The organism is Azomonas macrocytogenes, from assembly GCF_014191985.1.
Lineage (GTDB): Bacteria > Pseudomonadota > Gammaproteobacteria > Pseudomonadales > Pseudomonadaceae > Azomonas > Azomonas macrocytogenes.
Genome location: NZ_JACHXI010000011.1, coordinates 56854 through 114524 on the forward strand (window position 1 = coordinate 56854; position 57671 = coordinate 114524).

The 57671-nt window shown below is 55.6% G+C and carries 49 protein-coding genes (2 of these 49 only partly in view); 23 read left to right on the top strand and 26 right to left on the bottom strand.

Annotated elements, in window-relative coordinates; genetic code table 11:
- Positions 1-805: the 5' portion of an oxidoreductase gene (locus FHR87_RS11605; protein ID WP_420826739.1), read on the bottom strand. It extends 185 nt beyond the left edge of the window; only the first 805 of its 990 coding nucleotides appear in the window; its start codon is at positions 803-805; its stop codon lies off the left edge, out of view.
- 316 nt (positions 806-1121) lie between these two features.
- On the opposite strand from FHR87_RS11605, the gene FHR87_RS11610 reads away from it, so the two are divergent.
- A complete protein-coding gene (locus FHR87_RS11610; protein ID WP_183166891.1) occupies positions 1122-1733 on the top strand; it encodes a TetR/AcrR family transcriptional regulator in 612 nt (203 codons plus the stop codon).
- Between the two features lie 281 nt (positions 1734-2014).
- Positions 2015-2428: a CBS domain-containing protein gene (locus tag FHR87_RS11615; RefSeq protein ID WP_183166892.1), complete on the top strand. Its 414-nt coding sequence runs from the start codon at positions 2015-2017 to the stop codon at positions 2426-2428.
- 209 nt (positions 2429-2637) lie between these two features.
- Here FHR87_RS11615 and FHR87_RS11620 read toward each other — a convergent pair whose 3' ends face one another.
- The 8 genes from FHR87_RS11620 to FHR87_RS19485 form a co-directional block, all read right to left on the bottom strand.
- Positions 2638-3438, bottom strand: a complete 801-nt coding sequence (locus tag FHR87_RS11620; RefSeq protein WP_183166893.1) for a DUF7281 domain-containing protein — start codon at positions 3436-3438, stop codon at positions 2638-2640.
- Between the two features lie 11 nt (positions 3439-3449).
- Positions 3450-4670 (bottom strand): phosphoenolpyruvate carboxylase, encoded by a 1221-nt coding sequence (locus tag FHR87_RS11625; protein WP_183166894.1) that lies wholly within the window; start codon positions 4668-4670, stop codon positions 3450-3452.
- The gene (locus FHR87_RS11630; protein WP_183166895.1) at positions 4667-5308 is read right to left on the bottom strand and encodes a hypothetical protein; all 642 of its coding nucleotides are present in this window, start codon (positions 5306-5308) and stop codon (positions 4667-4669) included. The genes FHR87_RS11625 and FHR87_RS11630 overlap by 4 nt, the downstream gene beginning before the upstream one ends.
- A complete protein-coding gene (locus tag FHR87_RS11635; protein WP_183166896.1) occupies positions 5309-8983 on the bottom strand; it encodes an ATP-binding protein in 3675 nt (1224 codons plus the stop codon).
- Positions 8984-9108: 125 nt separating this feature from the next.
- Positions 9109-10494: an aminodeoxychorismate synthase component I gene (gene pabB, locus FHR87_RS11640; protein WP_183166897.1), complete on the bottom strand. Its 1386-nt coding sequence runs from the start codon at positions 10492-10494 to the stop codon at positions 9109-9111.
- The gene (locus tag FHR87_RS11645; RefSeq protein WP_183166898.1) at positions 10475-11458 is read right to left on the bottom strand and encodes an alpha-L-glutamate ligase-like protein; all 984 of its coding nucleotides are present in this window, start codon (positions 11456-11458) and stop codon (positions 10475-10477) included. Before FHR87_RS11645 ends, pabB begins: the two co-directional genes overlap by 20 nt.
- Positions 11459-11461: 3 nt before the next feature.
- Entirely contained in the window at positions 11462-13003 is a 1542-nt protein-coding gene (gene rloB, locus FHR87_RS11650; protein WP_183166899.1) for an osmotic stress tolerance membrane protein RloB, read from the bottom strand.
- 8 nt (positions 13004-13011) lie between these two features.
- Positions 13012-13140 (bottom strand): hypothetical protein, encoded by a 129-nt coding sequence (locus FHR87_RS19485; protein WP_275944077.1) that lies wholly within the window; start codon positions 13138-13140, stop codon positions 13012-13014.
- A gap of 268 nt (positions 13141-13408) precedes the next feature.
- Between FHR87_RS19485 and FHR87_RS11655 the strand changes: the two genes are divergently transcribed.
- The 5 genes from FHR87_RS11655 (at position 13409) to prpF (ending at position 20224) form a co-directional block, all read left to right on the top strand.
- Entirely contained in the window at positions 13409-14131 is a 723-nt protein-coding gene (locus FHR87_RS11655) for a GntR family transcriptional regulator (RefSeq protein WP_183166900.1), read from the top strand.
- A complete protein-coding gene (prpB, locus tag FHR87_RS11660) occupies positions 14128-15015 on the top strand; it encodes a methylisocitrate lyase (RefSeq protein ID WP_183166901.1) in 888 nt (295 codons plus the stop codon). The genes FHR87_RS11655 and prpB overlap by 4 nt, the downstream gene beginning before the upstream one ends.
- 76 nt (positions 15016-15091) lie before the next feature.
- On the top strand, positions 15092-16219 hold the full coding sequence (gene prpC / locus FHR87_RS11665; RefSeq protein WP_183166902.1) for a bifunctional 2-methylcitrate synthase/citrate synthase: 1128 nt from the start codon (positions 15092-15094) through the stop codon (positions 16217-16219).
- An 82-nt stretch (positions 16220-16301) separates the two neighbouring features.
- Complete coding sequence (gene acnD / locus FHR87_RS11670) at positions 16302-18896, top strand: Fe/S-dependent 2-methylisocitrate dehydratase AcnD (protein WP_183166903.1); 2595 nt, start codon at positions 16302-16304, stop codon at positions 18894-18896.
- A 134-nt stretch (positions 18897-19030) separates the two neighbouring features.
- Positions 19031-20224, top strand: a complete 1194-nt coding sequence (prpF, locus tag FHR87_RS11675; protein ID WP_183166936.1) for a 2-methylaconitate cis-trans isomerase PrpF — start codon at positions 19031-19033, stop codon at positions 20222-20224.
- Positions 20225-20430: 206 nt separating this feature from the next.
- Here the strand turns inward: prpF and ppsR are convergent, their stop codons facing one another.
- Positions 20431-21249 carry a posphoenolpyruvate synthetase regulatory kinase/phosphorylase PpsR gene (gene ppsR, locus FHR87_RS11680; RefSeq protein ID WP_183166904.1) on the bottom strand — a complete coding sequence of 273 codons (819 nt, stop codon included), beginning with the start codon at positions 21247-21249 and terminating at the stop codon, positions 20431-20433.
- 168 nt (positions 21250-21417) lie between these two features.
- On the opposite strand from ppsR, the gene ppsA reads away from it, so the two are divergent.
- Positions 21418-23787 carry a phosphoenolpyruvate synthase gene (gene ppsA, locus FHR87_RS11685; RefSeq protein WP_183166905.1) on the top strand — a complete coding sequence of 790 codons (2370 nt, stop codon included), beginning with the start codon at positions 21418-21420 and terminating at the stop codon, positions 23785-23787.
- Between the two features lie 107 nt (positions 23788-23894).
- Here ppsA and FHR87_RS11690 read toward each other — a convergent pair whose 3' ends face one another.
- A complete protein-coding gene (locus FHR87_RS11690) occupies positions 23895-24209 on the bottom strand; it encodes an SCP2 sterol-binding domain-containing protein (protein ID WP_183166906.1) in 315 nt (104 codons plus the stop codon).
- Positions 24210-24369: 160 nt separating this feature from the next.
- Between FHR87_RS11690 and sohB the strand changes: the two genes are divergently transcribed.
- A complete protein-coding gene (sohB, locus tag FHR87_RS11695) occupies positions 24370-25401 on the top strand; it encodes a protease SohB (RefSeq protein WP_183166907.1) in 1032 nt (343 codons plus the stop codon).
- Between the two features lie 61 nt (positions 25402-25462).
- Here the strand turns inward: sohB and FHR87_RS11700 are convergent, their stop codons facing one another.
- The 5 genes from FHR87_RS11700 to FHR87_RS11720 form a co-directional block, all read right to left on the bottom strand.
- Positions 25463-25960: a DUF934 domain-containing protein gene (locus FHR87_RS11700; RefSeq protein WP_183166908.1), complete on the bottom strand. Its 498-nt coding sequence runs from the start codon at positions 25958-25960 to the stop codon at positions 25463-25465.
- Positions 25944-27602, bottom strand: a complete 1659-nt coding sequence (locus FHR87_RS11705) for a nitrite/sulfite reductase (RefSeq protein WP_183166909.1) — start codon at positions 27600-27602, stop codon at positions 25944-25946. The genes FHR87_RS11700 and FHR87_RS11705 overlap by 17 nt, the downstream gene beginning before the upstream one ends.
- A 195-nt stretch (positions 27603-27797) precedes the next feature.
- Positions 27798-29105 carry a leucine-rich repeat-containing protein kinase family protein gene (locus FHR87_RS11710; RefSeq protein WP_183166910.1) on the bottom strand — a complete coding sequence of 436 codons (1308 nt, stop codon included), beginning with the start codon at positions 29103-29105 and terminating at the stop codon, positions 27798-27800.
- A gap of 72 nt (positions 29106-29177) precedes the next feature.
- On the bottom strand, positions 29178-30209 hold the full coding sequence (locus FHR87_RS11715; RefSeq protein WP_183166911.1) for an RNA methyltransferase: 1032 nt from the start codon (positions 30207-30209) through the stop codon (positions 29178-29180).
- An 8-nt stretch (positions 30210-30217) separates the two neighbouring features.
- Positions 30218-31288: a DNA-binding protein gene (locus tag FHR87_RS11720; protein WP_183166937.1), complete on the bottom strand. Its 1071-nt coding sequence runs from the start codon at positions 31286-31288 to the stop codon at positions 30218-30220.
- Positions 31289-31457: 169 nt separating this feature from the next.
- On the opposite strand from FHR87_RS11720, the gene FHR87_RS11725 reads away from it, so the two are divergent.
- On the top strand, positions 31458-32438 hold the full coding sequence (locus FHR87_RS11725; RefSeq protein ID WP_221189824.1) for a site-specific integrase: 981 nt from the start codon (positions 31458-31460) through the stop codon (positions 32436-32438).
- Between the two features lie 118 nt (positions 32439-32556).
- On the opposite strand, the gene FHR87_RS11730 is transcribed toward FHR87_RS11725, so the two are convergent.
- Positions 32557-32766: a DUF3079 domain-containing protein gene (locus tag FHR87_RS11730; RefSeq protein ID WP_183166913.1), complete on the bottom strand. Its 210-nt coding sequence runs from the start codon at positions 32764-32766 to the stop codon at positions 32557-32559.
- A 236-nt stretch (positions 32767-33002) separates the two neighbouring features.
- Between FHR87_RS11730 and FHR87_RS11735 the strand changes: the two genes are divergently transcribed.
- Positions 33003-33161, top strand: a complete 159-nt coding sequence (locus FHR87_RS11735; protein WP_183166914.1) for a DUF3309 family protein — start codon at positions 33003-33005, stop codon at positions 33159-33161.
- Between the two features lie 277 nt (positions 33162-33438).
- Here FHR87_RS11735 and dbpA read toward each other — a convergent pair whose 3' ends face one another.
- The 4 genes from dbpA to FHR87_RS11755 form a co-directional block, all read right to left on the bottom strand.
- Positions 33439-34827, bottom strand: a complete 1389-nt coding sequence (dbpA, locus tag FHR87_RS11740; protein WP_183166915.1) for an ATP-dependent RNA helicase DbpA — start codon at positions 34825-34827, stop codon at positions 33439-33441.
- Positions 34828-35002: 175 nt separating this feature from the next.
- Complete coding sequence (locus tag FHR87_RS11745; RefSeq protein WP_183166916.1) at positions 35003-35287, bottom strand: DUF2790 domain-containing protein; 285 nt, start codon at positions 35285-35287, stop codon at positions 35003-35005.
- Between the two features lie 570 nt (positions 35288-35857).
- A complete protein-coding gene (locus tag FHR87_RS11750; RefSeq protein WP_183166917.1) occupies positions 35858-37480 on the bottom strand; it encodes a GH32 C-terminal domain-containing protein in 1623 nt (540 codons plus the stop codon).
- Between the two features lie 192 nt (positions 37481-37672).
- The gene (locus FHR87_RS11755; RefSeq protein WP_183166918.1) at positions 37673-38116 is read right to left on the bottom strand and encodes a globin domain-containing protein; all 444 of its coding nucleotides are present in this window, start codon (positions 38114-38116) and stop codon (positions 37673-37675) included.
- Positions 38117-38319: 203 nt separating this feature from the next.
- Between FHR87_RS11755 and FHR87_RS11760 the strand changes: the two genes are divergently transcribed.
- The 9 genes from FHR87_RS11760 to FHR87_RS11800 all read left to right on the top strand — a co-directional run bounded on the left by FHR87_RS11760 (position 38320) and on the right by FHR87_RS11800 (position 45892).
- A complete protein-coding gene (locus tag FHR87_RS11760) occupies positions 38320-38649 on the top strand; it encodes a DUF2388 domain-containing protein (RefSeq protein ID WP_246336017.1) in 330 nt (109 codons plus the stop codon).
- 267 nt (positions 38650-38916) lie between these two features.
- Entirely contained in the window at positions 38917-40437 is a 1521-nt protein-coding gene (locus FHR87_RS11765; RefSeq protein WP_183166919.1) for an efflux transporter outer membrane subunit, read from the top strand.
- Between the two features lie 123 nt (positions 40438-40560).
- Complete coding sequence (locus tag FHR87_RS11770; RefSeq protein ID WP_183166920.1) at positions 40561-40773, top strand: hypothetical protein; 213 nt, start codon at positions 40561-40563, stop codon at positions 40771-40773.
- A gap of 352 nt (positions 40774-41125) precedes the next feature.
- Positions 41126-42316: a sugar transporter gene (locus tag FHR87_RS11775; protein ID WP_183166921.1), complete on the top strand. Its 1191-nt coding sequence runs from the start codon at positions 41126-41128 to the stop codon at positions 42314-42316.
- 128 nt (positions 42317-42444) lie between these two features.
- Positions 42445-43059 (top strand): LemA family protein, encoded by a 615-nt coding sequence (locus tag FHR87_RS11780; protein ID WP_183166939.1) that lies wholly within the window; start codon positions 42445-42447, stop codon positions 43057-43059.
- Positions 43056-43790: a TPM domain-containing protein gene (locus FHR87_RS11785; protein ID WP_183166922.1), complete on the top strand. Its 735-nt coding sequence runs from the start codon at positions 43056-43058 to the stop codon at positions 43788-43790. The genes FHR87_RS11780 and FHR87_RS11785 overlap by 4 nt, the downstream gene beginning before the upstream one ends.
- A 27-nt stretch (positions 43791-43817) precedes the next feature.
- A complete protein-coding gene (locus tag FHR87_RS11790; RefSeq protein WP_183166923.1) occupies positions 43818-44435 on the top strand; it encodes a TPM domain-containing protein in 618 nt (205 codons plus the stop codon).
- A 202-nt stretch (positions 44436-44637) separates the two neighbouring features.
- The gene (locus FHR87_RS11795) at positions 44638-45339 is read left to right on the top strand and encodes an HAD-IA family hydrolase (RefSeq protein WP_183166924.1); all 702 of its coding nucleotides are present in this window, start codon (positions 44638-44640) and stop codon (positions 45337-45339) included.
- Positions 45340-45412: 73 nt separating this feature from the next.
- A complete protein-coding gene (locus FHR87_RS11800; protein ID WP_183166925.1) occupies positions 45413-45892 on the top strand; it encodes a copper chaperone PCu(A)C in 480 nt (159 codons plus the stop codon).
- A gap of 7 nt (positions 45893-45899) precedes the next feature.
- Here FHR87_RS11800 and gorA read toward each other — a convergent pair whose 3' ends face one another.
- Positions 45900-47261 carry a glutathione-disulfide reductase gene (gorA, locus tag FHR87_RS11805; RefSeq protein WP_183166926.1) on the bottom strand — a complete coding sequence of 454 codons (1362 nt, stop codon included), beginning with the start codon at positions 47259-47261 and terminating at the stop codon, positions 45900-45902.
- Between the two features lie 72 nt (positions 47262-47333).
- On the opposite strand from gorA, the gene FHR87_RS11810 reads away from it, so the two are divergent.
- Positions 47334-47756 (top strand): VOC family protein, encoded by a 423-nt coding sequence (locus FHR87_RS11810; RefSeq protein WP_183166927.1) that lies wholly within the window; start codon positions 47334-47336, stop codon positions 47754-47756.
- A gap of 57 nt (positions 47757-47813) precedes the next feature.
- Here the strand turns inward: FHR87_RS11810 and galU are convergent, their stop codons facing one another.
- On the bottom strand, positions 47814-48656 hold the full coding sequence (gene galU / locus FHR87_RS11815) for a UTP--glucose-1-phosphate uridylyltransferase GalU (protein ID WP_183166928.1): 843 nt from the start codon (positions 48654-48656) through the stop codon (positions 47814-47816).
- Positions 48657-49068: 412 nt separating this feature from the next.
- Between galU and putA the strand changes: the two genes are divergently transcribed.
- On the top strand, positions 49069-53007 hold the full coding sequence (gene putA, locus FHR87_RS11820; protein WP_183166929.1) for a trifunctional transcriptional regulator/proline dehydrogenase/L-glutamate gamma-semialdehyde dehydrogenase: 3939 nt from the start codon (positions 49069-49071) through the stop codon (positions 53005-53007).
- A gap of 195 nt (positions 53008-53202) precedes the next feature.
- A complete protein-coding gene (hemN, locus tag FHR87_RS11825) occupies positions 53203-54588 on the top strand; it encodes an oxygen-independent coproporphyrinogen III oxidase (protein ID WP_183166940.1) in 1386 nt (461 codons plus the stop codon).
- 638 nt (positions 54589-55226) lie between these two features.
- On the opposite strand, the gene FHR87_RS11830 is transcribed toward hemN, so the two are convergent.
- The 3 genes in view from FHR87_RS11830 to trbG are tightly spaced (at most 2 nt apart) and all read right to left on the bottom strand, a layout consistent with a single transcriptional unit that may run on beyond the window.
- A complete protein-coding gene (locus tag FHR87_RS11830) occupies positions 55227-55469 on the bottom strand; it encodes a DUF2274 domain-containing protein (RefSeq protein ID WP_057380738.1) in 243 nt (80 codons plus the stop codon).
- Positions 55466-56737, bottom strand: coding sequence for a TraB/TrbI/VirB10 family type IV secretion system protein (locus tag FHR87_RS11835; protein ID WP_057380739.1), 1272 nt, complete (start codon positions 56735-56737; stop codon positions 55466-55468). The genes FHR87_RS11830 and FHR87_RS11835 overlap by 4 nt, the downstream gene beginning before the upstream one ends.
- A gap of 2 nt (positions 56738-56739) precedes the next feature.
- On the bottom strand, positions 56740-57671 hold the 3' portion of the coding sequence (gene trbG / locus FHR87_RS11840; RefSeq protein WP_057380740.1) for a P-type conjugative transfer protein TrbG. Its footprint extends 61 nt past the window's final position; 932 of the gene's 993 nt are visible here — the last part of the coding sequence; its start codon lies beyond the right edge, outside the window; its stop codon occupies positions 56740-56742.

Sequence of the window (57671 nt, forward strand, 5' to 3'; positions counted from 1 at the left end):
CCTTGGCCAGGCCGAGCGGGCCACGCGTTTCCATCATGCCGGTCGGCTCGTAGTAGCTTCCGCCTTGCACCTCATGCGCGGTGGCGGCATACAGCGTCGGCAACGCGCCCTGTGCAGCCGGCTGGAACAGGAACGACAGGTTGCGGCGGACGAATCCCGTGACGCCGCCGTGATGAACCAGCAGATCGGTACGCGAAACCCCCGGATGGGATGCGATGCTCTGGAGGCTCCAGCCTGCCGCATCACTGCGGCGCTGCAGCTCAAGGGCGAACATCAGACAGGCTAGCTTAGATTGGCTGTAGGCGGCAGCCGGATCGTAGGCTTGCTCGAACTGCAGGTCCGAGAAGTGGATGGCGCCGCCGCGGTCGGCGGCGATGCTGGACAAGGTGACAACGCGGGGAGCATCGGCCTTCTGCAACAGTGGCAGCAGCTCCGCGGTCAGGGCGAAATGGCCCAGGTAGTTGACGGCGAACTGCATCTCGAACCCGTCCGCCGAGGTGCCGCGCTCGGGCGGCTCCATGATCCCTGCGTTGTTGATCAGGCCGTCGAGACGGGGCAGCGTCGCATCGAGGCGTTCGCTCAGCGCGCGGACCGAAGCGAGATCGGCCAGGTCGAGCACTTCGAAGCTCACATGCGCCTGGGGCGTTTCTTGGCGGATGCTCGTGATCGCCTCCTGGCCCCGCTCCGGATTGCGCGCCGCGATCACGACCTCGGCACCGGCAGCCGCCAGGGCTTTGGCGCTTTCGTAGCCGATGCCACTCGTCCCGCCCGTGACCAGGAAGATGCGCCCACGCTGAGAAGGCATATCGGCCAGGCTCCAATCGGGTTTGGGCGCGCTCTGCGCAATCGAACTGTCCGTGGCACACGCGGAGCTCAGCAGCAAACCGAAGGTGGCGAGGTAGTTTCGCCACCGGGAATATGTCGGGCGTACTTTGGAATCCGGAGTCGCAGTTCCAGTGACGACCGCCGTGCGGCCACACCGAGAGGAGGTGTCTGAAGCTATCCAGTGGGTCATGGTCTTTGCCTTGCATGAGAAAGGAAGGTAAGATAGGTGCATAAATATTTGCACTAAGTGCAAAACTTATAGCACTGAGTGCATGCGCGCAATAGGCTATCCAGAAATGTCGGAAACCCTCCCCCCCGTGGGCATTGCGCCCGCAGAAGGCTTGCGGGAACGCAAGCGCCGTGAAACACGTCAGCGCATTGCCGAAGTCGGGCAGCGCCTGTTCCTCGCCAACGGTTACGAAAGCACGACGCTGGACGCCATCGCGGCAGAAGCCGGCATCTCACGCCGCACCTTCTTCTCGTACTTCAAGTCGAAGGACGACATCATCTTTTTCTGGCTGGACACCGACCGGGCCAGTCTGATTGTCAGTCTGCTGAAGACATCACCCGACGTGCCGCCGCTCGATGCGGTTCGCGATGTGATGGTCAAGCACATTGCGCGCTACACGACCGAGCAGATGATCGCCATCGACAATCTCATGCTGTCGAGCGAATCGCTGCTTGCACGCAAACAAGCGCACTACGCGGAACAGGAACAGGCGCTCTTCAAAGCACTGTGCGAGGTCTGGCGGCAGCCTGAGCGCCGTCCGGCGCTGCGGATGGTGGCCATGGTATCCATCGGTGCGATGAGAGTCGCGCTTCAGGCATGGAGGGACCAGACTGGCCAGCGGAAGCCGGCATCCAAGTTCCTGCGGGACGCCTTCGACAGCCTGAGGTCCGAACTTTGACCGTGCGTCGCAGCTTGAACGGCCGAGCGCTGGCGCGGTATGAGCGGTTGGCAGGGACCAAACACCCGACGAGAAAAAGCCCTGCCTGACCTGACAGCTAGTGCTTATGCGCCGAAAGTCAGAATTATTTTTTATGTACTTGTAGTCGTTCTATCGGGCACCCATCCAGACTCTGAACTTTCCTTGATGAGCGCGAGCCTACTGAACAGGCGGCAAAGTTAACGAGGCAGACAAGATGCCTCTTGCCAACCGGATAGGAAGCTATCCAATGGGAGGTCCTTATGAAAATAAATGAAATCATGACTCGGGAAGTCTGGACTATTCAGCCGGAAACGACCTTGCAGGAAGCGGCAGAACTGATGCGGCAGGCTGATACAGGTTCGTTGATTGTCAATGAGAATGACCGAATGGCAGGCCTTGTTACTGATCGGGACATTGTCATTCGGGCGGTAGCGGACGGACTTGATTTGCAAACGCCGGTGAGCGAAATCATGAGCGCTGACGTCTGTTACTGTTTTGAAGACGAAGAGGTGGATCATGTAGCCGAGAACATGGGGCAAATCGAAAAACGGCGATTACCCGTGGTGGACAGAGACAAACGGCTGGTCGGAGTCATCTCGTTGGCCAACATCGCCAGTTGCAACAGCGATAAGGTCATATCTCACTTCGCCAACAGCGTAGCTCGACCTCATTGATTTTTTCTCAAGCCGGGCCGGATAAAAGCGACCCGGCTCCGAAGCTCCGATGATAGCGGGCTGCTCCGGCAGTCAGGCTCGTTGGTCAGCCCAGGCGCGAAGGCCGTGCTTTCCCAGCGTCTTGTGTGAACCAGGATCCTGCCGCTTTATCCCGTCACATACTCTACTTCTTGGTCGAGCTTTCTATTGGCGCATGACCGACCCGGTTCTCAGCGCCAAATCAGTTGCAGCTCGCTGGCGAGTGCCAGCATGTGCTGTTGCTTGATGCTGATCTGTTTTTCCTTCATGTCGAGCCAGATCTTGTTCCAGCCATCCAGTTTTGCGGTATCCAGATATCGAGCTGCCCTGTGTTGGCGGATAAAGTGTCCGCGATGGCCTTTTTCCAATAGTTTTTTGCTCAGACGAGGAACAAGGAGTGCGTCGGCACGTGGCAGGGTATGGGCGATTTGCAGGCCCGCGAGATCCCAGTCGGGAAAGACCGTGATGCGGCAAGCCTGGGGCAGGTTTACCAGCAAAGTGCGCAGGCCTTTGGCCAGTCCGTTATGGCCTCGGTAGAGAACCAGACTTTGGGCTATCTCTGGCGGCAGAGAAAATTCCTGCCAGTCATCGAAGCTGTCCAGATTTTCGATTATCAATACCTGCCTTATCTGGGCTAGGTCCAGGCTGGATAGCGGTACGCGCAGGCTCAACTGCGCAGATAAGACGGGAAGTGGCGCGGGTAGTCGCCCTTTGACCAGCACATGGTTTTCGTCGGGACGTGTGGGGGCGATTTTTTCGTCGATGGCCGTGGCAGCAGCCTGTACACGGTTACCAGTGGGCAGGGGTTCCAGTGGATCTATTCCCCATGCCTGGTGCGCCAGTTCAGCCAGGATTCGTTGCTGCTCTGGCGGTAAATACAGCTGGTTACCGCGTATCTCGCCGATATCGAAGACTGTGTGGATTTCCCGCCAGGCGGGAGTCAGTTTTACTTGATGGGCATATTTGCGTAATTGGTTATGAACCAGTCGCATATGCCGTTTGCTCAAGCCAGCCACAGGCAGATATCCCTGATAATGAAATTGCCGGAATAGTCTGGGTGCGGCTCACCGATCGGGTCCAGGACGAAGTGGCGTTTCTGTTCTGCAGGCAGCCCTTCGAAACCACCAATGACTTGATACAGCCAGCTTTCGGCATCCCAGGGCAACGCTTGGTGCTGACGATATTCCAGCGCGGAAAGACGCAGACCGCTGTCGATTACGCTGCAGAAATAGGCCGATACGGCTTCCCGGATCGGATTGCTCTGTACTTCGAAGGTTTCCGGTTCATGCAGAAGCAATTCCGCTGCCTCGACAGGTACTTGCAGGGAACGCTCCTGGGGCTGCAACGCCTTGATCTGGGCGATCAATTCCAGTAGCTCGTTTTCGTGTTGCTGATTGTGAATATCCACCGCGGCAGGAGCCAGGATGGGCGTGGCCTGATTGAACAGTTGCGGGATTTCCTTGGCGCCAGTGTGATTGCCAATCCGATAGTCCGGGTGCTGCTCCAGATGCAACAGCCAGCCCTTGAGCAGGCGAGTGCGACCACGAATCTGGCGAAAGCGGCCGAGCAATTCCAGTAACCGGCCTTGTACGATGCTCAGCTCCTGGGCGCACTCGCTGACGGTGCGTTGCAAACGGGTAACCAGTAGCCGGCGCAAATCGCGCAGATCGCCAGCCGTTTCGGCCAGCTCTTCGAAGCTGATCATCTCCAGTCCGTTGAGCAACTCGCTTACTTGGGATTGCGCCAGTTCGTTTTCGCGGATCTTGGCGTTGAGCGTGCCGACATAACCGAATTCGTTGTTCAGGCGGCTCCAGAGCACACGGGTGCCGTGGCGCAGGGTTTCGCCGAAGGCATAGACATGCTCTTTCAGATCCGCCAGATACACATCCGCGGCGGCATAGTCGCCCTGATGGCGCGCTTCCTTGTAATGCGCTGCCAGGGTTTTGAAGGTGACCAGCGCCGAACCGGTGTTTGCATCGATCTGGCGGTTGCGATCATCGCGCAAGGCTTCTTCCAGCAGCGACCGGACGGTCCGGCGCAGATGCAGATCGGCTTCCGGTTCGGGGCGATAGAGAATCCCGTCTTTTATCAACCGATCCTGGACTGCGGGTTCCAACGCCTGGTCGGGCAGTGAACCGGAAAGGTAGGCGTCCATGATGGGGTCTGCATGGCGGGCCAGTTGCTTGAGAAAGCGCACCCCGGTCTGATGGAGATCGCCACTCATAGCAGATTGCTCTGGCTGGCAGTTTCCGCGCGGGCTTCCAGATCCAGGCTTTCGGTCTCGTCGATGAAGCGGATCACTTCGTAGAGATGATCAAGTTTGCCGGTCGCCAGATAGATCTGCTTGTCGGGGTTGGGGCGCGTGAGGTAGCCCAGGTCGCACAGGCGCTTGAAGACCTGCTTGAGCTGGCCATCGACGCCGTTACTGTTGGAATTGAACAACCGGTAATGGCTGATCCTGGCCAACTGCTCGCGAAACGCGGGAGTATCTTCGATGATGGTTTGCAGCTCGTTGAGGCGTACCGGGGTGCCTTCGGTCAGCGGTGCATCCTGGGCGCCGGCTTCCTGGACCAGTACCAGCCATTCGGCCAGCGGTGCCAGTGCATTGCAGGTATCGCGAAACTGTTGGGCGATGACCTTGCGTTCCTCGTCGTCCAGTTGGCGGTAGCCACAAAAGAACACATCGCTGTCCGTACTGCCGCCGACCATGGCCACTGTGCGGTTGAGCTGGCTCAGGTAGTCGTCCACCTGCTCGCGGTTGGCAGGATTTTTCAAAAATCGCCAGCCTTCCTCGTCGGTGGTGCGACAAATGAATTCGCCCTTGAGCAGGCGTTCGAGAACCTGACCTTTGGTCGATAGCATTTATATCGTCTCCTGGGCCTGACGCTGTTGCAGTTTCTCCGCGATGGCATCCATCTTCGGCTTGACTATCTGTAGCTGTTTCGTCTGCTTGTTGACGATATAGCGGTTGGCGAACAGCGAGAGAACGTCTGAATCCGGGTTGGGGAATGCGCCAAGAACACGGATATTGTTACTGCTGCAGGCATCGAAAATCTTCTTTACGTTGGTGTGGTGCAGCGTACCGATTTCGTCGATCGGCCAGTGAATGGTGGCGGGAGAGGCGCCACGTAGTAGGCGGGTGAAGGCCAACAGGAATTTGCACAGGATCAGGTAAGCCATGCCATGGCTGGAGGATTCGTTGAGCTGGCGGTCGGTGCGGATCACCAGATCGCTGTTGCCTTCGCGCAGGCGCAGTTCGATTTCCAGCAGCCCGGCGATTCCGCCGCTGAGAGCCGAGCGACCGATGATATCCAAGGCCCGGCGCATGCTGCTGGTGTAGTCCTCGCCGGGCAGGTCGTTGAAGCCGTCTGTGCGCCATTGCTGGAAAGCCTTGATGAAGGCCTTGAGTTCAGGCCAGAACTCCAGTTCGCTGATTCGCGAGCGAATGCGCACTGCCGAATCGGATACGCCATCGAGAAAGAGTTCTTCGCTGACTTCGCGGGTAATGCGGATACTTTGCGTAACGATGCTGCGATCGATGTCGACCAGGACATCATAGTAATTATTGAGCTCCAGGCCGAAGATCCGGCCCTGTTCGCGCAGCGCCATGATGCTTTGCGGCACCATGACGTTGAGCAATTGCTCCAGGTGCGGCACCAGCTTGCGATGATCCAGAAGCGGAATGCCGCGCTCGCCGACCAGAGTGCATTCTTCGCGGCTGCGCTCCCAGGTTTCTGCCAGGCTGGAGCCGGATTGGCCGGCGATCAAGGTATCGAAGTGTTCGACATGGGCCTTGATGGCCGCCAGCAGTTGCTCGCGACTTTGCAGCAAATTCTCCCCGAGACGCAGCCGTTCGTGCAGCTCACCATCGGGAATGCTGCCTTCGGGCGGCAGTTTCAGTTCCTTCAGGCGGTGGAGCAGGGTTCTCAAGCGGGTCAGGAGCTCGTCCGCTACGGTTTTTGCCGCAGCGGCTTGCATGCGTAGCTCTTCCAGCCGACTGCGCTCGGCCTTGAAAGCAGCCGTAGCCTTTGCCAGTTGCTGCTCCAGGGTAGTTGCGCGGAGCTGACTTTCGCTCGATTCGGTTTGCAGCAGCGGTTTGCGTTGCAGCCAGTGGTGCTGGTACCAATCAGCGTAGCTGTGTACGTCGGAACGGCGTTGCTCGGCAGTGGCGATTTTTTTATTCAGCGCGTCCAGTTCCCGTTTCAGCGAGACGATGACGTTCTCGTCCACGCCGCGAGAATGCAGTTCGGCCTTGTACCAGTTTTCGCATTCCTTGAGTTCTTGCTGGGCTTTGCTCTGGCGTTGTTCGATATTTTTCTTGAGCTGCTGGATTTGTGCATAGAGGCTGCCGAGCACCTGTTGCCAGTACGCGGTTTTTTCCAGACGATCCGCGCCATGCTGGTTTTTCAAGTCGGCCAGCCATTGTTCGTGCTGGCTGGCGAGCTGCTTGAGTGCGCCAGTCAGTTCGGTGAGCTGCTTGCGCGCCTTGAGCTTGCGCTCCTGCAAGGCGGCATTGATTTGCTCCTGCTGGTTGCGCTTTTCCTCCTTGATGCGCCGGATATCTTCGCGCCGGTTGCGTTGTTCGGTGTGGCTCAGGAGCAGGCGTTGCTGTACGTCCTCCACGGCTTCGTTGGCTTCGATAAGCTGTTTTTCGGCGAATTGCTGCTGGTTTTTTGCTTCCTGCACTTCGTCTTCGAGGCATTGCCAGCGTTGGCGCAAGGTCTGCTCGGAGGCGGCGTGTTCCGGGGTTTCGAGGGCGGACAGATCGAGCAGCACACCGAACAGCGTGGCCTGTGCGTGCTCGGTGAGCGTGGGTTTCAGATCGGTTCGCTGCAGCAACTCGGGATGCACGACCTTGCCGATCTGTTCTTCCCAGCCCGGTTGTTCGCGGCGCAAGAACTCCAGCAAGGTGTAGTGGCCGGGGTAGAGTACCCGCTTGAGTTCGTCCAACTGGCTCTGGCGGTCTTCCAGCCGGCGATTGGCCTGGCGCAGGAGATGGTCTGCCGCGTCGCGCCGGGCGCGCCGCTGTCGCTCGCCAATTTCTTCTTCCTTGACCCTGGCTGCGCTGGCCTCCAGTTCTTCATCGGCACGTTCCAGGCGCTGCTCGAAGATGGCCAGGGCGCGATTCTCTTCTTCGGTATGGCCGCTGTTGTCGATCTGCTGCTCCAGCCGGTTCCGTTCGACCTTGAGCTGAAGCTCCTGGGTGTGGAATTCGTCCTGGCCTTGCTGGCGACGCTGATGAAAACCCTGCTCCAGGGCAGCAAGCGCATCGGTTTGCTGTTCGTGCTGCTGGGTGCGTTCTTCCTGCAGGGCATCCTGCTGGCCGCGCAGTTGTTCCAGCGCCATTTCACGCCGATCCTTGATCTCCTGGCAGCGGTCCTTGTAAGCCGCCTCCACGTCTTGATGCTGCTCGGTCAGCAGGCGATGACGGGCCTGCAGGTTGTCCAGGTCGTCACGCCAGGCCGGGATCAGTTCCAGATCGATCTTGGCTTGCTCGATACCGCTGTCGAGGAACGCTTGATACTGGTTTTCGATCCGGTCGAGTTCGGCTTCGATCCGCTTGTTGTCGCCCTTGGCGGCGGACAGTTCCTGATTGAGTTCGTCGCGTTGCTGTTTCCAACATTCGTCCAGTTGCTTGAGCTCAAAGCCGGTCTGTTCGATGAGGACGCTGCTATCTTCCTGGCGCTTCCATTGGAGGGATTCATCGACCTGATAACTGTGCAGCAGGCCGCTCAGGCGTAGCTCGCAGGCTCGCAGATCCTGATCGTCATGCTGGAGTTTGTCGAACTTGGGGCGGATGGCGTTGAAGCCCTGGATCAGCCGGCTTTCGCGTATCCAGGCTTCCACGCGCTGCAGGTTGAGGCCGGAGGCGGGCGGATTGACGCCATCTTCTTCCAGAATGGTAGCGATCATGGATTTGACTGTTTCCATCTTGCCTTCGCGCGAGTGCACCGCCCTGGCCAGTTTTTCGATGTGGCGCAGGGAATGTTCCGCTTCGCACAGGGAAAACTGGCGGGCATAGGCACGCATTTCGCCGCGGTCGCTGTCAGCACCGAGCAGAGAGCGATCATTCTGAATGATGGCGCGGAACTGGCGGGTATTGAGCAGTTTGGTCGTTGCTACGCCGCTCTGTTTGAGCTGGCGACCCAGTTCGGCCATGCCGAGGAAGGTCAGGAAATTGCCCTGGCGAGTTTTGATGTAATCCTGCAGCTCGAAAGCCTTGCGTGCCAACCGGTATGCCACGCCTTTGCCATCCGCAGCGGCGGCCAGTACGGCCTGACACAGCTGGCCATCCATACACCGGTACTCATAGATGATGAAGCTTTGCTCGGTGGGCAGGTACCAGCGCTCGAAGCTGTCGCGGGTAGCGGGCACCACACGGCTGGGGTATTCGCCGTAGAAAACCGGAACCAGTCGTTGCAGGGTGGTCTTGCCGGAGGCGTTAGTACCGCAGATATTGGTGTGATCGTCCACGATCAGTTCCACCACGCCCTTGAGATGGGTGTTGATCAGGATGATGCGATTCAGGCTCGGCATGCAGCTCCTCGAAATTGCAAAAGATGATGGGTCGCCGGTGAATGGGCGCACAGTCTAAGCAGCAGGCATGCACTTGCCGAGAAGGAAATCCGCAAAGCTTTCAATAGGTCGCAGAAAGTCGGGCTTTAGCGCTGTTGGGTGCGCTCCAGGGCCTGCAGCAAGACGTGGACCTTGGTGATGGTTTCCTGGTATTCGGCCTGCCAGTCCGAGTCCATGACAATGCCGCCACCGCCCCAGCAACTGACTTGCCCGTCCTGGATCAGCAGGGTGCGGATAGCGATGGAGCTGTCCAGCGTGCCGCGTACGTCCAGGTATAACAGCGAACCGCAGTAGATGCTGCGGCCAGTGGGTTCCAGCTCGTCGATGATCTGCATGGCACGAATTTTCGGCGCGCCAGTGATGGAACCACCAGGAAAGCTGCTGGCCAGAAGGTCCAGCGCATCTTTCCCTTGAGCGAGGGTCCCGGTAATGCTGCTCACCAGGTGGTGGACATTGGGGTAGCTTTCCAGAGCGAACAATTCGGGGACTCGGATGCTGCCCGTCTGGCAGCTGCGGCCCAGATCGTTGCGCAGCAGATCGACGATCATCAGGTTTTCCGCGCGATCCTTGGCGCTGCTGCGCAGTTCTTCGGCCAGCGCGGCATCGATTGCCGGATCGGCGTGGCGTGGTCGGGTGCCTTTGATCGGTCGGGTTTCCACCTGGCGCTGCTGCACCTGCACAAAGCGTTCGGGAGAGAGACTGAGTACTGCGCCGCGCTCCAACGCCAGATAGCCGGCGAATGGCGTCGGGCAAGCCTGGCGCAGCTGGCGATACGCTGGCCAGGGAGCACCTTGGCAAGGAGCGCGAAAGCGCTGGGCATAATTGACCTGGTAGCAGTCGCCGGCCTGGATATAGGCCTGGATGCGTTCGATGGCTTGTCGGTAGGTGTCTGTCGTCAGATCACTGGCGAATGGGGCGAGTAGGTGGAAATCGTCTTGCGGGTCTGCGCCGGCTGGAGCGGAAAACAGGCCGATCAACCGGTCGCGTTCGGTATCCGGCAGGCCGGGATGGAAAAGCAACTGGCTGGTGCGCCGTTGGTGGTCGCTGATCAAGGCCCAGGCGTACAGACCGAAGCGGGCAGGGGGCGTGTCCAGATCGCGCACGGCGCGGTTGGGCAGGGTTTCCAGGCGCTGGCCGAACTCGTAGCCGAGTAGGCCGATCAGGCCGCCGGCGAAGGGCAGGTCGAGTCCATCCGGCAGGCGCGCCGGCCCGAGTTGATCCAGCGCCTGGCGCAAACGCTGGAAGAAGCTGCTGCCGCTTTCGCCCGGCGCAGGTTCCAGGATGATTTGCGGCCAGGCGCTGAACAGATCGAAACGCCCGCGTCGGGCTATCGGACGCCCCGAGTCCAGCAGCACGGCGCCGTTTTCTCCGGCGATGCGGGCGAAGCGCCGGCCCGGGTCTTCCTGATAGGGAAGTGCCTGGATCCGGCATTCGGGCCAGCTTCGGGAATCATCAGTTTCTGGGTTGGACATGCCCGAACCGCTGCTGGGTGAACCGAACCCGTTCAGCAGGAGTTTCCTGCGTGCCGGCTTGTTCGAGTTCCTGCAAATGGGCTTCGACCCTCTGGGTTCGCCAGGTCAGGCCGCTGTCGTTGGCGATCTGGATATTCAGGCCGGGACGGGCGTTGAGTTCGAGGATGAGCGGACCTTGTTCCTTGTCGAGCACCATGTCGACGCCGATGTAGCCGAGTCCACAGAGTTCATAGCAACTGGCGGCAAGGGTCATGAAGCCGTTCCAGTCAGGTAGCTGGACACCGTCCACGGCATTGGTGGTATCCGGGTGCTTGCTGATTTTGCTGTTGAGCCAAGTGCCATGCAAGGTGATGCCGGTGGCCAGATCCACACCGACGCCGATGGCACCCTGGTGCAGGTTGGCCTTGCCGCTGGATTGGCGCGTCGGCAGGCGTAGCATGGCCATCACTGGATAGCCTTGCAGCACAATGATGCGAATATCCGGTACGCCTTCGTAGCTGATGCTTTTGAAGATCGGATCGGGGGTGACGCGGTATTCGATCAGTGCCCGGTCGCGATGGCCGCCGAGCGAATAGAGGCCGGTGAGGATGCTGGAGATCTGATGCTCGATTTCGTCGTGCCTGATGATGCGCCCGGATATCGTCTTGTAGCGTCCTTCGAAACGGTCGGCGATGACCATGATGCCGTCGCCTCCGGCACCCTGTGCCGGTTTGATCACGAAGTCGTTATGCCCGTCGATGATCTCCCGGAGCCTGTCGATATCCTTTTCAGTCTCGATGATGCCGTACATCTGCGGCACCTGGATGCCGGCCTCGATGGCGCGCAGCTTGGTGATGATCTTGTCGTCGACGATCGGATACAGGCTGCGCTTGTTGTATTTGAGCACATAATCCGCGTTGCGCTGGTTGATGCCCATGATGCCTTTGGCCTTCAGGGCTTTCCAGGTTTTGATCAGGCCGAACATGGCTCAATCCTTGAGCAGCGCTTTGAAGCGCAGCAGTTCGGTCAGGCGATAGCCGCGGTAACGTCCCATGGCCAGCATGAAGCCCACCAGCACCAGCAAGACGGCCGGGAAGGTGAAGATGAAATACACCAACTGCGGAATATTCATCAGCAGATGCGCCAGCGAGCCGGCGATGATGGTGCCGACCGCGACCTTGAAGGCATGCCCGCCACCGCGTTCTTCCCAGGTGATGGACAAGCGTTCGATGGTCATGGTGAGAATCACCATGGGGAACAGCGAGACGGACAGCCCGCGTTCGAGGCCGAGCTTGTGACTGAACAGGCTGATCATCGCAATCAATATCACGACAAAGGTCAGGACCACGGAAAGACGCGGCAGCATCTGCAGCTTCAAGTGCTCCAGGTAGGAGCGCAGGGACAGGCCCAGGGCTGTGATCAGGGTGAACAGTGCGATCCCGAAGCCCAGTTGGGTCTCGCGAAAGGCCAGGGCGATCAGTACCGGGGTGAAGGTGCCGAGCGTCTGAATGCCGACCAGGTTACGCAGGATCAGGATCACCAGCACGCCGATAGGGATCATGATCATGATCTGGTAGGTCTGCTGGGTCGAAAGCGGCAAGCCGTACAGCGAATAATCGAGAAACTGGGCGTGGGTATTCTGGTCCGTGAGCTGGGCCAGGCGGATGGCGTTGATTTCGCTGTTATTGAGCGTGAAGCTGACGCTTTCGGTTTTTCCCCCTTCCACGGTCACCAATGGTTGGTCGCCGTGCCACCAGATCATGCGGTCACTGGGCAGGCCCTGCTCGCCGGTTTGCGGATTGAAATACAGCCAATTCTTGCCATTGAAGCTGCGCAGCCAGAGTTCGGGAGTCTGCTGCAGTTGCTCGGGCGTCAGGCGTATCGTGTGGACTCGTTCCAGGGGAACGTGCGCGATGGACAGGATCGATTCGACGATGCGGGCCTTGTTGGACACGGAAGCATTGCCGCCCAGCAGCAGCTTGACATTCTCGTCGTTGGGGTTGCCGATACGCTTGATGGCTTCGCTGATGAAGGTCTCGACATCTGCCGAGTGCTGCCTGATGGGTGAGAGCAGGGCCTCCGCTGCGATTTTCTCGGCGCCCTGCATCGGGATGGCCTCACGGAAAATCGAGCCACTGGCGGCTGGCGCCTGTTGCTCGCCGTTGCCGCTGTAGCGTTTGGTCATTACCAATCGGTAATAGAGTGTCTGGGTACCCTTGGCTCGCCGCGACGACCAGGTGACGCGGCGATTGCCATCATTGCGGTTGACGCTGACGCCGTAGTTGTTGGAGATGAAGCTCTCGTTGAGGCTGACGAAGTTCTGGTTCAGTGGTGGGACGAACATTTGAACCTTGATCGGGCCTTTCGTGTTGGCGACGAATTCGACCTTGGCGTCAATGCTCCACAGATCGTCGGTTTCATCTTCGGTTACCGGGATGCCTAGCACGAATATCTGATAAGCCGTGATGCCGATCCCCAATGCCACGAGTAGGGTGATGAGTATCTTCAGGTGCAAGGTAAGCGCGCGCATGGAAAGGATCACTCGTCAGCGGTTGCAAGAGGGCCGCCGGGTTTGGCGAAGGTGTAGGCCAGGTCTGGATCGACCAGAACGTCGACATCGGTAAGCGCGTCGGAGCCTGAAAGCGATAAGAAGAGTGCAAGTCTCATAAGTCAGGTTTTTAAGAGCCGAGGGCCTTGGCTGGCTGGAGAAGAACTGCAGGTTGCCAGGCTGGCGGCGAGACGCATGTGCCCTATGGCGCAGGGCCGGCATTCTAGCACGCGGAACCGGGTGTCGCGACACGGCCCGATATTCTTCGATGGGTCACCTCTCAAGAAACTATTCCAGGATTATTGTCGACAATAGTCTAGGGTTGCATTGACTGTCCGATGTTTTGTGGCTAGTTTTTGCCCATATTTATTTTAAAGTGTCGACAATATGGATTCTGTAATCGAACAAGCCACCTTACTTCAGGAAGACGGCGGGACGCTGTCAGAACATGTCTTCCGTCAGATTCAGAGCGCTATCGTGCGTGGCGATATTCCGCCGGGAGCGAAGATTTCCGAGCCTGAATTGGCGCGAACCTATGGCATCAGTCGTGGCCCGCTGCGTGAGGCGATTCACCGCCTGGAAGGGCAGAAACTGCTGGTACGCATACCCCATGTAGGTGCACGAGTGGTTTCGCTAAGCCACGCGGAACTAATCGAGCTGTATGAGATTCGTGAATCCCTGGAAGGCATGGCCTGCCGATTGGCTGCCGAGCGTATGACGCCAGAGGAAATCGACGAGCTGCGCCGAGTACTGGACACTCATGAGCGCGACGCGGCCTTTCGTGCCGGGACCGGTTACTACCAACAGGAAGGCGATTTCGACTTTCATTACCGCATCATCCAGGGCAGTGGCAACGGTACGCTGGCCCGGATGCTCTGTAGCGAGCTGTATCAGTTGGTGCGTATGTACCGCATTCAGTACTCCACCACGCCCAACCGGCCACGCCAGGCCTTCAATGAACATCACCGAATTCTCGATGCCATCGCCGAGCACGACGGCGAGCTGGCGGAGCTGCTGATGCGCCGCCACATCGCCGCGTCCCGGCGCAATGTCGAACGCCAGCAGCAAAACCAGCAGAACAACACCACCACAACCCGAGGTGAAGTATGAGCAATACATCCGCAGGCCAACGTTTTCGCGATGCAGTGGCCACCGAGCATCCACTGCAAGTGGTTGGAGCCATCAATGCCAATCATGCCTTGCTGGCCAAACGCGCTGGCTTCAAGGCTATCTATCTGTCCGGTGGCGGCGTTGCGGCAGGTTCACTGGGGCTGCCGGATTTGGGAATTACCGGCCTGGATGATGTGCTGATCGATGTGCGGCGCATCACTGATATCTGCGACCTGCCGCTGCTGGTGGATGTCGATACCGGCTTTGGTTCCTCGGCCTTCAATGTGGCTCGTACCGTCAAAGCCATGCTCAAGTTCGGCGCAGCCGCTATTCACATCGAAGATCAGGTGGGTGCCAAGCGTTGTGGCCACCGCCCGAACAAGGAAATCGTCACCCAGCAGGAGATGGTCGATCGCATCAAGGCTGCCGTTGACGCCCGTACCGATGACAGCTTCGTGATCATGGCGCGTACCGATGCGCTGGCTGTGGAGGGGCTGCAATCGGCCATCGACCGTGCTTGCGTCTGTGTGGAGGCTGGCGCTGACATGATCTTCCCCGAGGCCATGACCGAGTTGAGCATGTACAAGGAATTCGCCGGCCTGGTGAAAGTGCCGGTACTGGCCAACATCACTGAGTTCGGCGCTACCCCGCTGTACACCACCGAAGAGTTGGCCGGCGCCGATGTCTCCCTGGTGCTGTATCCGTTGTCAGCGTTCCGCGCCATGAACAAGGCCGCCGAGAACGTGTACACGGCGATCCGTCGCGACGGCACCCAGAAGAATGTGATCGACACCATGCAGACCCGTACGGAGCTGTACGAGCGCATCAACTATCACGCTTTCGAGCAGCATTTGGATGCGCTGTTCGCCCAGAAAAAAGGCTGAGCCAGCCGCCCAGAAAAAATCCATAACAAGATGACTTACCGTTTCCGATAAAAAATCCAAAATGAGGAGCATTGCAATGGCAGAAGCAAAAGTATTGAGTGGTGCTGGTCTGCGCGGCCAGATTGCTGGCCAGACCTCCCTGTCTACCGTGGGCAAGGAAGGCGCTGGTCTGACCTATCGCGGCTATGATGTCCGCGAACTGGCCGCCGAAGCCCTCTTCGAAGAGGTCGCCTATCTGCTGTTCTATGGCGAGCTGCCCAATAGAGAACAACTCGCTGCCTATAAAAAGACCCTGCAAGAGTTACGCGATCTGCCGCAGGCTTTGAAGGACGTGCTGGAACGCATCCCGAAAGAAGCTCACCCCATGGATGTGATGCGTACCGGTACTTCCATGTTGGGCAACCTGGAGCCGGAACAGAGCTTCGCTGATCAACAGGCTGTAGCCAATCGCCTGCTGGCGGTGTTCCCGGCCATCATGACTTACTGGTACCGCTTTTCCCACGAGGGTGTGCGCATCAACTGTGTCAGCGACGAGGAAACCCTTGCCGGCCATTTCCTGGCTCTGCTGCATGGCGAAAAACCCAGTGAGCTGCATGTGAAGGTCATGAATGTCTCGCTGATTCTGTACGCCGAGCACGAGTTCAACGCTTCGACCTTCACCTCGCGGGTCTGCGCTTCCACCTTGTCTGATCTGTATTCTTGCGTGACCGGCGCTATCGGCTCCTTGCGTGGCCCGCTGCATGGCGGCGCCAACGAAGCCGCCATGGAGATGATCGCGCAGTGGCATTCACCGCAGGAGGCCGTCGAAGGCATCCTGGGCATGCTGGAGCGCAAGGACAAGATCATGGGCTTTGGCCACGCAATCTACCGTGATAGCGATCCACGTAACGAGGTCATCAAGGTCTGGTCGAAAAAATTGGCCGATGAAGTAGGCGATACCGTGCTGTATCCGGTTTCCGAAGCGGTGGACAAGACCATGTGGGAGCAGAAGGCACTGTTCCCCAACGCAGACTTCTACCACGCCTCGGCTTACCACTTCATGGGCATTCCCACCAAGCTGTTCACGCCGATTTTCGTTTGTTCGCGGGTGACCGGCTGGACCTCCCATGTGTTCGAGCAGCGTGCCCACAACCGCATTATCCGCCCCAGTGCGCAATACATCGGGGTTGAGCTGCGGCGCTACGTGCCCATCGCCCAACGCTGATCGGGAAGGGGGAGTCGCCATTCATGTAGCCATGGCACCCCCCGGCCTTATCCCTGACCATTACTCGCTAGAGTCGCTACTTATGAACACTGCAAACCGCAAACCTCTGCCTGGCACTTCGCTGGATTATTTCGACGCTCGTGCTGCGGTCGATACGATTCAGCCCGGCGCCTATGCCACGCTGCCGTATACCTCGCGCGTGCTGGCCGAAAATCTGGTACGCCGCTGTGACCCGGCGACACTGACCGATTCGCTCAAGCAACTCATCGAGCGCAAGCGTGACCTGGATTTCCCCTGGTTTCCGGCGCGTGTGGTGTGTCACGACATTCTCGGCCAGACCGCACTGGTCGACCTTGCCGGACTGCGTGATGCCATCGCCGAAAAAGGGGGTGACCCGTCACAGGTCAATCCAGTGGTACCGACCCAACTGATTGTTGACCACTCGCTGGCCGTCGAACACGGTGGCTTTGAGAAGGATGCCTTCGAGAAGAACCGCGCCATCGAGGACCGTCGCAATGAAGACCGTTTCCACTTCATCAACTGGACCAAGAAGGCGTTCAAGAACGTCGACGTGATTCCGCCGGGCAACGGCATCATGCACCAGATCAATCTGGAGCGTATGTCACCGGTGGTTCACGCACGTGATGGCGTGGCCTTCCCGGATACGCTGGTGGGTACTGACAGCCATACCCCGCATGTTGATGCCTTGGGCGTCTTCGCTATCGGCGTGGGGGGGCTGGAAGCCGAAAGCGTGATGCTGGGCCGCGCTTCCTGGATGCGCCTGCCCGATATCATCGGTGTGGAATTGACCGGCAAGCGTCAGCCCGGCATCACTGCCACCGATATCGTGCTGGCGCTGACCGAATTTTTGCGTAACGAGAAAGTGGTTTCCGCTTACCTTGAGTTTTACGGTGAAGGTGCAGCCGACCTGAGTCTGGGGGACCGTGCGACCATCTCCAATATGACGCCGGAATTTGGCGCGACTGCAGCGATGTTCTATATCGACCAACAGACCATCGACTACCTGACTTTGACTGGACGTGAGCCCGAGCAGGTCAAGCTGGTGGAAACCTATGCCAGGCAAACCGGCCTGTGGGCGGACAGCCTGGAGAATGCCGAGTATGAGCGCGTGCTGAGGTTCGACCTATCCACTGTCGTACGCAACATGGCTGGCCCGTCCAACCCGCACAAGCGTCTACCGACCTCCGATCTGGCGGTTCGTGGCATCGCAGGCAAATGGACGGAAGTTCCTGGTCAAATGCCTGATGGAGCCGTGATTATCGCTGCCATCACCAGCTGCACTAACACCAGCAATCCACGTAACGTGATTGCCGCGGGCCTGCTGGCGCGTAACGCAAATGCCCTTGGCCTGACCCGTAAGCCTTGGGTAAAAAGCTCGCTGGCTCCCGGCTCCAAGGTTGCTCAACTGTATCTGGAAGAAGCTGGCCTGCTACCCGAACTGGAAAAACTCGGCTTCGGTATCGTGGCCTTTGCCTGCACCACCTGTAACGGCATGAGTGGGGCACTAGACCCGGTTATCCAGCAGGAAGTCATCGACCGCGACCTATACGCCACTGCCGTGTTATCGGGTAACCGCAACTTCGACGGTCGTATTCACCCCTACGCCAAGCAGGCTTTCCTGGCCTCGCCGCCACTGGTCGTCGCCTACGCCATCGCTGGTACCATTCGTTTTGATATTGAAAAAGACGTACTGGGTGTCGACAAAAAGGGTAACCCAGTCACTCTGAAAGACATTTGGCCCAGCGACGAAGAGATCGATGCCATCGTCAAGGCAAGCGTCAAACCTGCGCAGTTCAATCAGGTCTATATCCCGATGTTCGCGGTATCTGAAGATAATGGCGAGAAGGTCAGTCCGCTGTACGACTGGCGCCCGCAGAGTACCTACATCCGCCATCCACCCTACTGGGAAGGGGCACTGGCTGGTGAGCGTACCCTCAGAGGCATGCGTCCTCTAGCGGTGCTGCCGGACAACATCACCACCGACCACTTGTCACCGTCCAACGCCATTCTGCTGGACAGTGCTGCCGGTGAGTATCTGGCCAGAATGGGGCTGCCGGAGGAGGACTTCAATTCCTACGCTACCCACCGTGGTGACCACCTGACTGCCCAGCGCGCCACCTTTGCCAACCCGCAATTGGTGAATGAAATGGCTGTGGTCAATGGCGAAGTTAAGAAAGGTTCGCTGGCGCGTGTCGAGCCGGAAGGCAAGGTGATACGCATGTGGGAAGCCATCGAAACCTACATGAACCGCAAGCAGCCCTTGATCATCATTGCCGGCGCCGACTACGGTCAGGGGTCTTCGCGTGACTGGGCGGCCAAGGGCGTGCGTCTGGCTGGCGTCGAGGCCATCGTGGCCGAAGGCTTCGAGCGCATCCACCGCACCAACCTGGTCGGTATGGGCGTGCTGCCGCTGGAATTCAAGCCGGGAATCAACCGCAAAACACTGGGCATTGACGGCACTGAAACCTTCGATGTGATCGGTGAACGTACGCCCCGCGCTACGCTGACGCTGCTCATTACCCGCAACAATGGTGAGTGTCTGGACGTGCCGGTGACTTGCCGTCTCGACACTGCCGAAGAAGTTTCCATCTATGAAGCCGGTGGCGTACTGCAGCGCTTTGCCCAGGATTTTCTCGAATCAGCAAGCGCTGGCTAATCGCCTGAGCATCGCCTCAGTGCATGGGCATCGAGGCGATAGCCAAGGATAAAGAGAATAAACCACGGCAGGTATCCATCGTACCGCTTGCGGTACAGGCAGGTACCGCTCAGCCTTATCAGGACAACATCTCCATGGCCCACGTACCTCAAATCAAGATTCCCGCCACCTATATACGGGGCGGTACGAGCAAAGGCGTATTCTTCCGTCTGCAAGACTTGCCCGAGGCCGCGCAGGTTCCGGGGGCGGTGCGTGATGCACTGCTGCTGCGTGTGATCGGTAGCCCCGACCCTTACGGCAAACAGATCGACGGTATGGGGGGAGCGACCTCCAGCACTAGCAAGACAGTCATCCTGGCGAAAAGCAGCCTGCCGAATCACGACGTCGATTACCTCTTCGGTCAGGTGTCCATCGACACGGCCTTTGTCGACTGGAGCGGCAATTGCGGTAATCTGTCGGCTGCAGTCGGCGCGTTCGCCATCAGCGGTGATCTGGTGGATGCCAGCCGCATTCCGCAGAACGGCATAGCTACCGTACGCATCTGGCAGGCCAATATTGGCAAGACCATCATCGCCCATGTGCCCATCACCAACGGCGCCGTACAGGAAACCGGCGACTTCGAGCTGGACGGTGTGACTTTCCCGGCGGCTGAAGTACTGCTCGAATTCCTTGACCCGGCTGACGAGGGGGACGGCGAGGGTGGCGGCGCGATGTTTCCGACTGGCAACCTGGTCGATGACCTCAATGTGCCAGGCATCGGTACGCTCAAGGCCACCCTGATCAACGCCGGCATCCCGACCATCTTTGTCAATGCCGAAGACATCGGCTACACCGGCACCGAGTTGCAGGATGCCATCAACGGCGACCCCAGAGCGCTGGCCAGGTTCGAAACCATCCGTGCCTACGGAGCGTTGCGCATGGGTTTGATCCGGAATGTCGATGAGGCGCTCAGGCGTCAGCATACCCCGAAGATAGCCTTCGTAAGCCAACCGAAGGCTTATACGGCTTCCAGTGGTAAATCGGTGACTACCGATGACACTGATCTGCTGGTGCGTGCTCTGTCCATGGGCAAACTGCACCACGCCATGATGGGTACCGCGGCGGTTGCCATCGGTACGGCCGCGGCCATTCCAGGGACGCTGGTCAACCTTGCTGCCGGTGGTGGCGAGCGTACGGCAGTGCGCTTCGGCCATCCGTCCGGCACTTTGCGCGTAGGAGCACAGGCCAAACGGGTCAACGGCGAATGGACAGTTACCAAAGCCATCATGAGTCGCAGTGCCCGCGTGTTGATGGAAGGCTGGGTGCGCGTACCCAGGGATGCTTTTTAAGCGCTTGAAGCTAGAACATGTACAGTCGATTGATTCAGGGTTATCTGTAATACAACCTAATTTATAACATCATAAACTGAATTGTTACTCCAATTCATGGAGTGCTTTAAGTAATAAGTAAAAAAGCCGGAATTTAAATAATCCCGGCTTTTTGAAATTTGAATTTCTGAATAAATCCAAGAGAATTAAAAGTAAAAAAAGCTGTCTCATTTGAACTTGCGTTCGACACCCATCTCGACAAGAATCTTGGCGGAAATTTCTTCGACGGAAAAATGGGTCGAATCGATGAAGTTGATATTTTCGCGGCGCAGCATTTTCTCAACTTCGCGAACTTCGAATTCGCATTGTGCAAAGCTGGAATAACGACTGTTTGGCTTGCGCTCGTTACGGATGGCAGCAAGACGGTCTGGGTCGATGGTCAACCCGAATAGTTTGTGCTTGTGCTTTTTCAGTGCGGCAGTAAGTTGCAGGTTTTCCATATCTTCTTCCGTCAGGGGATAGTTGGCTGCACGAATGCCGAATTGCATGGCCATATACAGGCATGTAGGGGTTTTGCCACAGCGGGAGACACCGATCAGGATCAGGTCGGCCTTGTCGTAATAGCGGGTACGGGCACCATCGTCGTTATCCAGCGCGAAATTGACCGCCTCGATGCGTTGCATGTAATTGGCATTATGGCTAATGGAATGCGATTTGCCGACGGAGTAGGAAGAGCGAGACTGAAACTCGTGTTCCAGAGGAGCCAGGAAGGATGAAAATATGTCAATCATGAAACCGTTGGACTTGGCCAGGATATCGCGGATTTCCTGGTTGACCAGCGTATCGAAAATGACTGGGCGAATTCCGTCGCTTTCAGCAGCAGCATTTATTTGCTGCACCATTGCGCGAGCCTTTTCAGGCGTATCGATATATGGCTTGGTCAGTTTGGTAAAAGTAATATTTTCAAATTGTGCAAGAAGACTTTGGCCCAGAGTTTCAGCCGTAATACCTGTTCCGTCGGATATGAAGAAAGCAGTTCGTTTCATTTTGTGTGCTGGCCCTGTAAATCGAAAATATGCTTCAACTGCTATGGTTGAATTCGTTTAAGCGTACTTCGATTTCCCGGCATTTTTAGTTTATTTATTTCGCTGGACCAGACTACAGCTGCGGGCATTGTTCCGTTCGAGTTTCCAAACATAACTGGAGAGATCACCTTGGTAGAGTACGTAGTTTCCCTCGATAAGCTCGGCGTCCATGATGTGGAGCACGTAGGGGGCAAGAACGCATCCCTTGGCGAGATGATCGGCAATTTGGCAGGCGCCGGTGTTTCCGTTCCCGGTGGTTTCGCCACGACAGCGCAGGCTTTTCGCGACTTTCTCGAACAAAGCGGTCTGAATCAGCAAATCCACGCGGCTCTCGATATTCTCGATGTGGATGATGTGACGGCGCTGGCCAAAACCGGTGCGCAGATTCGCCAGTGGGTGTTGGAAGCCGAACTTCCCGCCCAATTGGATAGCGATATCCGCCATTTCTTTGCCGCCTTGGCTGCCGGCCACGATAACCTTGCCGTAGCCGTTCGCTCTTCCGCTACGGCAGAAGATCTGCCGGACGCCTCTTTTGCCGGTCAGCAGGAAACGTTCCTCAATATTCGCGGCGTGGATAACGTCATCCTTGCGGTCAAGGAAGTGTTCGCTTCGTTATTCAATGACCGTGCGATTGCCTATCGTGTGCACCAGGGCTTCGATCACAAGCTGGTAGCGCTTTCTGCCGGCGTGCAGCGTATGGTCCGCTCGGAAACGGGAACTGCCGGCGTCATGTTCACGCTGGATACCGAATCCGGATTCCGTGATGTGGTTTTCATTACGGGTGCCTACGGCCTTGGCGAGACGGTCGTGCAGGGAGCCGTCAATCCTGACGAGTTTTATGTGCATAAACCCACTCTCGAAGCGGGACGCCCGGCAATTCTGCGGCGCAATCTGGGCAGCAAGGCGATCAAGATGATCTATGGGGACGAGGCCAAGGCCGGCAAGTCGGTCAAGACTGTTCAGGTCGAGGCCGCAGATCGTGCGCGTTTTGCCTTGTCCGATGCCGAAGTTCTGGAACTGGCCAAGCAAGCGTTGATCATCGAGAAGCATTACGAGCGTCCGATGGACATCGAATGGGCCAAGGATGGTGACGACGGCAAGCTTTATGTTGTCCAGGCTCGCCCGGAAACCGTGAAAAGCCGTACCAGCGGCAACGTCATGGAGCGTTACCTGCTCAAGGAAAAAGGGAAAGTCCTGGTCGAGGGACGCGCCATTGGCCAGCGTATTGGCGCCGGTCCGGTCAGAGTAATCCACGATGTTTCCGAAATGGATAAGGTTCAACCCGGCGATGTGCTGGTTTCCGATATGACCGATCCGGACTGGGAACCAGTGATGAAGCGTGCCAGCGCCATTGTCACCAATCGTGGCGGTCGTACTTGTCATGCGGCAATCATTGCGCGCGAGTTGGGCATTCCCGCAGTCGTCGGTTGTGGCAATGCCACCGATGTTTTGAAAGATGGCCTGCGTGTCACCGTGTCTTGTGCCGAGGGCGATACGGGGTTCATCTTCGAGGGCGAACTGGGCTTCGATATCCGGCAAAACTCGATCGATGCCATGCCGGATCTTCCCTTCAAGATCATGATGAACGTCGGCAACCCCGACCGTGCTTTCGATTTCGCGAATTTGCCGAATGAAGGCGTGGGGCTTGCTCGCCTGGAGTTCATCATCAACCGGATGATCGGTGTGCATCCCAAGGCATTGCTGAATTTCGACAGCCTGCCCCCCGAAATCAAGGGCAGCGTTGAGAAACGTATCGCCGGTTATTCAAGTCCGGTCGACTTTTACATCGAGAAGCTGGTCGAAGGGGTCAGTACCCTGGCAGCGGCATTCTGGCCCAAGAAAGTCATTGTGCGTCTGTCGGACTTCAAATCCAACGAATACGCCAACCTGATCGGCGGCAAGCTGTATGAGCCGGAAGAAGAAAACCCGATGCTGGGGTTCCGTGGTGCTTCCCGCTACATCAGTGATTCGTTCCGTGATTGTTTCGAGCTGGAATGTCTGGCCATGAAGAAAGTCCGCAATGTCATGGGATTGACCAACGTAGAACTCATGGTTCCCTTTGTGCGCACCCCGGGCGAGGCGGCGCAAGTAATCGAGTTACTGGCTGCCTATGGTCTCAAGCGAGGCGAAAATGGCCTGCGCGTGATCATGATGTGCGAGCTGCCATCCAACGCATTGCTGGCAGATGAGTTTCTTGAATTCTTTGATGGATTCTCTATCGGTTCCAACGACATGACCCAGCTTACACTGGGGTTGGATCGAGATTCGGGAATCATTGCCCATCTGTTCGATGAGCGTAATCCTGCAGTCAAAAAAATGCTCAGCAGTGCCATTCAGGCCTGCCGTAAGGCGGGTAAATATGTTGGTATTTGTGGCCAGGGACCTTCGGATCATCCCGACCTCGCCAAGTGGCTGATGGAGGAGGGTATCGATAGCGTGTCGCTGAACCCGGACTCCGTTCTGGATACGTGGTTTTTCCTGGCGGAATCCAAGCTCTGATGTGATCGAATGTAGCTAACAGTAAAGAAAGGGCGAGGATTCGCCCTTTCTTTTTGATTGCAGATTTCTCTTCTTCTCGGGCCAAAGTCAAGCCTGTGACGGTGATTTCAAGAGGGGAAAAGCTCGCTGAGTTTCATCGCCAACATCATGTTTCCTTCTGTACGCAGCCTGCCGGACATGAATGCCTGCATGCCACTGGTTTCGCCACTCATGATTTCCTTTACCGTTTTCTTATCCATGATCAGCGTGACATCTGCCTCGGCATGCTCGCCAGGCTGAAGGTCGCAACTGCCATTCTTGATAATGACATGATAATTCTCGGCATCAGTGATATTGAATTGAAAAACCAGATCCAGGCCGGCAGCTGCACTTGGATCGAATCTGGACTGCATGATTTTTAGTGTCTCGCCGACGTTACTCATGACGTATCCTTGGTTACTGGCTTGATAAATAATTATGGGCTGGAGCGTTTTTTCGAGAGTATGGAGATCGCGATTACCTGTCAATCGAAGACCAAACGTACGTTTGAAATGCTTGTTTACTCTAAAATAAGGATGATCTTTTCGATCTTCAGGAGGGGATGTGGAGTTTCTAGGTGACTACGCAGTTTTTTTAGCAAAAGTATCTACAGTGGTAATTGCTGTCATCATCGTGTTGGTCACTATTGTTGTGCTGCGTCGTGATCGCGGACGGCAGAATAATCGGCATCTGGAGGTCCATAAACTCAACGACTCTTACAAAATGCTGCGCGAAAAACTGGAACAGGCGCTTCTGGAAAAAGATGAGCTCAAGGCTTTACGTAAAGCCGAGGCCAAAGTGGTCAAGCGAGCAAAGAAGCAGGAAAAGACCGAACCCAAGTCACGACTTTTCGTCTTGAATTTCGATGGAGATATCAGAGCTTCGGCTGTAGAAAGCCTGCGCCATGAAATAACCGCCCTGCTGACCATCGCCAAGCCTTCGGATGAAGTCGTACTACGCTTGGAGAGTGGCGGTGGGATGGTACATGCCTATGGCCTGGCTGCCTCGCAGTTGGTACGTATCCGCCAAGCCGGTATCCCCTTGACTGTCTGTGTCGATAAAGTTGCAGCGAGTGGCGGCTACATGATGGCTTGTATCGGCGACAGGATACTTGCAGCACCTTTCGCTATCCTCGGTTCCATTGGTGTGGTAGCACAGCTGCCTAATTTGAACCGGCTTCTGAAAAAACATAACGTGGACTACGAGGTTCTTACGGCCGGTGAGTACAAACGTACCCTGACTATATTTGGAGAAAATACGGAAAAAGGCCGGGAGAAATTCCAGGAAGATCTGGAAATGACTCATCGTTTATTCAAGGATTTTGTTGCCAGTTACCGTTCCCAATTGAATATCGAGGAAGTCGCTACAGGCGAGATATGGCTGGGAACGACAGCTCTCAATAAAAAACTGGTCGATGAACTCATGACTAGTGACGAATACCTGGCCAAGCGTGCGACCGATGCTGAGCTTTTCCAGCTGCACTATATCGAGAAAAAAAGTTTGCCGGAGCGCTTTGGCATGGCATTTGGCAATGTGCTGGAAAAAGGCTTGCTCAAGGGACTGACAAGGTTGAATGAGCAAAAATTCTGGCAGTGACCAAGCTAAGGTACGAAGTGTTTGTTCTAGCCAAACGCTTCGTACCGTTGGCCAATGTGATTTATCGACGACGGAACAAGGGTAGCGGCTGATCAGCTGCAGCCTGGTAGGCAACGCTGAAATCCTTCAACCCGGCAAGAGCCGCTTGCGGATCCCGGTCGGGACGAACGGCAAATGCATCGAAGCCACAACGCTGCATAAAAAACAACTGGTCTTGAAGGACATCACCAATCGCGCGAATTTCGCCTTTGTAGGCGTAGCGATCCCTTAGCAGGCGTGCAGTGGAATAGTGTCGCCCATCGGTAAAGGCGGGGAAATTCAGTGCAATCACCTGGAACAGAGGGAGGCTATCCGGCGCAATGCTTTCGATCTCCTCATCGCTTTCCAGCCATACACCAAGCCCACCGTCCCGTGCCTTGAGTGCATGCTCATGCTCCAGCCAAAGTGCTAGCGGAACGATGATATCGTCGCTATTGGGCAGAACGTCCAAGGTTGCATCCTTTGGCATCAAGTGCCAGGACTCCTGCACCAACTGTCCATTTTTAATTATTTGCTGCATAAACCCGCTCCTTGAAAGGGGCGATACCGATCCGGCGGAAAGTGTCGACAAAGGTTTCTTCCTCGGTACGAGTTTCGACATAGACCTGAATTATCTTGCTGATAACCTCGGGCATTTCATCCTGGGCGAAGGAGGGGCCGAGAATTTGCCCCAGGCTGGCGTCCCGACTGGAGCTACCACCCAGTGATATCTGATAGAACTCTTCTCCTTTCTTGTCGACACCAAGGATGCCGATATGGCCGACATGGTGGTGACCACAAGCGTTCATGCAGCCGGAGATGTTCAAATCGATTTCACCGATATCGAACAGATAGTCCAGATCGTCGAAACGGCGCTGGATTGCCTCGGCGACCGGAATCGACTTGGCATTTGCCAGGGAGCAGTAATCACCGCCTGGGCAGCAGATGATATCGGTCAGCAGGCCGATGTTAGGTGTGGCGAAGCCCTGTTCACGCAGCTCCTGCCAGAGCGCAAAAAGTTGTGACTGCTCGACATCGGCAAGAATCATATTCTGATTATGGCTGTTGCGAACTTCGCCAAAGCTATAGCGATCAGCTAGATCAGCGATTGCCTCGAGCTGTTTATCGGTCACATCGCCTGGTGCGGTTCCCGTTGGTTTCAAAGATAGTGTTATCGCAACGTAACCCGGTTTTTTGTGGGCAAAGACATTACGTGAACGCCAGCGAGCAAAGCCGGGGTTTTCAGCATCCAGGCGGGTGAGGGTAGCGCTGTCGTCTTCCAGTGATTTATAGGGCGGGTCGACGAAATATTGCGAAACCCGCTCTATTTCGGCTTCAGTCAAAGTCGTGGGGCCATCTTTCAAATAAGCCCACTCGGCATTGACACGCTCGGCGAAGACCTCAGGAGTCAGTGCTTTTACCAGGATCTTGATGCGAGCCTTGAATTTATTATCCCGGCGTCCATAACGGTTATAGACGCGCAGGATGGCATCCAGATAGCTAAGCAGATGTTGCCAGGGCAGGAACTCATTGATGCGGCTACCGACAATCGGAGTACGGCCAAGGCCGCCACCGACCGAGACACGGAAACCCAGCTCGCCAGCGGCGTTTTTGACTGCTTCCAGGCCTATATCGTGTACTTCAGTGGCGGCTCGATCACTTACGGCACCATTGATGGCGATCTTGAATTTCCGCGGCAGAAAGGCGAACTCTGGGTGAAAAGTCGACCACTGACGGATGATTTCGCACCACGGGCGCGGGTCGACAAGCTCGTCATGAGCCACGCCGGCAAACTGGTCGGTAGTCGTGTTACGGATACAATTACCGCTGGTCTGGATTGCATGCATCTGTACCGTTGCCAGTTCGGCAAGAATCTCAGGTACATCTTCCAGATCCGGCCAGTTGAACTGTACGTTTTGCCGGGTGCTGATATGGGCATAACCTTTATCGTAGTCCCTGGCAATCTGTGCCAGTTTGCGAACCTGGGACGAGGAAAGCAAACCATAAGGAACGGCTACACGCAGCATGGGCGCATAGCGCTGGATATAAAGGCCATTCTGCAGCCGCAGGGGACGAAACTCTTCTTCTAGCAACTCTCCTGCAAGGTAGCGGCGGGTCTGATCGCGGAATTGCTTGACGCGTTCATCCACGATTTGCTGGTCATATTGGTCGTATAAGTACATGAATCATCTCATCAGGCATGGCCTGACCAGGCAAGGTCACGGCATATGGAGAATAATACGCGTTAGACCACTTTCGTGATACCGACAAGCCTTCATATGCAAATGACGAATTTGCATAGTTAATTTATAACATCATAAATTAACTGAGAAAATTACTTACCCAAACCTTCTAAAAAAAGAACTCACCTCGCTTCGCTAAAAACCATCGAGACAAGCAGATAACGTTGCGAAATCCGGACGTTGCATCGTCGGTATGTGGAAACATTCAGCTTGCAGCTGCCGCATGCGTTGCTGTTTCGCTGGCTGATCCTGCGGTGCAATGCGTTCAAGCAATTCTTCCAGAAGACAGCCGAATGCACGGGTCTCGATGCGCTGTAGTGCAGCACTAGTCGAGCCAGAAGCTGCGAAAAAGGATGCTGCACCGAAATCACTCAGCAAGCATTTACCATATTCGTCGACCAATAGATTATGGGCATAAAGGTCGCCATGCAGGATGCCACTCCGGTGCAAATGCTTTAGTACCGAAGCAACTCCTCGGACAATATTCAGTACTTGCTCGAAGCTGAAGCCTTGGCCTTCGGCGTAGCAATCGCGTGTACAGCTGGCTAGAGAAGGCGGGGCGGCAAGCACTTTAAAAGCTGGATCGATCAACTCCATCAAGAGGCCAGGGGCAGTATTGATTTCATCTTCAAGCGGGCCGACAACCTGGATCAGGTTGTGGTGATCACCAGCAGCGATACAAGCAGCCATTTCACTATGCGGAAGACCATCGCTGGTCACACTACCTTTGAACAGCTTGGCCGCCATCGGTCGCGCCGCAGTTTTCCAGTTTGCGCGCCGAATGATCCCGGAAGCTCCCTGGCCAAGAATTTCACCCAGTTCGATACTATCGCGCGCAATGGGTGGTATAGGATGCTGGGCCAGTGTTCGAGCCTCATTGGTATCGCTGAACGGATTGCCAGCAAAGGCCAGCCAGGATAAACGCGGCAGTTCAAGCAACCACCCAGGAAGACTTTCCAATCTGTTGGCAGCGATACGAAGCAACTCAAGGTTGTGGCAGGCCTCCATGCTCTGTGGCAGGAAATGTAGTTGATTACCGGCCAGCATCAGCTTTTGTAGGCGTGAGCAATTGCCCAGATCTTCTGGCAAATCCTGCAATTGATTGTCGGTAAGAATCAGCCAGCGTAACGCTGGGGACAAGGCTGCAGCTGGCAAATGATTGATCCGATTGGCTTTGAAACCAACCATTTCCAGGTTCGAGCATTCACCGAGTACTTCGGGAACCTCGGTAAACGGGTTATTCGAGCAGAATAAAATACGCAGTTTGTGTAAACGCGAGAGATTGGCAGGCAGGCTCTGAAGCTGGTTGCCTGATAGATTCAGCACTTCCAACGTGTCGGAAAGCGCGAAAATTTCCTCAGGAAATTCAGTCAATCCAGCAGATAAATCAAGTCGTGTGGCGCCAGCCAGTTCACCGCGCCGCAGTTGTTCCAATGTATGCATGTATGGGCCGTTCCGTTGGCATGCGTACTGTCATCAAGCAAGACCGTACCAAAGGATAAAGTAAAGAAATAATCAGGCACTGTGACTGGTCATTTGCCTTGGGCGTTCCCCGCGTGCCCTCAGTTGCCCGCAGCCACCATCGATATCCTGGCCTGCAGAGTTACGTACCTTGGTCAATACGCCACGGCTGTGCAGGTAACGCACTATCTCGACAATACGCTCACCCTTTGGACGCTGATAGTCATCGATATCCAGACTGTTATATGGAATCAGATTCATGACCGCGTATTTACCCTTAATCAGTCGCAAGATACCGTCCATTTCTTCCTGGCTATCGTTGATTCCCGCGAGCAGCGTCCACTGATACTGGATGGGATGGCCAACCTGGCGGGCATAGGCTTCGCCAAGCTCGACCAGTTCTTTGGGGTCGATGCGTGGTGCGTTCGGTAGCAATTGCTGCCGCAAATCGGCACAGGTGGTGTGTAGAGACAACGCAAGGGCCGGCTTTATTCGTTCGCGGGGTAGACGCTCGAATACGCGTCTGTCGCCTACCGTGGAAAACACCAGATTCTTGTGGCCGATGCCGCCAATGTCACCAAGCAGATTCATGGCTTCTATCAGATTGTCGAGGTTATGCGCCGGTTCGCCCATACCCATGAATACGACTTTTCTTACTGGGCGGAAACGTCGAGCCAGTGCAACCTGGGCAACTATTTCGGCACTGCCCAACTGGCGTAATAAGCCGCTTTTTCCTGTCATGCAGAATACGCACCCCACAGCACAACCGACCTGGCTCGAAACGCAGAGGCCATCACGTGGTAGCAATACACTTTCCACTATCTGCCCATCGTGCAGTTCCACCAAAAGGCGAGCTGAACCATCGGTTCCCGGATGCTCGGCGCGCAGCTTTGCCAGCTTGGCAAGCTCTTGCGACAGTTGGGGAATGGCTGTTCGGACACTTAACGGCAAAAAATTCTGCGCCTGCTGATAGCGAGTGCCGGTATCGAGCGGCCAGCCCTGCAACCAGGCACGGCTGATTCGCCGGATATGACACGTCTTGGCACCGCATTCGGCCAGGCGCCTGTTGATTTCAGTGACTCGCATAAAGCTCCTTATATGGCTCCAGGCAGAGCAGGCGGATTGTCTTTGGCTCTTTTCAACTCGTCCAGCGCATGAGCAGTCTTGGCCAGATCCTCATGCGCAACCTGTAGCTGGTCGGCTTGCTTCTGCAGGGTTTTGTTTGCTCTGGCAACTGCTTCTTCCAACCCCAGAACTTGCTTTTCCAGTACGCTTTTTGCTCCAACAGCCTCACTGAAGTGCGCTATATCAGCCTGCAGGGTTTTCAGGCGAGATTCGAGTGCTTCCTTGGTTCCCTGCGATTGGGCAATGCGAGTATTTAGCCCGGCAATTTCCAGTTGCTGCCGTTCCATCTGTCGCTGCTGTTCCTGCCGTTCGCTGGATAATTGCCGCGCTTCAGTAAGCAGGCGTTCATTATCCCTATTCAGCCTGGTCAATTCGTCCTGTTTGACGATGGTTGCCTGTTGCAGCTGACGGATATCCATCTGTAGCTGCTGTATTTGGGTTTCATGTCGACGTTGTTCTTGTTCACGCTGCTCTTTACTGGCCTGGCGATAATGTTCAAGAGCAGCACGAGCATGCTCGTGCTTTTCTTCCAACGAGAGTATTTGAGTGTCCTTTTCACTCAAACGTGTTTTCTGCTCCTCGACAAGCTGTTGCAATCGAGCTCTTTCAAGATCGGTCCCATGCAACTGTTCTTGGGTTTTTTCTTGTAATCGACGAATTTCCAGCAATTCGTGCGAAACCGTATCGCTTTGTTTTTCCAGTTGACCGATACGTTCCTGAGCCAGACAAAGCTTGTTTTCATAACCTGTTCGTTCTTGGGTCAGCTTCTCTCGCTCCTGGGCAACAGATTCCTGTGCCTCCTGCTCCAGTGTCTCAGCCAGATGCGCTACCAAGTTGGCCAGTTGCTCGCTTAAAGGCAGGGTGGGGCTTTCTCTGCCATCTATTGCATCCAACTCCTTCAAATATCGGTGAATTGTCGTTTTCGAGCCGGTATTTCCCAATTCGATACGAATGGCATCGATACTAGGTTTTTCCCCTCTCGCGAGAATTGCCTGGCGAGCTTTTTTCACTAAAACCTTGTTGATTCCACCACGTGCCATCACAAACCCCATACGATTCAATACTGTATTACGTACAACGTAATTACGTACTAATTATGCATGAAATTTAAAGAAAATATTGAAATATCTGATACGAAATAATCGAGTATTATTTGGTTTTATAAGTAGCAAATGGCCGCTCAGCGGTTCTTTTCGTACGCAAAGGGCAATGTCAGCGATGAAAGATATCGAGCACTATTTGCAGGCCGGCACACGGGAGAACACCCGGCGCAGCTACCAGTCAGCCATCGAGCACTTTGAAATAACTTGGGGTGGTTTTCTGCCAGCAACCAGTGACAGCGTCGTGCGTTATCTGGTCGACTACGCAGGCACACTGACCATAAGTACTCTCAAGCAGCGTTTAGCAGCACTTGCCCAATGGCATGTCAGTCAGGGTTTCCCTGATCCCACCAAGACGCCGGTCGTCAAACAGGTGCTCAAAGGTATCCGTGCCTTACACCCCTCTCAGGCAAAACAGGCCGCGCCGTTGCAGTTGCAGCATCTGGAACAGGCTACCCAATGGCTGAACCAAGAGGCGGAGAGGGCACAACACGACAGTGACCTGGCGGGTTTACTGCGCAGCCGACGTAACACGGCTTTGCTCTTGATCGGTTTTTGGCGGGGCTTTCGCAGCGACGAACTGTGCCGTCTACAAGTCGAGCACATTCAGGCCGAAGCTGGCGCTGGCATGGCTCTTTTTCTCCCTCGCACGAAAGGCGACCGCGATTTTCTCGGCACCACCTATCATGCCCCGGCGCTGAAACGGCTGTGCCCGGTACAGGCTTATCTGGACTGGATCAGCGTGGCAGGTTTCACCCAAGGTCCGGTCTTCCGTCGACTCGATCGCTGGGGAAATCTCAGCGACACCGGCTTGTATCCTGGGAGCCTGATCGCCGTACTCAGGCAGATCCTGCAATGCGCGGGTATTTCTGCCGAGCTATACACCAGTCACTCGCTACGCCGCGGCTTCGCAAGCTGGGCTACAGCCAATGGCTGGGATATCAAAGCCCTGATGAGTTACGTGGGGTGGAAGGATATCAAATCAGCAATGCGTTACATTGACCCGACCACCTCCTTTGGTGGTCTAGCGGCCAAGCCAGCCCTTGAACCCAATACCAGCACCTTGGTGCCGTTACCGGGCTCTCGCTGAAATGCCTATGACAGGCGTGGTGCTGCACTACATGGCATATGCCAGGACGGCACTAACCACCCAATTGACAGTCCCGTTTACTCCAGTACAGCAAGCCTGCTTTTATACCAGTGATGGATCAGTGCGAGTTCTCCGGCGGCTTTTTCTGTGCAGGAGGGTCGATACCCCAATCTCCGAAGGTATACCAATCTTCTCCGAGCATTTCGGCCGGGTGCATCGTTCGGTCGGCACCATTTCCACAAGCCAAGGAATTTGCTGGACAGTACCTATCGCAACCCCAGCAAATTCGCTCAGGATGCTTGGGGTTCAAGGGAAATTTTTTTGTCATTCTTGATGCCCTGGGAAAAATGCGGCAGTAAATATCGGGCTATTTAGTCATAAAAATACAAACAAGGCGATAGACCAAAGCTCGACACGCTCATATACACGCTATGAGAGAACCGGCACCCTCAAAACTAATTCAATTCAAAATTGGATTTTTTTGGATCTGCGGAGTCTTTATAAAAGGAAGTACTTTACAAGTATCTTTATTTTCTAGTGCGAAGTATAACAAGGGGGATAATTATGTCTCTTACAACTATTTTACTTCTTGTTCTAATCGTTCTACTTATTGGCGGCCTGCCAGTATTTCCTCACTCGCGTAACTGGGGGTATGGTCCTTCTGGCATTCTTGGCGCTATTTTGATCGTGGTTTTAGTTTTGGTCCTATTGGGTATTATTTAAATTCATATCAACGTGCCCAGTGCCAATTGCAGTTCCTGCTTCGCCAGGTGTTCTTGATAGGGCACCTGAAGATCCGGTTCTCAGTTGGCGGGCCATCTCGTCTGACAACTTGAGGAGGCCATTCTGGAGGGTGCCGGCAACTCCTCCAGAGCCAAAACTCGCCCACACCGGCACGGTTATCCAAGCGATCGAGCATCACAACCTTTTATAAGGTCTGTCAAAATCACTCTTCCATTTCATAAGGAAGGATGGCTAGAGCATCTCTTATTATATCGGCTTACATTACCTGAATGATGCGGACTTTAAGTGCACGTCCTTTGATCTTGCCTTCGCTGAGACGCTTCAATGCCTGCCGGGCGATATTGCGCTCGACAGCAACGAGGGCCTGGAAATCGAAGATACTGATCTTGCCAACCTGGCTACCAGCAATACCGGCCTCACCGGTCAGGGCGCCGAGAATGTCACCGGGGCGTAACTTGTCCTTGCGACCGGCGGCAATACTTAGGGTCGTCATGGGAGGCAATAAGGGTTCCGATTCATGGATTTTCAGGGAATCCAATTCGAGCCAATTCAGCGGTGCTTGCTGCAGTTTCTCGATGGCCTGGGCGCGGCAGGCTTCAGCAGGTGCGACTAGCGAGAGTGCCAAGCCTTTTTCACCGGCCCGTCCACTCCGGCCAATACGGTGGATATGCACTTGCGAATCGCGCGCCAGTTCGACATTGATCACTGCTTCCAGCCCCGCGATGTCCAACCCGCGCGCGGCTACATCAGTAGCGACCAAGACGCTGAGGCTACGGTTGGCGAACATCGCGAGAACCTGATCGCGGTCGCGCTGTTCCAGATCACCATGCAGCGCCTGGGCATGAATACCCTGCATTTGCAGATGTTCGAGCAACTCCTGGCACTGTTGGCGGGTATGGCAAAAGGCGATGCAGGACTGCGGACGGAAATGCCCGAGCAAGCGCAGCACGGCATCCATGCGCAGCTGTGGTTCTATCTCGTAGAAACGCTGTTCGATCTGGCTTTCGTCATGCAGTGACTCCACCTGTATTTGCTGCGGACTTTTCATGAAAGTTGCCGCTAACTGCTCGATACCCCTGGGGTAAGTGGCGGAGAACAGCAACGTCTGCCGCGAGACTGGAGCCTGCCCAATGATTTCGGCGATGCTGTCATAAAACCCCATATCAAGCATGCGGTCGGCTTCATCGAGGATCAGTTGATTGAGGCTGTCGAGCTTGAGGCTGCCCTTGCGCAGATGCTCTTGTACCCGCCCGGGCGTGCCGACAATAACGTGGGCGCCATGCTCCAACGAACCGATTTGCGGACCGAAAGGAACGCCGCCGCAGAGTGTCAACACTTTGATGTTATTCATGGCGCGAGCCAACCGGCGTACCTCCTTGGCTACCTGATCGGCCAGCTCGCGAGTAGGGCAGAGGACCAGTGCCTGGCAGCCGAAATGACGGGGGTTCAGCGGTTCCAGCAGACCAATGCCAAAAGCCGCAGTTTTGCCGCTACCAGTCTTGGCCTGAGCGATCAGGTCCTGGCCGCGCAGAATGACCGGCAGGCTATGAGCCTGGATTGGCGTCATGGCCTGGTAGCCGAGGGCCTTCAGGTTGGTCTGCATGGCAGCGGAAAGGGATAGGGTGGAAAAAGCGGTACTGGTCAAGGAGTGGGCCTGGGAAAGCGGAAACGGCGAATAGTCTAACAGGCAGTACAGAGCACACTAGCAAGAGATTTGCCCGGATCGACCAAGGTGCCATCGGTTCAGTGCAAGTCGCACTTTCGCCGATGCCTTGGTTGGTCGGCAATGGGCCGTTCGGAGGCCATCACCTCTTCCTCGCTCAGTTGCAACGATTATCCATATCAACAACCTTATACGTTATGGCATGGCGCTGTCCTTGTGAATCATCGTAAACCATATGTGCCGGAACCACATCGCAGCTACTCATATAGTTACTGCCGTACTGGCGGCTAATCACACGGTGTATGTCCAGCTTCATACCGTATTCATATTGCTCGCTTTTTACGGATGGAGTGTCGTACGGAATCTGGATAGCGGGCAGAGTGGAATCAGCCAAGGCAAGCCCAGGCAAAATAGCCAATAATAAGAAAATAAGCCTTTTCATGATTAACCTCCTTTTTCCAACTCGCTGAAAATTTTTACAGAGCGGCGATGGAATAAGTTTGGTAATGTGAGGATGCTCCTGTCATTTGATTAGATTCCTGCTGCAATTACTGCAACCAATACCCTTCAAGCAGACGCCGGATATTTCAGGAATTATTTTTATGAAAATTAAATTCATATAAATCAATTATTTAAGATGTAAGGCAGATATTAAAGCAAATTAAGGAAATATCTTTTATAAATATTTAATATTATAAAAAACTCGTTTCTATTTCCGTAAACCCAGCGCTACAGTGACCAGAAGCTGGAGTTTATTCAAAGCCTTCTAAATAACGAAGCGAGTATGAATTTCCAGAAATAGCGCTTATTTTACAAGCTAACTCTGGATAGTTGGAGCGGGTAAGCCGGCATTCTGTAGTTTAGTTATTCAAGCCACTACTTTCGCACTGTCTGCAATATCGGATCAGTTTGCGGCCCTGGATGGTCTGGATATCCCGATCCCGGAGCGGCCCACTGACGTAGGCAGCCACAGGTTGGAGCTGGCTGGCCTGGAAAACTCCACAGGGTCCGGTCAACCGCGGCGCACCAGCGGGATGGGTGTGAGCGGGACGACGGTTATCGAGCGAATGACGGCGAGCCCGTCGAACGCCTCGGCAGTGATGCCGTTCGCGTCATTCGCGCCATACACGACCGCACTCAGCGCATGCTCGTCGCCGTTCACGAACATTTCAACCGAGGTACGATCGACGATGATGTCGAGATCGACAACGCCGTCTCGCGGCCTAACGCGGATCGTGCGCCCGTGGCGGTAGACCTCGGTCAGTTTATCAGCAATTGCATCGTGGTCGCGGACGATGAATGCCGTCTCGGTGGCGAAGTCGTAGCCAACGGTGGCGAAGTGCGTGCCGTCCGCCTTGAGTTTCAGTCGCACCTCCCGAGCCGGGTTGAGCGGATCTTGCGTGATTGAAGCGCGCAACCGGTACGCGGCACTCGGCGGCTGTGGCACTGCCCAGGTCTCGCCGTAGCCGATCAGAAGCTGCTCGATACGAGCCGGTTCGCCTTCGAGAGTGCTGATTGTATCGAGCGGGCGTGAGGTGAGCGTGAGCCGGCCGCTGATATCCTTCAAGCGTACCTCGCGCACGAGCGAGAGGTGGCTGCCACCCCATTCACCCGCCGGGAGCCGGCGGGCGTAGTCCCAATTGTTCATCCAGCCAATGGCATACCGGGTGTGCAGCTGCTCTTCGGCTGCCTGCCGTGGGTCAGTCCAGGTGACCGCGGCGTAGAAGTCCGACCCGTTGTCGAGCCACTGGGGTTCAGCCTGATCGGGGTGGAAGTTTGTTCCGTCCCACCTGCCGGTCCAGTAGGCATACCCGGAATTCATGCCGTAGTTGAACCCGTTTGCGCCGGTCGCCAGTACCCAGGTCGTGCGCGACGGATCGCCGTCGACCGACATGCGAAATAGCTCTGAGCATTCCATGATACCAAGGTCGTCGCGCATGAACCCCGACAGGTAGGTCCATTGCCTCAGGTTTGTAGAGGTGTAGAAGCCGATCTTGTGCGGCTCGGAGATGAGCATCAGCCAGCGTGAATGTTCCGCATCCCAGATGATCTTCGGATCGCGGAAGTCTGTGCCATCCGCGGGGTTGTGGAGGATGGGGTTATCTGCATACTGCTCGAACGTGTAGCCGCCGTCGGTGGAATAGAAGAGCGATTGGGTCTGCACAGCATTCAGCTGTTGCGTGGCGGCGGCAACGATCGCACCGGCACCGAATCCAGCCGTATTGTTTACGTCGATGACGGCACTGCCGGACTGGATGTCGCCGTCGCCGCGTGTGTATTTGTGGATCGCCACACCCTCATCGAACCAGTGCACCAGGTCAGTCGAGGTAACGTGGTACCACTCGGTACCATTTCCGTTCGGGTAGTCCTCATTGTAGAGGTAATACAGATGCCAGCGGCCATCGAGGAAAAATGGCCGCTGCGGATCGTTTATCCAGCCACTCGCTGGCGTCAGGTGCACCTCAGGGCGCAGTTCGCCGAGCCCTACGGTACTCACCCGCGAGGCGACAACTGGGTGGCTTTCTTCAGCGGCCATAAGTGCGGGGGACATGATTGCAACGGCTACCACGACGATGCGCAGCAATCTTGAGGGCACAATGAATCGGAATCGCTTGGTAGTCATCAGTTTATGCACGAGAAACCTCGCAATTCAGGCCGAGGAGGGATAGCGCGTCACGCCAGTTCCTTCTGAAGTTGAGCACTATCGAAGGTTGTTAGGAAATAGCCATCGGTCCGCAGGACCAGAAGGCCGCTGAAATCGCCTTCGCGAATCTTCGCTTTTGACCCTTGGGGTTGTTCAAGCAGTTGGTCTGGCAGAGCTTAATGATCAGTGCGCTTCGCCGTATAGCGACCGCTCATGACTGATCATGATATCTGCCAGAAACCAATAGGCTTCACCCCACGCATTGAGAATTTCATCAGTGGCTGCATCGCTCAACACATCCTTAATAGCCGGCAGCAGAGCGTTGGCCACAGCAGGATAGTGTTCGGCCTTGACATGGGTTGCCACATGCCGCGCACAGATCTTGTCGATGGCACCCTGGAGGGCGTCAAGGTTATCCACATTCTTGGCGAAAGCGAGGATGGCAGCAGCCAGGCGCTTGGGTTGTTCACCGGATGCATGCGCCGCCTCGTCGAACAATGCCTTGATCTTCGGATCGACAAACAAGCGTTCATACATGCGTGTTGTGATCGCAACGCCATGCTCCTGTAGCACAGGTGCAGTGGATTTAATTATGCGGATGGTTTCAGGAGAAAGAGATTTGTTCATTGATAATTCCTGGCAATTACTGGGTTGCAGTGATTTTCTGCTGCTTGATCTTGCGGGGCGTTTTTACACAACCTGGAGCAGAAGGCAATCGCAAGTATCTGCGGAACCAGGTACAGGCTCGAATTCAAAAACAAGTTTTTAGCAATCTCTATACCGCCAACTAAAATTCGAGATATAGGCGATTCGAAAATCCAGGAGCTACCATGTTGAATCGTTATGCATTCACAATCATCTGCATGGCTACTCTGCTGCAGGCTGGAACGGCTTCGGCACTCAGTGTCACGATGATCACTGATTGGACTGCCGAGAAAGTCACCAATTCGGTGGAGAGTACATCTGACTTTACTTCGTCGTCTTTCAAGGATGACAAGGTTGTGCAAGAGGCCCGCGACGACGCTGCCTGCTTCGTCGCCAGCAATGGTGAGCAACGCGGCGTACGCCTGGAAGCCGCGCTTGAGCATATCCGCAACCTGGCTCCACAGCTGGCTCAGGCCAGTGATTTGCAGCTGGCCCAAGCGATTCTGACGATCTGAAATAATGCGCTGCTGATGTAGCGCTATGACTCTTTGCTGGCGCAGTGAAAGTCTGCGACGGCCCGGCAGTAAGTTCGTTCCTTCAATGGGCTGAAAGCGGAGCGGGCGAGCTGAAGCGTCCAGCATTTAGTCATATCTGGTCATATTTTATTATAAATAGCCTGCATTAATCTTGGATTAAGTACTGCAAGTATACAATCAAGCCCTGACGCCGCTTCTTAGATCACTTTCAACGGCTGTATCCGTCCTACATCAGGGTTCTGTATTGTGTCCCACGATCTCCAATTGGGTCTTTGCCTGACCACGCTATTTGCTGTGCTCACAAGTCTCGCAGGCTGCATAGACAGTCGCGGCATCATCCCGCAAGCCGGCCTATTGCACGACAAGGAACTGGTTACCGATAAAGCCATTCGCAAAGCCATCGAGACCGCCTGGCCCGATCACCAATGGTGGCAGGCATATGCTGATCCTCAACTGAATATCTGGATTGAACAGGCTATGGCTGACAGCCCGACTTTAGCTCAGGTGCGGGCACGCGTCCGGCAGGCTCAGGCCATGGTCGATGTTGCCGAAGCAACTGAAGCGCCACAGCTGAATTTCGATACCAGAATCCAGTACAAGCGCTGGCCGGACGATTTTTTCTACGGCCCATCCACACTTAACCACAACGCTAACTTGAACAGCCGTACCAATCTGAGACTGAGTTATGACCTCGATCTGTGGGGACGTTTACGCAACAACCAAGAGCAGGCCATGAATCTGGCCCAGGTCGTTGCAACCGAAGAACGGGCAGCGGTGCTGGAACTGGAAAGCAACATCGTGCGCAGCTATATCCAACTGGCGCTGTATTACGAAGAGTTGGATATCGTCAACGCCTCACTGCATCAACGCGAAAAGCTGCTGCAGCTGGCCGAGCAGCGTTTGCGTATGGGGCTGGGGACTCAGTTGGAAATCAACGAGGCCGAGGCACCGATTCCGGATGTCCGTCGCCAGCTCGATCTGTTGCGTGAAAACATCGCCTTAGCGTGTAACCAGCTGGCTGCTCTGGCTGGTAAAGGACCGGGTGAAGGCGCACAGCTCAAGCGGCCAAAATTGTCGCTGCATGCGAAGCCGGCCTTGCCCTCGAGTCTGCCACTGGAATTGCTCGGACGTCGCCCGGATGTGGTCGCCAGTCGCTGGCAGGTGACTGCCGAAGCACGTGGTATCGAAATGGCCAAGGCGGAGTTCTATCCGAACGTGAACCTCTTGGCCGCTCTGGATACGTTGTCGAGGGGAGGCAGCCTGTTGCACTTCCTGCAATACGAGAGCCTGGCTAGAGCGTTTGGGGCGGCGATAAGTCTGCCGGTCTACGATAATGGCCGTCGGCGTGGCAATCTGAGTGCTAATACAGCTGGCTACGACATGGCCGTCGAACAATACAACCAAACGCTGGTCATGGCGCTGAAAGACATATCTGACCACTTGATCCGATTGCATTCGCTGCATGAGCAGCATGAATTCGTCACGCATGCACTGGATACTGCGAAACGGCGCTACGAACTGGCTCAGAATGCTTATGACCGTGGCCTGGTGGATTACCGGCGGGTATTGGAAGCGCAGACCGAACTGTTCGAGCAGCAGCGTCTACGTAAGCAGATCCATGCTTCTCAATTAAGTACCCAGGCCAAGCTATGGGTATCGCTTGGCGGTGGCGTGCTTGATGCAGGCAGTAGCCCAGTCAATGATTGGCTGAAAGCTCGGGACATCCTGCATAACCCCGTGCACCCTGGATCACCCGATGCGGGATGAACCGCCAGGGTAAGTGGAAAACTGCCGAAAAGACCCTCACTTGCAGTGATCGGCGATCTAGAGGCGAAGCAACTGTCTACTACCTCGCGAGACTAAACAAGATAAGGAAGAGGAGTAGCGGGCATGAAATACCAAGAGCGGACACGCAACAGCTACCATGCAGTGGCAGAGCTGCTGCCAGCACACCTGCATGGCCTTATCTATTATTACGGCGAGCGAGACGCCCAGGGGTGGCCCGAAACCATAGCCTTGGATCTGCTGTTGGAAGGATGTCTGGAGCATTGCGTGATAGATGCCAAGACTCTGGAACGGATTCACGAACTGCTCGAGGTTTAGTGGGTGCCACACATAAATCTGTGAGCGCTACAGATGACTGACGCCAGCATCATCGTAGTGGAAAACAGAAGAAGAGGGCGCGCCACCCACCTGAAAGCAGAGCCGCTGGTCAGCGGGGTTTTCCCAAGTCTGACAGGTGTGTTGTAGAGGCTCGATGCTGCACGTAGAATCCGCGGCGTTCAGGCCGTATCCGTACTCACTCACCGCGTTCTAGCTCCTGGGGCTCATCAATAAAGCCGTGGGGCGACGTTTGCTGCGCGCGAGTCTCGCCGATATGACTTCTTTCCTCCACATTCCATATTCCGTGCAGCCCTCTCAATAGGAATATGGTTGAACGCTAGATATCGCCCACATGAATACATCTGTTGATGCTTGTGTCAGGAATTGGCTCAGTGTTGTCGCATTGGCTTTGGCTGCTTTTATTTTCAACACGACAGAGTTTGTTCCTGTCGGTTTATTGAGCGATATCGGCAGCAGTTTCGATATGTCGACAGCCCAGGTCGGGCTGATGCTGACGATTTACGCATGGGTCGTTGCATTGGCGTCTTTGCCAATGATGTTGCTGACCCGAAATATCGAACGGCGCAAGTTGCTGATGCTGGTTTTTTTGCTGTTTATCGTCAGCCATCTTCTTTCTGGCGTGGCTTGGAGCTTCGGCATTCTGGTATTGAGCCGGATCGGTATCGCTATTGCGCATGCGGTTTTTTGGTCGATTACGGCATCTCTTGCCGTACGCATGGCTCCAGAGGGCAGGCAGGCTCAAGCTCTGAGCTTGCTGGCCACAGGGTCTGTTCTGGCCATGGTGCTTGGCATTCCTCTCGGGCGTATTGTTGGCGAGGTTTTGGGTTGGCGTACGACCTTTCTGTCGATTGCGGCCATTTCCGGCGCTACCATGCTCTGTCTGGCAAAAGCATTACCTGTCTTGCCTAGCCAGAATTCGGGTTCGCTCAGAAGCGTTCCGGTGCTTTTCAAACGGCCGGCGTTAGTGTCGCTCTATGCATTAACCGTTCTGGTTGTTACTGCGCAATTCACCGTGTACAGCTATATCGAGCCGTTTGCCCAGGTTGTAGCTCACATGAGCGAAGATATGACCACGGTATTACTATTGTTGTTTGGTGGTGCGGGTATTCTTGGTTCCATCTTGTTCAGCCGTTACAGCAGCCGCTACCCGAAAGGCTTTTTGATCATGGCGATCCTTGTATTGGCCTTCTGCCTGCTGTTGCTACTGCCGTCCGCTGAAGACCCTTCACACTTCGGCTCTTTGAGTGTGGTTTGGGGAATCGCCATCATGTGCCTTGGACTTGCACTGCAGTCAAAAGTCCTATCGCTGGCCTCTGATGCTACCGATGTGGCCATGGCTCTGTACTCCGGCATCTATAACATCGGCATCGGTGCTGGAGCCTTACTGGGTAGCCTGGTGAGTAATAATTTGGGGTTATCCAACATCGGTACTGTAGGCGGGCTGCTTGCTATAAGTGGGCTGATATTGTGTTGCCTCACAACCTATAACTTTGCCAAGCCACTCAGGACAAATGCCTTGTAGGAGATTCAGTCACTGCTTCGCTGCATGTTGCTGAACTCGACCGCATACGCTGCTTCTAATTCGGTTATCTAGTTTGGTTGTTAAGCTGGGCCAATTTTCATGTTTTTATCCAAGGGAAAGGAAAAATAATGGTCACCGTGCGTCAACCTGCTTCGACCAGCGGCAAGCTGGTAATTCTCTTATTTCTTTCTTTGCTGTTGTCAGGCTGCGGAATAAATAATATTCCGCAATACGACGAGCAAGTTAAATCGGCTTGGGCACAAGTACAGAACCAGTATCAACGACGTGCCGATCTGATTCCCAACTTGGTGGAGACGGTCAAAGGCTATGCCAAACAGGAACAAGAAACACTGACGCGGGTGATCGAAGCACGAGCCAAGGCCACATCGATCCAAGTTGATGCCAATACGCTGGAAGATCCGCAGAAGCTTCAGCAATTCGACCAGGCTCAGCAGCAACTAAGTGGCGCATTAAGCCGACTGATGGTGGTGTCCGAGCGTTATCCGGATCTCAAGTCCAACCAAAATTTCCTAGCCTTGCAATCACAGCTCGAAGGTACCGAGAACCGGATCGCCGTTGCACGTCGCGATTTCATCACTGCTGTGGAGCGATATAACACCGAGATCCGCACCTTTCCAGGCAAGCTTTGGCAGATGACGCTGTATCGCGATATGAAAGTACGTGAGAATTTCAAGGCGACCGCACCCAATGCCGACCAGGCGCCACATGTGAATTTCCAATGAAGCAATGGCTGTGTCTGCCACTGCTCCTGCTTTGGGGGGCAGCGTTGCTGGCACAGACTGCCACGGGCTTTCCCGCACTCAGTGGTCGAGTCGTGGATCTGGCCGAGCTGTTGGATGTGCAGACCCGCATCCAGCTCAATCAAACGCTTGAAGCCCATGAGCAGGCCACCACAGAACAGGTAGTCGTAGTCACCTTGCCAAGCCTGCAGGGCAGGGCCATCGAAGACTATAGCTATCAACTCGGACGTCACTGGGGTATTGGACAAGAAGGCAAGAATAACGGCGCATTGTTGATTGTGGCGCGAGACGACCGCCAGGTACGCATCGAGACGGGCTATGGCTTGGAGGATCGCCTGACAGATGCGCAGTCATCGATCATCATCAACCGGATTATCGTACCAGCGTTCAAGCGTGGCGATTTCGCTGGAGGCATTCGCGACGGTATTGGTGCGATCCTGGAAGTGCTTGGAAGTGAGCCTGTGGCGCAAGCTGCAGAAAAACCTTCACGCTATGAATCGCAGAGCTTGTCCGCAATGGCGTACCTCGTGTTATTCATCATTATCGTGATGCTGCTGCGGGGTGGTGGCGGCGGGCGGGGTGGCGGCCGTTCGATTTTAACCGGGGCGGTGCTGGGCAATGTGCTGGGCGGTGGCCGTTCTTCAGGCAGCGGTGGTGGTTTTGGCGGAGGCGGCGGCAGCTTCGGCGGCGGTGGTGCTTCGGGTGGCTGGTGAATCCACATTGAAGAATACGGGAACTCCATGACGTTACTAAGCGAAAGCGAGCAGCAGCAGGTCGCTGCAGCGATCAAGCGAATCGAACGTGACACCGATGCCGAATTAGTCACTGTATTGGCGGCCCGGGCAGATGATTACACCTATATCTCTCTGCTCTGGGCAGGAATGCTGGCCTTGTTAGGACCGGGAGTCATCAATTATTACCCGCTCTGGCTGAATGCTCATGAGTTACTGCTAACACAGTGGCTTACCTTCATCGTACTCAGTCTGTTATTCAAAGTGCCGGCTATTACTACTCGTCTGGTTCCGCAGCGTGTACGTCACTGGCATGCCGCGAATCTGGCACGGCGGCAGTTTCTGGAGCTGAAGCTGCACCATACCGAAGGAGGCACGGGCATGCTGATCTTCGTCTCCGAGGCAGAACGCTATGTGGAAATTCTGGTTGACCATGGTATTTCCAGTCAGCTTAGCGACGAAACCTGGGCAGCTATCGTTAGTGACTTCACCATGGCAGTACGTCGTGGTGAAACATTACAAGGTTTTCTGACATGCATCGCCGCGTGTGGTGAAGTCCTCAGGCAACATGTACCAGTAACCCGACTGCGCAATGAGTTGCCAGATCACTTGGTTATCCTGACCTAAAGGTAAAGGGTCGCGACAATACTTCGCATAATATTTATTATGTTAAATTAAGTATTATTGATTTTCCCAGATTGATCAGTTGCAAAGCCCCTTCTCCTTCGCAGATTGTCTTGTCGAACAAATGATGCGATTGCGCTAAGGTGACAAGCACACCCTATATGTTCAATCGTATGCAGACAACTCAACAGAAAGAGGCCTGTCCATGAGGCGAATCAGTTACATCGACCTGCTGATCTGCGATTGCGATGGAGTATTAATCGACAGCGAAATAATTACTGGCCGTGTGGTACGCGAGGCACTCAGCCAGCTGGTTCCGGAACACGAGCTGGAAATAATACTCAACGGTACTTTCGGCTTGCAGAGCCGGGACATCATTGCCAGGGTCGCAGCGCACTTCAATCTGGTGTTACCGGAAGACTTTCATCCGAAAGTACGTGAACGCAGCGAATCTATCATTCGTACCGAAGGGCAAGCCATTGCTGGCGTCAGGGACGCCCTTTACGCCATAGACCTTCCCCTTGCTGTCGCTTCCAACAGCCGTAGCGATGCAGTCAGGCACGCCTTGCAGCGTTGTGGTCTGACTGAGCGCGTGAACAAGGGTGTCTTTGCCGCTGAACTTGTCCAACACCCCAAACCGGCACCAGATATCTATTTGCTGGCAGCCAAGACGGCAAGTGTTGCACCACAGCGTTGTCTGGTCGTGGAAGATAGCGCGACTGGTGCGACTGCGGCGCTGACTGCCGGGATGCGCGTAATAGGTTTCCTGGGAGCCAGCCATATTCCTCCGGAGCACGGCGAGATTCTACGTGAGCTGGGTGTCGAGCATCTGCTGTCGGATATGCGTGAATTACCGGCCCTGGTGGAAAGGTTACGTTACCTCGAGCCAGGTTCGACCTCTTCCTGACCTGCTGCAGATCGAAAACCTGTACGAACCAGCGTGCCAAGGTTGTAATTTCCACATCTAATGAGGGGTTTCCATGTTGTTTCGTCTGTTGGCTGCGGCGGCCTTGAGTGTGGCCTGTCTTTGCGTCAATGCTCATGAACACGATGGTGCAACGAACCAAGCCAAGAGCTTGATCGTTTCTCAGGCTTGGTCACGTGCCATGCCTGCTTCGGCTCCAACAGGTGCAGCGTATTTCATTATCGACAACCACTCCGGAAAGAGCGACCGATTAACTAGTGTATATGCTGTTGTTGCTGACAAGACGGAACTGCATAGCCACATGCATGTGAATGGGCTGATGCGCATGCAGCACGTCGAATCAGTCGATATCCTGGCCAATGACCAGGTTCAATTCGAGCCTGGTGGTTATCATGTGATGATGTTCGGCCTGAAGCAGCCGCTGGTGGCAGGAGAAAGCTTTTCGCTGACACTCGAGTTCGAGCACGCTGGAGAAATAACGACCGAAGTAAAGATCATGGATGCGGCACCGGGGCCGCACTCCTCGATGAGGTAGTAGGCGATCAGTCTACTTTCGCCGGCGTGCGCATAGTCACGAATTCCTCTGCGGCGCTGGGGTGAATGCCAACAGTTTCATCGAATATCCGTTTGGTCGCGCCGGCTTTCAGGGCCACGGCAAATCCTTGCATGATTTCTCCTGCTTCGGGACCTGCCATATGGCAACCCAGCACTTTGTCGGTCTCGGCATCCACTACCAGCTTCATCAGGCTGCGCTCTTGTGTGTCAGTGAGCGTCAGCTTCATTGGTCGAAAGCGGCTTTCGTAAATACGCAGCCGTACACCCTTCTCTCTTGCCTCTTCCTCGGTCAAGCCAACAGTCGCCAGGTTAGGTAGACTGAATACGGCGGTAGGAATCAACTTGTAATCCACCGGACGGTATTCTTCAGGCTTGAATAAGTGTCTCGCCACGGCCATGCCCTCGGCCAACGCCACAGGCGTGAGTTGAATTCGACCGATTACATCGCCAATGGCGAGAATCGATGGCGTCGTGGTCTGGAACAGATTGTCGACGACCAGATAGCCACGCTTGTCTCGCTCGATCTCGACATTTTCCAGACCAAGGTTATCGAGCATTGGGCGCCGCCCCGTAGCATAGAGAATGCAATCGGCTTCCATGACCCGGCCATCCTTTAGGGTAGCCTTGAGCGTGCCGTCCGCCTGTTTATCGACACGGGCAATATCGGTATTGAACTGCAGATCAATGCCTTTCTTGATCATTTCATTTTTCAAATGATCGCGCAGCGAGCCATCGAATCCACGCATGAATAACTCGCCCCGATACAGTAAACGAGTTTCCGAACCGCAGCCATTCAGAATCGATGCGAACTCCACGGCGATATAGCCACCACCGACCACCAGGGTCCGCTTGGGCAAGCTCGGTAGGTAAAACGCTTCATTGGATGTGATGACATGTTCGTTCCCCGGAAATTCGGGAACATGCGGCCATCCCCCGGTCGCGATGAGAATATGCTCGGACGTATATGACTTGCCAGCCACTTCGATCCGATGTGCGTCCAGTATCTGAGCATGCTCCTGAAACAGAGTGACGCCGCTCTCGACTAGCAAATTCTTGTAGATGCCGTTGAGTCGTTCAATTTCGCTATTCTTGCTGGCGATCAGGGTGGCCCAGTCGAAGGTTACCCCATCCACTGACCAGCCATAGCCCTTTGCCTGATCGATGTCCTCAGCGTAATTCGCACCGTACACCAGCAGTTTTTTCGGTACGCAGCCGACATTGACACAGGTACCACCCAGATATCGGCTTTCGGCCACTGCTACGCGCGCACCGAAGCTGGAAGCGAAACGGGCGGCCCGGACACCGCCGGAACCGGCTCCAATGACGAATAGATCGAAGTCATAAGCCATGATTAGTAGTCTCCTTTCAATAAGCGTCAGCATAACCCAGGCTGACGGCATTGATCATGAAAGGAGGATTCCATGTCCCCTACCCTGACTCATATTGCGTTGCACGTACCTGATCTGGATGCCTGCGTCGATTTCTATGAGAGGTTCTGTGGCATGCATGTATTTCATCAACGCGAGGCCAAGGGTTCTCGCATCGTCTGGATGGCGGAACCCGGCAAAGAACGTGCGTTTATTTTCGTGATCATGCCAGGAGGCACAGACCGAGCACTGGCCGCCAACGATTACAGCCATTTCGGCTTCGCCTTGGAAAGCCGCCAGGCGGTCGATGCGATCGCAGATCTAGCCCGGCAGGCCGGCTGTTTGATCTGGGCACCGAAACAGGAACCCTACCCGGTTGGCTATTACTGCGGCTTGCGCGATCCGGCGGGAAATTATGTGGAGTTCAGTTATGGGCAGCCGTTGGGACCAGGAGCAGATGATTTACCTGTCTGTTGAAGCAAAAAAGGCCACCGAGCAGGTGGCGGTGGCCTTGGCGAGAACACGTTCCGGTAATCAGTTGAACGCTTTACCAGTCAGGTAAAAATGCTCATAACAATAATTGGTGGCAGCGATATAGCCTTCTGCGCTACCGCAGTCGAAACGCTGCCCTTTGAATTTATAAGCCAGCACGCAACCTTGGTTGGCCTGCTTCATCAGTGCATCGGTGATCTGAATTTCGCCGCCTTTACCTGGTTCGGTTTCTTCGATCAGATCAAAAATATCCGGAGTAAGAATGTAGCGACCGATGATCGCCAGATTGGACGGCGCATCTTCAGGCTTGGGTTTTTCCACCATGTGGCTGACGCGGAAAATATCTTCGCGAATCATCTCTCCAGCGATTACACCGTATTTGTAAGTTTCTTCCGGCGGCACTTCCTGAATCGCTACGATGGAGCAGCGAAACTGGTTGTACAGCTTGACCATCTGGGTCAAGACGCTGTCGCCGTCGAGATTGATGCAAAGGTCATCGGCCAGCACCACTCCGAAAGGCTCGTCGCCGATCAGCGGACGACCGCTGAGGATAGCGTGGCCCAAGCCTTTCATTTCGACCTGGCGGGTATAGGAGAATTTGCATTCGTCGATCAGACGACGGATCCCGACCAGGTATTTTTCCTTGTCGGTATTGCGAATTTGGTGTTCCAGCTCATAGCTGATATCAAAATGATCTTCCAGAGAGCGCTTGCCACGCCCGGTAACCACTGCGATCTGGTTGAGACCCGCCTCAAGGGACTCTTCAACCCCATATTGAATCAGGGGCTTGTTCACTATCGGTAGCATTTCCTTGGGCATGGCCTTGGTGGCGGGCAGAAAGCGCGTACCGTAACCGGCTGCGGGAAAGAGGCATTTTTTGATCATGGGAGTCCTTGAAATTTATGAAGGTTCCAGTTGGTATCTCTACTTTCACTCGAGGCAAAAGCTGTTTTGTCTGTTTTGTTGACATCGGCTGACAAGATCAGCCGGCTTGTTTTCCAAACCACTGCTGATTATTGCACTTGATCCTGTAGCCAAGTCAGATCAGTTTTCCGCCAAAAAAAAGCTGATATCCAGACCTATGACCAGAAATTGATCTCGTGGTTCGTTGCTTTGTTCGTTCGACTATTACCGAGCTTGCGGCAAAGCGCCATTAGGTTGAGCTCCTGCCTCGAAAATGTCCAATCGACATGCTTAATTCCAGAGAAGAACTCCTTCGGTACGTCGCATCGAGTTTCACCTTATGTGCTTACAGGGTTACTCTCGAGTCATTCATTCGTGCCGGAGAACAGTCGACATGCTCAAGAGCACGCGCGCGATTACGCTCGAAAACACTACTTATGAGCGTTTGGAGCAATTGGCCCAGATGCTTGAACGCTCACCTGAGTGGTTGGTTGAACAAGCGATTTCCGCCTATCTGAAACAGCTGGAGAGCATTGGCCAGATCGTTGATTTTCCCAAACAGAGTAATTCTGCCAGCGCACAGCAGGAAGACCGGCAGCCGTTCCAGGAGCTAGCTGCCGGTATCCTGCCGCAATCGGTTCTACGTACGGCCATTACCTCGATTTATCGCAGCCCCGAGCCGGAGTTGCTGCCAGCATTGCTGGAGCAGGCTCGCCTGCCCAAAGTACGGGCCATTGCAGTTCACGGTCTGGCCCGAAGTCTGACCGAACAGCTGCGTAAGCGAAAACCAAGCAGCGGTCGCGCCGGGCTGGTTCAGGGCATGCTGCAGGAGTTTTCACTTTCATCCGACGAGGGAATAGCGTTGATGTGCCTGGCCGAAGCCTTGTTGAGGATTCCTGACAAGGCCACGCGCGACGCTTTGATCCGGGACAAGATCGGAACGGGTAACTGGCAGCATCACCTGGGCCAAAGCAACTCCCTGTTCGTCAATGCAGCAACCTGGGGTTTGCGCCTGAGCGGCAAGCTCATTACCAAGCCAAAAGAATCCAGCCTTGCCTCTTCACTCAACCGGATTATAGGTGAAGGTGGCCAGCCGCTGATCCGCAAGGGCATCGACATGGCTATTCACATGCTCGGCGAGCAGTTTGTCAGCGGCGAGACAATTGCCCAGGCGCTGGCCAGTACCTCTACTTCAGAGGAAAAAGGGTTTCGCCATTCGTACGACATGCTGGGCGAAGCCGCACTGACCGCACAGGATGCCAAAGGCTACCTGACCTCCTACGAGCAGGCCATTCATGCTATCGGCAAAGCTGCCAATGGCCGGGGGATTTACGAAGGCCCCGGGATTTCCATCAAGCTTTCCGCCTTGCATCCACGCTATAGCCGTGCCCAATACCAACGAGTCATGGAAGAGCTTTATCCGGCCCTGCTCTCCCTGGTTCTGTTGGCTAGGCAATATGAGATCGGCCTGAATATTGACGCCGAGGAAAGCGAGCGTCTGGAACTGTCACTGGATTTGCTAGAGCGCCTTTGCTTCGAACCGAAACTGGCAGACTGGAACGGTATTGGGTTTGTCGTGCAGGCTTATCAGAAGCGTTGTCCGCTGGTTATCGATTACCTGATTGACCTGGCCAGACGCAGTCACCGTCGACTGATGATCCGCCTGGTCAAGGGAGCCTACTGGGACAGCGAGATAAAGCGCGCCCAGGTTGATGGGCTGGCAAACTATCCGGTCTTCACTCGCAAGGCCTATACGGATGTTTCCTATCTCGCTTGTGCCCGCAGGCTGCTAGCTGCTCCCGATGCGGTTTACCCTCAGTTCGCCACCCACAACGCCCATACAGTGGCTGCAATCTACCATCTGGCTGGACGAAAGAATTACCAGGCCGGGCAATATGAATTTCAATGCCTGTACGGCATGGGCGAACCGCTTTACGAGCTGGTAGTAGGTAATGGCGTTAATCGTCTTGATCGCCCGTGTCGCATCTACGCCCCGGTCGGCAATCATGGAACTCTGCTGGCCTATTTGGTACGGCGTCTGCTGGAAAATGGAGCCAACTCATCCTTTGTCAATCGAGTCGCCGACCATTCCGTATCGCTCGATGATTTGGTCGCCGATCCTGTAGCGCTCATCGAGCGGATGGGTACCTGGGAAAGCGCCATCGGCTTGCCTCATCCCAGGATTCCGCTGCCGCCCAAGCTGTATGGCGAGATGCGGAGCAATTCGCGCGGGCTCGATCTTTCCAACGAACACGATCTCGGCGCCTTGGCTTGTGCACTGCGCGACAGTGCCGGAAAAACCCGCACGGCTGAACCCTTGCTCGGTTGCGAGCAGGTAACGGCCGATGAACCGAAAGCGTTACTTAATCCAGCGGATCATCGAGAAGTCATTGGCAAGGTATGTGAAGCGTCCAGGCAGGATGTCGACAATGCCCTCGCCTGCGCGGTATCCAGCGGGCCAGCCTGGCAAGCCCTGCCAGCCACCGAGCGCGCCGCGATGCTCGAACGTGCGGCAGACTTGATGGAGGCGCGTGCCGCACCGTTGATTGAATTACTGGTGCGAGAAGCTGGCAAGACACTTGCCAGCGCGATTGGTGAAGTACGCGAAGCGACAGATTTTCTCCGCTATTACGCTGCGCAAGTGCGCGACAGTTTCGACAATCATACTCACTGCGCCTTGGGGCCAGTGGTTTGTATCAGCCCCTGGAATTTTCCATTGGCGATCTTCACCGGACAAGTGGCCGCGGCTCTTGCAACCGGCAACACCGTACTGGCCAAACCTGCCGAGCAGACTCCGTTGATTGCCGCCCAGGCAGTGCGGCTGCTTCACGAAGCGGGCATCAGTAAAGGAGCTTTGCAGCTTTTGCCTGGACAAGGCGAGAACATCGGTGCCCGTCTGGTAGCCGACGAGCGCATTCGTGGTGTGCTATTCACTGGTTCCATCGAAGTGGCACGTCTTATCCAACGCAGTATTGCCGACCGACTCGACGAGCAAGGTCGCAGCATTCCACTCATAGCTGAAACCGGTGGCTTGAATGCCATGATCGTCGACTCGTCGGCCTTGCCGGAGCAGGTAGTCCAGGATGTAATCGCGTCAGCTTTCGACAGTGCCGGCCAGCGCTGTTCGGCATTGCGGATACTATGCGTGCAAGATGATATCGCCGACCAGATAATCTCCATGCTGGGAGGAGCTCTGGCCGAATACCGCCTTGGCAACCCGCAGCGCCTGCAGGTCGATATCGGGCCGGTAATCGATACCGATGCCCGAGACAATATCGAGCAGTATATTCAGGCCATGCGAGACAAAGGGCACAAGGTGTCCCGGCTCGCACTTGCCGATGGAGATGAATGTACTCAGGGTTCGTTTGTCATCCCGGCACTGATCGAACTGGAAAGTTTCGATGAAGTACGTCGGGAGATTTTCGGGCCGGTTCTACATTTAGTACGCTATCCACGCGATGGCCTCGAAGGCTTACTCGAGCAGATAAATGCTTCGGGTTATGGTCTGACCATGGGTGTCCATAGCCGAATTGATACTACTATAGCTTGCCTCATCAAGCATGCTGCGGTAGGTAATCTATACGTCAATCGCAGCATGATCGGCGCGACTGTAGGCGTACAGCCTTTTGGTGGCGCAGGGCTTTCCGGTACTGGTCCCAAGGCTGGCGGGCCACTCTATCTTTACCGTTTGCTCTCGGCTCGCCCGCAAAACGCGCTGACCCAGGCATTTCGACTGATCAATGCGGATGAATCCGCCATACAAGTGCATGAATCGACACCCTCGGTAAAAGCCTTGCAGACTTTTCAAGAGTGGTTCAGTAAGCGCAACCCGACCGCTGCAAAATTGAGTACCCAATACGCAGAACATTTTCCGGGAATCACTACGCGCCTGCTTACCGGCCCTACCGGCGAGAGCAACAGCTACAGCCTGTTACCACGGCGGCACGTACTCTGCCTAGCTCAGGGGTTGAACGATTTGCTGATTCAACTGGCTGCCGTATTGGTGGCAGGAGGCCAAGCACTATGGGTAGAAAGTGACGCGCAACGCGATCTTTACCGTAGTCTTCCTCTGGAAGTACAGGCACGAGTGCTACTGATTTCGGACTGGTGCGCCGATGACGTGCATTTCGATATTGTGCTTCATCATGGGGATCCGGATCAGTTGCGTAAAATCTGCCGACAGGTGGCTCAGCGGACCGGTCCAATCATTACGGTATACGGCCTGGCACCCGGTGATACTGATATTCCATTTGAGCTGTTGCTTATTGAACGAGTACTTAGTGTCAATACCACTGCAACGGGTGGAAATACGCGCCTGATGACACTGGATTGAAAGTATTTCTGTTTTCTGGGTCGGGTAGAATAAAGCGGTAGATACATGGATTGGCAATCAAATTTATGATGTTATAATTTTTAGTCTTTGCGAGAGGCGCTAAGGCTAAAATTGCCGCTTCCATCCGGTTCAGCATGGTCTTTGCAGGCTTTGTCTCCATACCGGCACCTCCCGTTATTATTAGGTGAATTCCGTATGGCTCAGCCAACTACTTTCAATCGTGCTCTGGTCAAAAAATATGACCGCTCTGGGCCTCGTTACACGTCTTATCCAACTGCGCCCCAGTTCCATCAAGACTTCACAGCTGAACACTACCGTCAAGTTGCCCTCGCGAGTAATCGCCAGGAAGCAGTAAAACCTTTGTCGATCTATATCCATATCCCCTTTTGCAAAAGCCTTTGCTATTACTGTGCCTGCAATAAGATCGTTACCCCAAAAACCGAGCGGGCGGCGGAATATTTAGACTACCTGAAACGCGAAATAAACTTACAAGCTGAACTCTTTGATCGGACGCGAAAGTTGACCCAGCTTCACCTTGGCGGTGGAACTCCAACTTATCTCGATCAGAAGCAACTTACCGAACTTATGGAGTCATTGCGCCAAGCCTTCAATATGGATGAAAGCGACAATCATGAGTTCTCGCTGGAGGTAGATCCACGTACCGTTACCCCATCACAAATTCATGATCTGCGTGCACTCGGCTTCAATCGCCTTAGTTTTGGGGTTCAGGATTTCGACGACAAAGTGCAAGCGGTCGTCAACCGCGTACAGAGCGAAGAGCAAATCCGCACATTAGTCCTGGCCGCGCGCGAAGCGCGCTTCAAATCAGTCAGTGTCGATCTCATCTACGGCCTGCCACTACAAACCGAAGCAAGTTTTGCCGTCACGCTGGACAAACTCATCGGTATGCGTCCGGATCGCATCGCTGCCTATAGCTATGCCCACCTCCCCCATATGGTTCGAGCCCAGCGTTTGATTCGCCCAGAAGACATGCCTCCGCCGGAACGCAAGCTGGAGCTACTTGAACTGACCATCAACCGCCTGACCGAAGCTGGCTATATCTATATCGGCATGGATCATTTTTCTCTGCCCGAAGATGAACTGGCCCTGGCACGCGAAAACGGAACCTTGCACCGTAATTTCCAGGGTTATTCCACTCATGCCGATTGTGATCTCATTGGTCTGGGGGTTTCTTCTATTGGCAAGGTCGATGAGAGCTACAGCCAGAATCTCAAGGAACTCGCTGATTACTACGCCTCCCTGGATATAGGACGCCTACCAATTCATCGTGGGTACCTGCTGACGACCGATGACCGTTTGCGGCGGGACGTAATCATTTCCCTCATGTGTCACGGCCGGATCGATTTCCGTGAAATCGAAGATCGATATGGCATCTCGTTCCAGGATTATTTCGCCGATAGCCTGGGCAAACTGGACGAAACAATCAACGATGGCCTGCTGGAATACCGTGACAATAGCCTCATCCTGCGTCCCCAAGGACAGCTGATGATGCGCAACATCGCCATGGCTTTCGATGCCTATCTCGACGAGCAACACGGACGCTTTTCCAGAACAGTATAAAAGCCTATTGCAGGTTGCACGTATCCGGGCGGATCGCTATAGTCCTGCCCGCTACGATCAGCCTTTAGGCAAATATTTAAAACCATCCTTTCTTCACCATGCCCGGATGGCGAAACAGGTAGACGCAAGGGACTTAAAATCTGTTTTGTCAAGTCCTTTCTGCTAGAACTACCGAGCCAGAAGGTCAATAGTGACAACGGTTTGCGGGCATCCGAGCTGTAGCTTTGCAGCTAGGCTTGACGGCCAGGGGCCAGCTAGGCGCCAGTAGATGGAGGTAGGTGTTTTCAGTGCGTTGAGCACTACGCCCGAGTGGTGAAATCGGTAGACACAAGGGACTTGAACAATTTGAGCCTTCGGGGGGAAACGCCCGAAGTGAAGCCCGTCAAAGTCGGCGAACGCCCTGGATGCTTTTGCATCCGAGCCAACGCCGAGCCAAGCCCAAGCTACAGCTTGGGAAGGTGTAGAGAGCAGACGGCGGGCACCTACGGCCGCAAGGCTATGGTGAAGGCGTGCTCCAGACCACGAACGCCCTGCGTTGAGCAGGGCGGCGGCGAAAGTCGAAGTGGTAAGAAAATCCCTCGCCGAAAGGCGTGCCGGTTCGATTCCGGCCTCGGGCACCAATCCAGAGCCGCCCCTGTTCACGCAGGGGCGGCTTTTCCGTTCTTGGGCTGTGTGCGCTTGAATCCCCGATCCCCCGCCATGAACGCCTCCAGCATGTGCGGAATCAACTTCTCTGCATCGACCGCCTCGCCATACGCCTGCGCGTGCAGCGCGGCGTAGCGGTCGAGGTCGGCTTTCAGGCTGGCCGGGCAGGCAAAGGTCAGCTTGACGTTCTCGGTCTTGGGCAGCGGCCCGAGCCGCAGCTTCTTGGTCGCGCTCATTGCGAAGCTCCCCGATTGAAGAACAGCGGCTGGTAGGGCCGCAGCACTAGATCCCGGTTGACGATGATCCGCACCGGCAGGCCCGGCCGCTCGGTCAGCGTCGGCTGGATGTTCATGTTGCGCCGGGTGATCTCCTGGCCGACCTGATTGATGCTGTCCTGTGCGCTGTCACGCCCGGCGATGACGATGCGGTTGCCGTCCTGCCGATTCTCCGGTGCGGCCAGTTCGGCGCTGACGCCCAGCAACGTCGTCAGCACTGCGCCGGCGACGATGCGCTTCCAATGCCAGTCCACGTCATCTTCCAGGCCCGAGTAGCCCGCAGGATCTGTGCCCACAAGGTTGTCTAGTGTCAGCGATGACGTGTCCGGCAGGATGATGCGATTCCACACCACCTGCACGCGGCTCTGCCCGTAGCTGACTTGGCTGTTGTATTTGCCCAAGATGCGCGATCCCTGCGGGATCAGCAGGAACTTGCCGGTGGCCGTGTCATAGACCGGCTCCGTGACGGTGCCGATCACGTCGCCCGGTAAGTCCGACTTGATGCCCGTCACCAGCGCACCCGCGATCACCGTCCCGGCCATCACCTGATATGGCGATGTCGGCAGCGCCAGGTTGCCGGAATTGCGGGTTTCCGTAGAACCGGCTTTCAGGAACGCCTCTTTCTGGTCTTGCCGGTTTTGCACGGCGGTTGGGTCGGCAGGCTGGGCCGCCGTCGAGGCCGGCCCTGCGGCAAGCGGGTCGAAGGCCGCGAGCGCGCTGGCACCACCGGCACCCGGCGCCGCTTGCGCCACCGTGGCGGTCGCCTCGCCTTGGCCGCCCGAGCGGAAGAACACCGACGAAGCCGCAGCGGCTTCCGCCTCCTTGCGCAAGGCGTCGTTGGGATCGTGGCCAGGGGCTGCGTAGGCGGCCACGGCCGGCTGCTGTGAGTTCACGATGGCCGGGCCGAGGTCGCCCGGCAGCGGCGGCCCCAGCTCCGGCACTTTCGGCGGCAGCTTCGAGTAGTCCGAAGGCAGGCCGTCCAGCCCTTCGGACTTCGAGACGCGATCGACGTTGTAAAGCTCGGTCTGTTCGCTGGCTCCGCGCCGCTGCGGTTGCAGCGACCAGATCGTGGCCCCGAGCACGGCGACCGACAGGCCGCCTACGAGGATGGCCAGCGTGCGCCGGTTCAGGCGCGTGACCGGGCGCGGCTGGGCGCGCAGCGTCACCGCCTCGGGCGCGACCTTGCCCGCCTGCGGCGTGGCGAGGTCGGGGGTGTCGTCCTGGCTCATGGTCAGTTCCTCCGCGCAACGCCGTCCGTGCGCTCAATCCGCACCACGTCGCCCTTGTCACCGCCCAGGCGCAGTTCGGCCGCGCCGAACAGCCGATCCACGATGTAATACGGCGAGCGGAAGCGGTAATTGACCAGTTGCCCGCCGCCTTCCGGCCCGATCACGAACAGCGGCGGCAGCTCGCCTTGCGCGATGCCGGCGGGGAACTGGATATAGACCTTCTGCCCGTCGTCGAACGCGCGCAGCGGCTTCCACGGCGGGTTGCTGCCGCTGACCGCGTAGCGGAAGCGCAGGTTCTCCAGCGACAAGCCGGAATCCACCGGCGCGGCGGCGCTGGCCGCCTGTGCCTGGCGCTGCAAGGCCAGCATCCGGTCGCGCGGATACTCCCAAGAAGCCGATGCCATCCACGTCTTTTCCGTCGAAGCCAGCTCCAGCAGGTATGTCCTGCGATTGGTGGTGATGACGAGATTGGTCTTGAGGCCCGAGCGGATCGGCTTGACCAGCACGTTCACGCGCAGGTCGGCACCGCTACCGCTCGATGTGTCGCCCACGATCCAGCGCACGGTATCGCCAGCGGCCACCGTTACCAGTTCCTCGCCCGGCTGGAGCGAAACCACGGTCACGCGGCCCACGGCCGCATAGACCTGATAGAGCGCGCCATCCGTGAAAGGCCACACCTGAATCGCGTTGACGTAGCCCTCGCGCGTGGGCGCGACGCGGGCCTCGGCATTGGCGCGCGAGACACGCACCTTCTCGTCTGCCGGCTCCGGCGTGGGCTTGGCGTCATCGGCTTCGGGCAACGGCTTCAACTGCGCCGGCATCGGTAGCACCTCGGGCACAGCCACCACTTCCACAGGCGCGGGTAGTTCAGGCAGCGGCTGGGCCTGCACCGGCTCATCAAGCGAAATCACGGGCGGCGGCTTGCCCTGCGTGG

Excerpts from the sequence above, each read along its gene's own strand:
- FHR87_RS11630 (WP_183166895.1), bottom strand. The coding sequence starts at position 5,308 with ATGCTATCGACCAAAGGTCAGGTTCTCGAACGCCTGCTCAAGGGCGAA.
- acnD (WP_183166903.1), top strand. The coding sequence starts at position 16,302 with ATGAACACTGCAAACCGCAAACCTCTGCCTGGCACTTCGCTGGATTAT.
- FHR87_RS11800 (WP_183166925.1), top strand. The coding sequence starts at position 45,413 with ATGTTGTTTCGTCTGTTGGCTGCGGCGGCCTTGAGTGTGGCCTGTCTT.
- FHR87_RS11610 (WP_183166891.1), top strand. The coding sequence starts at position 1,122 with ATGTCGGAAACCCTCCCCCCCGTGGGCATTGCGCCCGCAGAAGGCTTG.
- FHR87_RS11830 (WP_057380738.1), bottom strand. The coding sequence starts at position 55,469 with ATGAGCGCGACCAAGAAGCTGCGGCTCGGGCCGCTGCCCAAGACCGAG.
- FHR87_RS11835 (WP_057380739.1), bottom strand. The coding sequence starts at position 56,737 with ATGAGCCAGGACGACACCCCCGACCTCGCCACGCCGCAGGCGGGCAAG.
- prpC (WP_183166902.1), top strand. The coding sequence starts at position 15,092 with ATGGCAGAAGCAAAAGTATTGAGTGGTGCTGGTCTGCGCGGCCAGATT.
- FHR87_RS11615 (WP_183166892.1), top strand. The coding sequence starts at position 2,015 with ATGAAAATAAATGAAATCATGACTCGGGAAGTCTGGACTATTCAGCCG.
- FHR87_RS11700 (WP_183166908.1), bottom strand. The coding sequence starts at position 25,960 with ATGCAGCAAATAATTAAAAATGGACAGTTGGTGCAGGAGTCCTGGCAC.
- FHR87_RS11745 (WP_183166916.1), bottom strand. The coding sequence starts at position 35,287 with ATGAAAAGGCTTATTTTCTTATTATTGGCTATTTTGCCTGGGCTTGCC.
- FHR87_RS11730 (WP_183166913.1), bottom strand. The coding sequence starts at position 32,766 with ATGACAAAAAAATTTCCCTTGAACCCCAAGCATCCTGAGCGAATTTGC.
- pabB (WP_183166897.1), bottom strand. The coding sequence starts at position 10,494 with ATGTCCAACCCAGAAACTGATGATTCCCGAAGCTGGCCCGAATGCCGG.
- putA (WP_183166929.1), top strand. The coding sequence starts at position 49,069 with ATGCTCAAGAGCACGCGCGCGATTACGCTCGAAAACACTACTTATGAG.
- prpF (WP_183166936.1), top strand. The coding sequence starts at position 19,031 with ATGGCCCACGTACCTCAAATCAAGATTCCCGCCACCTATATACGGGGC.
- FHR87_RS11655 (WP_183166900.1), top strand. The coding sequence starts at position 13,409 with ATGGATTCTGTAATCGAACAAGCCACCTTACTTCAGGAAGACGGCGGG.
- FHR87_RS11720 (WP_183166937.1), bottom strand. The coding sequence starts at position 31,288 with ATGGCACGTGGTGGAATCAACAAGGTTTTAGTGAAAAAAGCTCGCCAG.
- galU (WP_183166928.1), bottom strand. The coding sequence starts at position 48,656 with ATGATCAAAAAATGCCTCTTTCCCGCAGCCGGTTACGGTACGCGCTTT.
- FHR87_RS11725 (WP_221189824.1), top strand. The coding sequence starts at position 31,458 with ATGTCAGCGATGAAAGATATCGAGCACTATTTGCAGGCCGGCACACGG.
- FHR87_RS19485 (WP_275944077.1), bottom strand. The coding sequence starts at position 13,140 with ATGAGACTTGCACTCTTCTTATCGCTTTCAGGCTCCGACGCGCTTACC.
- FHR87_RS11735 (WP_183166914.1), top strand. The coding sequence starts at position 33,003 with ATGTCTCTTACAACTATTTTACTTCTTGTTCTAATCGTTCTACTTATT.
- gorA (WP_183166926.1), bottom strand. The coding sequence starts at position 47,261 with ATGGCTTATGACTTCGATCTATTCGTCATTGGAGCCGGTTCCGGCGGT.
- FHR87_RS11635 (WP_183166896.1), bottom strand. The coding sequence starts at position 8,983 with ATGCCGAGCCTGAATCGCATCATCCTGATCAACACCCATCTCAAGGGC.
- FHR87_RS11775 (WP_183166921.1), top strand. The coding sequence starts at position 41,126 with ATGAATACATCTGTTGATGCTTGTGTCAGGAATTGGCTCAGTGTTGTC.
- FHR87_RS11690 (WP_183166906.1), bottom strand. The coding sequence starts at position 24,209 with ATGAGTAACGTCGGCGAGACACTAAAAATCATGCAGTCCAGATTCGAT.
- FHR87_RS11715 (WP_183166911.1), bottom strand. The coding sequence starts at position 30,209 with ATGCGAGTCACTGAAATCAACAGGCGCCTGGCCGAATGCGGTGCCAAG.
- FHR87_RS11710 (WP_183166910.1), bottom strand. The coding sequence starts at position 29,105 with ATGCATACATTGGAACAACTGCGGCGCGGTGAACTGGCTGGCGCCACA.
- prpB (WP_183166901.1), top strand. The coding sequence starts at position 14,128 with ATGAGCAATACATCCGCAGGCCAACGTTTTCGCGATGCAGTGGCCACC.
- FHR87_RS11810 (WP_183166927.1), top strand. The coding sequence starts at position 47,334 with ATGTCCCCTACCCTGACTCATATTGCGTTGCACGTACCTGATCTGGAT.
- FHR87_RS11755 (WP_183166918.1), bottom strand. The coding sequence starts at position 38,116 with ATGAACAAATCTCTTTCTCCTGAAACCATCCGCATAATTAAATCCACT.
- FHR87_RS11795 (WP_183166924.1), top strand. The coding sequence starts at position 44,638 with ATGAGGCGAATCAGTTACATCGACCTGCTGATCTGCGATTGCGATGGA.
- hemN (WP_183166940.1), top strand. The coding sequence starts at position 53,203 with ATGGCTCAGCCAACTACTTTCAATCGTGCTCTGGTCAAAAAATATGAC.
- ppsR (WP_183166904.1), bottom strand. The coding sequence starts at position 21,249 with ATGAAACGAACTGCTTTCTTCATATCCGACGGAACAGGTATTACGGCT.
- FHR87_RS11705 (WP_183166909.1), bottom strand. The coding sequence starts at position 27,602 with ATGTACTTATACGACCAATATGACCAGCAAATCGTGGATGAACGCGTC.
- FHR87_RS11770 (WP_183166920.1), top strand. The coding sequence starts at position 40,561 with ATGAAATACCAAGAGCGGACACGCAACAGCTACCATGCAGTGGCAGAG.
- FHR87_RS11620 (WP_183166893.1), bottom strand. The coding sequence starts at position 3,438 with ATGCGACTGGTTCATAACCAATTACGCAAATATGCCCATCAAGTAAAA.
- FHR87_RS11785 (WP_183166922.1), top strand. The coding sequence starts at position 43,056 with ATGAAGCAATGGCTGTGTCTGCCACTGCTCCTGCTTTGGGGGGCAGCG.
- FHR87_RS11780 (WP_183166939.1), top strand. The coding sequence starts at position 42,445 with ATGGTCACCGTGCGTCAACCTGCTTCGACCAGCGGCAAGCTGGTAATT.
- rloB (WP_183166899.1), bottom strand. The coding sequence starts at position 13,003 with ATGCGCGCGCTTACCTTGCACCTGAAGATACTCATCACCCTACTCGTG.
- FHR87_RS11625 (WP_183166894.1), bottom strand. The coding sequence starts at position 4,670 with ATGAGTGGCGATCTCCATCAGACCGGGGTGCGCTTTCTCAAGCAACTG.
- FHR87_RS11790 (WP_183166923.1), top strand. The coding sequence starts at position 43,818 with ATGACGTTACTAAGCGAAAGCGAGCAGCAGCAGGTCGCTGCAGCGATC.
- FHR87_RS11760 (WP_246336017.1), top strand. The coding sequence starts at position 38,320 with ATGTTGAATCGTTATGCATTCACAATCATCTGCATGGCTACTCTGCTG.
- FHR87_RS11645 (WP_183166898.1), bottom strand. The coding sequence starts at position 11,458 with ATGTTCGGCCTGATCAAAACCTGGAAAGCCCTGAAGGCCAAAGGCATC.